This window comes from Westiellopsis prolifica IICB1, from assembly GCF_004323185.1.
In the GTDB taxonomy this organism is placed as follows: Bacteria; Cyanobacteriota; Cyanobacteriia; order Cyanobacteriales; family Nostocaceae; genus Pelatocladus; species Pelatocladus prolificus_A.
On sequence record NZ_NAPS01000002.1, the window covers coordinates 578,007 to 631,416 of the forward strand.

43 protein-coding genes, 1 tRNA gene and 1 pseudogene (1 of these 45 running past the window's edge) are annotated in these 53,410 nt (G+C 40.8%); 27 read left to right on the plus strand and 18 right to left on the minus strand.

Going from position 1 to position 53,410, the window contains the following annotated elements:
• The 6 genes from glyS to B4U84_RS16770 form a co-directional block, all read left to right on the plus strand.
• Window positions 1-1,808 carry the 3' portion of a glycine--tRNA ligase subunit beta gene (glyS, locus tag B4U84_RS16745; protein ID WP_131119575.1) on the plus strand. 373 nt of this gene lie to the left of the window's left edge, so 1,808 of the gene's 2,181 nt are visible here — the last part of the coding sequence; its start codon lies beyond the left edge, outside the window; it ends in the stop codon at window positions 1,806-1,808.
• 84 nt (window positions 1,809-1,892) lie between these two features.
• Window positions 1,893-3,353 carry a UDP-N-acetylmuramoyl-L-alanine--D-glutamate ligase gene (gene murD, locus B4U84_RS16750; protein WP_017310241.1) on the plus strand — a complete coding sequence of 487 codons (1,461 nt, stop codon included), beginning with the start codon at window positions 1,893-1,895 and terminating at the stop codon, window positions 3,351-3,353.
• Window positions 3,354-3,919: 566 nt separating this feature from the next.
• On the plus strand, window positions 3,920-5,026 hold the full coding sequence (locus B4U84_RS16755) for an RRXRR domain-containing protein (RefSeq protein ID WP_131119577.1): 1,107 nt from the start codon (window positions 3,920-3,922) through the stop codon (window positions 5,024-5,026).
• 65 nt (window positions 5,027-5,091) lie between these two features.
• Window positions 5,092-5,961 (plus strand): DUF5895 domain-containing protein, encoded by an 870-nt coding sequence (locus B4U84_RS16760; protein WP_131119579.1) that lies wholly within the window; start codon window positions 5,092-5,094, stop codon window positions 5,959-5,961.
• A gap of 377 nt (window positions 5,962-6,338) precedes the next feature.
• Window positions 6,339-7,445 (plus strand): response regulator, encoded by a 1,107-nt coding sequence (locus tag B4U84_RS16765; RefSeq protein WP_476423268.1) that lies wholly within the window; start codon window positions 6,339-6,341, stop codon window positions 7,443-7,445.
• A gap of 117 nt (window positions 7,446-7,562) precedes the next feature.
• Complete coding sequence (locus B4U84_RS16770) at window positions 7,563-8,933, plus strand: aldehyde dehydrogenase (RefSeq protein ID WP_017310244.1); 1,371 nt, start codon at window positions 7,563-7,565, stop codon at window positions 8,931-8,933.
• Between the two features lie 54 nt (window positions 8,934-8,987).
• Here B4U84_RS16770 and B4U84_RS16775 read toward each other — a convergent pair whose 3' ends face one another.
• From B4U84_RS16775 to B4U84_RS16785, 3 genes are all read right to left on the minus strand, one after another.
• Window positions 8,988-9,584 carry a sulfite oxidase-like oxidoreductase gene (locus tag B4U84_RS16775; RefSeq protein ID WP_131119581.1) on the minus strand — a complete coding sequence of 199 codons (597 nt, stop codon included), beginning with the start codon at window positions 9,582-9,584 and terminating at the stop codon, window positions 8,988-8,990.
• Window positions 9,585-9,676: 92 nt separating this feature from the next.
• Window positions 9,677-9,853 carry a 50S ribosomal protein L32 gene (rpmF, locus tag B4U84_RS16780; RefSeq protein ID WP_016862721.1) on the minus strand — a complete coding sequence of 59 codons (177 nt, stop codon included), beginning with the start codon at window positions 9,851-9,853 and terminating at the stop codon, window positions 9,677-9,679.
• A 198-nt stretch (window positions 9,854-10,051) separates the two neighbouring features.
• Entirely contained in the window at window positions 10,052-10,483 is a 432-nt protein-coding gene (locus B4U84_RS16785; protein ID WP_017310246.1) for a hypothetical protein, read from the minus strand.
• A 397-nt stretch (window positions 10,484-10,880) separates the two neighbouring features.
• Here B4U84_RS16785 and B4U84_RS16790 point away from each other — a divergent pair, with 397 nt between their 5' ends.
• The gene (locus tag B4U84_RS16790) at window positions 10,881-12,767 is read left to right on the plus strand and encodes a caspase family protein (protein WP_131119583.1); all 1,887 of its coding nucleotides are present in this window, start codon (window positions 10,881-10,883) and stop codon (window positions 12,765-12,767) included.
• A gap of 172 nt (window positions 12,768-12,939) precedes the next feature.
• On the opposite strand, the gene B4U84_RS16800 is transcribed toward B4U84_RS16790, so the two are convergent.
• On the minus strand, window positions 12,940-13,317 hold the full coding sequence (locus B4U84_RS16800; RefSeq protein WP_026081864.1) for a Mo-dependent nitrogenase C-terminal domain-containing protein: 378 nt from the start codon (window positions 13,315-13,317) through the stop codon (window positions 12,940-12,942).
• A gap of 497 nt (window positions 13,318-13,814) precedes the next feature.
• Here B4U84_RS16800 and B4U84_RS16805 point away from each other — a divergent pair, with 497 nt between their 5' ends.
• Window positions 13,815-15,017, plus strand: a complete 1,203-nt coding sequence (locus tag B4U84_RS16805; protein WP_131119585.1) for an anion transporter — start codon at window positions 13,815-13,817, stop codon at window positions 15,015-15,017.
• Between the two features lie 45 nt (window positions 15,018-15,062).
• A complete protein-coding gene (locus B4U84_RS16810) occupies window positions 15,063-15,983 on the plus strand; it encodes a hypothetical protein (RefSeq protein ID WP_131119587.1) in 921 nt (306 codons plus the stop codon).
• A gap of 98 nt (window positions 15,984-16,081) precedes the next feature.
• On the opposite strand, the pseudogene budA reads toward B4U84_RS16810, so the two are convergent.
• From budA to B4U84_RS16830, 4 genes and pseudogenes are all read right to left on the minus strand, one after another.
• A pseudogene (gene budA, locus B4U84_RS16815) lies at window positions 16,082-16,873 on the minus strand (acetolactate decarboxylase).
• Between the two features lie 141 nt (window positions 16,874-17,014).
• Window positions 17,015-18,787, minus strand: a complete 1,773-nt coding sequence (locus B4U84_RS16820; protein WP_131119589.1) for a ribonuclease J — start codon at window positions 18,785-18,787, stop codon at window positions 17,015-17,017.
• Window positions 18,788-19,346: 559 nt separating this feature from the next.
• Complete coding sequence (dapA, locus tag B4U84_RS16825; RefSeq protein ID WP_017310252.1) at window positions 19,347-20,231, minus strand: 4-hydroxy-tetrahydrodipicolinate synthase; 885 nt, start codon at window positions 20,229-20,231, stop codon at window positions 19,347-19,349.
• Window positions 20,232-20,379: 148 nt separating this feature from the next.
• Entirely contained in the window at window positions 20,380-21,423 is a 1,044-nt protein-coding gene (locus B4U84_RS16830) for an aspartate-semialdehyde dehydrogenase (protein ID WP_131119591.1), read from the minus strand.
• Window positions 21,424-22,506: 1,083 nt separating this feature from the next.
• Between B4U84_RS16830 and tig the strand changes: the two genes are divergently transcribed.
• The 7 genes from tig (at window position 22,507) to B4U84_RS31635 (ending at window position 30,901) form a co-directional block, all read left to right on the plus strand.
• Window positions 22,507-23,946, plus strand: a complete 1,440-nt coding sequence (tig, locus tag B4U84_RS16835) for a trigger factor (protein ID WP_017310254.1) — start codon at window positions 22,507-22,509, stop codon at window positions 23,944-23,946.
• 316 nt (window positions 23,947-24,262) lie between these two features.
• Complete coding sequence (gene clpP / locus B4U84_RS16840; protein WP_016862733.1) at window positions 24,263-24,958, plus strand: ATP-dependent Clp endopeptidase proteolytic subunit ClpP; 696 nt, start codon at window positions 24,263-24,265, stop codon at window positions 24,956-24,958.
• Between the two features lie 9 nt (window positions 24,959-24,967).
• Window positions 24,968-26,308, plus strand: coding sequence for an ATP-dependent protease ATP-binding subunit ClpX (gene clpX / locus B4U84_RS16845; protein WP_026081865.1), 1,341 nt, complete (start codon window positions 24,968-24,970; stop codon window positions 26,306-26,308).
• A gap of 111 nt (window positions 26,309-26,419) precedes the next feature.
• Window positions 26,420-27,331, plus strand: coding sequence for an alpha/beta fold hydrolase (locus B4U84_RS16850; RefSeq protein WP_131119593.1), 912 nt, complete (start codon window positions 26,420-26,422; stop codon window positions 27,329-27,331).
• A 766-nt stretch (window positions 27,332-28,097) separates the two neighbouring features.
• On the plus strand, window positions 28,098-28,568 hold the full coding sequence (locus tag B4U84_RS16855; RefSeq protein WP_131119595.1) for a hypothetical protein: 471 nt from the start codon (window positions 28,098-28,100) through the stop codon (window positions 28,566-28,568).
• A gap of 255 nt (window positions 28,569-28,823) precedes the next feature.
• The gene (locus B4U84_RS16860; protein ID WP_131119597.1) at window positions 28,824-29,843 is read left to right on the plus strand and encodes a hypothetical protein; all 1,020 of its coding nucleotides are present in this window, start codon (window positions 28,824-28,826) and stop codon (window positions 29,841-29,843) included.
• 62 nt (window positions 29,844-29,905) lie between these two features.
• Complete coding sequence (locus B4U84_RS31635) at window positions 29,906-30,901, plus strand: M48 family metalloprotease (RefSeq protein WP_242677657.1); 996 nt, start codon at window positions 29,906-29,908, stop codon at window positions 30,899-30,901.
• Between the two features lie 7 nt (window positions 30,902-30,908).
• On the opposite strand, the gene B4U84_RS16870 is transcribed toward B4U84_RS31635, so the two are convergent.
• Entirely contained in the window at window positions 30,909-31,892 is a 984-nt protein-coding gene (locus B4U84_RS16870; protein WP_017310260.1) for a GntR family transcriptional regulator, read from the minus strand.
• Between the two features lie 298 nt (window positions 31,893-32,190).
• Between B4U84_RS16870 and B4U84_RS16875 the strand changes: the two genes are divergently transcribed.
• Together B4U84_RS16875 and B4U84_RS16880 are read left to right on the plus strand one after the other, a co-directional pair.
• On the plus strand, window positions 32,191-32,937 hold the full coding sequence (locus tag B4U84_RS16875; RefSeq protein WP_017310261.1) for a dienelactone hydrolase family protein: 747 nt from the start codon (window positions 32,191-32,193) through the stop codon (window positions 32,935-32,937).
• 107 nt (window positions 32,938-33,044) lie between these two features.
• Window positions 33,045-33,947: a S1 RNA-binding domain-containing protein gene (locus tag B4U84_RS16880; RefSeq protein ID WP_017310262.1), complete on the plus strand. Its 903-nt coding sequence runs from the start codon at window positions 33,045-33,047 to the stop codon at window positions 33,945-33,947.
• Window positions 33,948-34,256: 309 nt separating this feature from the next.
• Here the strand turns inward: B4U84_RS16880 and B4U84_RS16885 are convergent, their stop codons facing one another.
• On the minus strand, window positions 34,257-34,760 hold the full coding sequence (locus tag B4U84_RS16885; protein WP_017310263.1) for a hypothetical protein: 504 nt from the start codon (window positions 34,758-34,760) through the stop codon (window positions 34,257-34,259).
• Between the two features lie 198 nt (window positions 34,761-34,958).
• On the opposite strand from B4U84_RS16885, the gene B4U84_RS16890 reads away from it, so the two are divergent.
• The 4 genes from B4U84_RS16890 to B4U84_RS16905 all read left to right on the plus strand — a co-directional run bounded on the left by B4U84_RS16890 (window position 34,959) and on the right by B4U84_RS16905 (window position 37,123).
• Complete coding sequence (locus tag B4U84_RS16890) at window positions 34,959-35,171, plus strand: helix-turn-helix domain-containing protein (protein ID WP_017310264.1); 213 nt, start codon at window positions 34,959-34,961, stop codon at window positions 35,169-35,171.
• Window positions 35,172-35,245: 74 nt separating this feature from the next.
• Entirely contained in the window at window positions 35,246-35,887 is a 642-nt protein-coding gene (locus B4U84_RS16895; protein ID WP_131119599.1) for a phosphatase PAP2 family protein, read from the plus strand.
• A gap of 55 nt (window positions 35,888-35,942) precedes the next feature.
• Window positions 35,943-36,188 (plus strand): hypothetical protein, encoded by a 246-nt coding sequence (locus B4U84_RS16900; protein ID WP_131119601.1) that lies wholly within the window; start codon window positions 35,943-35,945, stop codon window positions 36,186-36,188.
• Window positions 36,189-36,412: 224 nt separating this feature from the next.
• Window positions 36,413-37,123, plus strand: a complete 711-nt coding sequence (locus B4U84_RS16905) for an actin-binding WH2 domain-containing protein (protein ID WP_131119602.1) — start codon at window positions 36,413-36,415, stop codon at window positions 37,121-37,123.
• Between the two features lie 256 nt (window positions 37,124-37,379).
• Here B4U84_RS16905 and B4U84_RS16910 read toward each other — a convergent pair.
• The 4 genes from B4U84_RS16910 to B4U84_RS16925 form a co-directional block, all read right to left on the minus strand.
• A tRNA-Ser gene (locus B4U84_RS16910) sits at window positions 37,380-37,464 on the minus strand.
• 73 nt (window positions 37,465-37,537) lie between these two features.
• Entirely contained in the window at window positions 37,538-38,464 is a 927-nt protein-coding gene (locus B4U84_RS16915) for a TIGR04168 family protein (protein WP_017310267.1), read from the minus strand.
• Window positions 38,465-38,578: 114 nt separating this feature from the next.
• On the minus strand, window positions 38,579-39,838 hold the full coding sequence (locus tag B4U84_RS16920) for a hypothetical protein (RefSeq protein WP_131119604.1): 1,260 nt from the start codon (window positions 39,836-39,838) through the stop codon (window positions 38,579-38,581).
• A 231-nt stretch (window positions 39,839-40,069) separates the two neighbouring features.
• Window positions 40,070-41,587, minus strand: a complete 1,518-nt coding sequence (locus tag B4U84_RS16925; protein ID WP_131119606.1) for a phytoene desaturase family protein — start codon at window positions 41,585-41,587, stop codon at window positions 40,070-40,072.
• A gap of 136 nt (window positions 41,588-41,723) precedes the next feature.
• Here B4U84_RS16925 and B4U84_RS16930 point away from each other — a divergent pair, with 136 nt between their 5' ends.
• A complete protein-coding gene (locus B4U84_RS16930) occupies window positions 41,724-42,512 on the plus strand; it encodes an ABC transporter ATP-binding protein (protein ID WP_131119608.1) in 789 nt (262 codons plus the stop codon).
• Window positions 42,513-42,692: 180 nt separating this feature from the next.
• Window positions 42,693-44,108, plus strand: a complete 1,416-nt coding sequence (locus B4U84_RS16935) for an MlaD family protein (RefSeq protein ID WP_131119610.1) — start codon at window positions 42,693-42,695, stop codon at window positions 44,106-44,108.
• Between the two features lie 24 nt (window positions 44,109-44,132).
• Here B4U84_RS16935 and B4U84_RS16940 read toward each other — a convergent pair whose 3' ends face one another.
• Window positions 44,133-44,414, minus strand: a complete 282-nt coding sequence (locus tag B4U84_RS16940) for a DUF3288 family protein (protein ID WP_017310272.1) — start codon at window positions 44,412-44,414, stop codon at window positions 44,133-44,135.
• A 251-nt stretch (window positions 44,415-44,665) separates the two neighbouring features.
• On the opposite strand from B4U84_RS16940, the gene B4U84_RS16945 reads away from it, so the two are divergent.
• From B4U84_RS16945 to B4U84_RS16955, 3 genes are all read left to right on the plus strand, one after another.
• Complete coding sequence (locus B4U84_RS16945) at window positions 44,666-47,119, plus strand: ATP-dependent Clp protease ATP-binding subunit (RefSeq protein WP_131119613.1); 2,454 nt, start codon at window positions 44,666-44,668, stop codon at window positions 47,117-47,119.
• Between the two features lie 279 nt (window positions 47,120-47,398).
• Window positions 47,399-47,689, plus strand: coding sequence for a hypothetical protein (locus tag B4U84_RS16950; protein ID WP_131119615.1), 291 nt, complete (start codon window positions 47,399-47,401; stop codon window positions 47,687-47,689).
• A 7-nt stretch (window positions 47,690-47,696) separates the two neighbouring features.
• On the plus strand, window positions 47,697-47,987 hold the full coding sequence (locus B4U84_RS16955) for a hypothetical protein (RefSeq protein WP_017310275.1): 291 nt from the start codon (window positions 47,697-47,699) through the stop codon (window positions 47,985-47,987).
• 29 nt (window positions 47,988-48,016) lie between these two features.
• Here the strand turns inward: B4U84_RS16955 and B4U84_RS16960 are convergent, their stop codons facing one another.
• The 3 genes from B4U84_RS16960 to B4U84_RS16970 all read right to left on the minus strand — a co-directional run bounded on the left by B4U84_RS16960 (window position 48,017) and on the right by B4U84_RS16970 (window position 53,234).
• Window positions 48,017-49,111 (minus strand): AI-2E family transporter, encoded by a 1,095-nt coding sequence (locus tag B4U84_RS16960; protein WP_017310276.1) that lies wholly within the window; start codon window positions 49,109-49,111, stop codon window positions 48,017-48,019.
• Window positions 49,112-49,297: 186 nt separating this feature from the next.
• A complete protein-coding gene (locus B4U84_RS16965) occupies window positions 49,298-51,526 on the minus strand; it encodes a molybdopterin oxidoreductase family protein (protein ID WP_044450078.1) in 2,229 nt (742 codons plus the stop codon).
• A 205-nt stretch (window positions 51,527-51,731) separates the two neighbouring features.
• Window positions 51,732-53,234, minus strand: coding sequence for a NarK family nitrate/nitrite MFS transporter (locus B4U84_RS16970; RefSeq protein WP_131119617.1), 1,503 nt, complete (start codon window positions 53,232-53,234; stop codon window positions 51,732-51,734).
• Window positions 53,235-53,410 lie beyond the last annotated feature (176 nt).

Sequence of the window (53,410 nt, forward strand, 5' to 3'; positions counted from 1 at the left end):
TACGCAAGCTGATTCCCGGCCGTCGGCTAGCGGAAATCTTAACAGAACTTGTCCCTCAATGGATTTTGGCTTTAGAAGGTAAACGGTTGATGCGTTGGGGTGATGGGGATTTGCGGTTTTCTCGTCCCATCCGTTGGTTGGTGAGTTTGTTAGATGATGCTGTACTGCCGATAAAATTGGTGAATGGTTCTGAGACAATTAAAAGCGATCGCATCTCTCAAGGTCATCGAGTTTTACATCCCCAACCAGTTACAATACCCCAAGCTACCGATTATGTAGCTGTGATGCGTCTAGCTTCGGTGGTTGTGAATGTTGAGGAACGGAAAAATATTATTGTTGAAGAAGTCCAAAAATCTGCTAGTAAATTCAATGGTTCTGTCGAAATTTACCCAGATTTGTTGGAGGAAGTTACAAACTTAGTCGAATTCCCTTCAGCAGTGATTGGTGAATTTGAAAGCGAATTTTTGAATTTGCCTACAGAAGTAATTACTACTGTCATGGTGCATCATCAGCGTTATTTCCCTGTATTTAAAGATAGCAACCAGCAAAAATTACTGCCGTATTTTATCACTATTTCCAATGGTGAGCCAGTAAAATCAAATATTATTGCTGTTGGGAATGCGAGAGTAATTCGCGCTCGTTTAGCTGATGGTAAATTCTTCTATGAAGCTGATTTAAAAAATCCGTTAGATAGTTTTTTACCCCAATTAGCAAAAGTTACTTTTCAAGAAGACTTGGGTTCGCTGCTAGATAAAGTCGGACGAGTTTCTCAAATTGCAGCACAAATCGCTGAACAATTGCAATTAAATCCAGAGCAAAGTCATAATGTCCACCGTGCCGCTTTATTATGCAAAGCTGATTTAGTCAGCCAAATGGTCTATGAATTCCCAGAGTTGCAGGGAATCATGGGACAAAAATATGCTTTAGCAAGTGAAGAAGGAGAAGCGGTTGCAACAGCAATTTTTGAACATTATTTGCCTCGTGGTGCAGATGATATTTTGCCACAAACAATAACAGGTCAAGTTGTAGGTTTGGCAGATAGATTAGATACTTTAGTCGGTATATTTGGTTTAGGGATGATTCCCACAGGTTCTTCTGATCCTTTTGCTTTAAGACGGGCTGCCAATGCAGTTCTAAACATCACATGGGCAGCAGATTTAGCAATTAATTTACAACAGTTATTGGAGCAAATCACTACAGATTTTGTTGCCAAACATAATAAGAATAAACAAGAATTAGTTGCGACTTTACAAGAATTTTTCTTACAACGTATTCGCACTCTGTTGCAAGAAGAAAAACAAATAGATTATGACTTGGTGAATGCTGTGTTGGGCGAAAATGACCCAGAATATACTCAAAGAGCATTACAGGATTTATTAGATGTACGCGATCGCGCCTTATTTTTGCAACAAATCCGCAAAGATGGCACCTTAGACAAAATCTACGAAACCGTCAACCGTTCTACCCGTTTAGCAGCGCAAGGTGATTTAGATACCAAGCAGCTTGATCCCACAACTATAATTCAGCCAGAACTATTCCAAAAGTCCTGTGAAACTGCACTTTACCATGCCTTAGTAGAATTAGTTCCCCAAACTCAAGCCGCACAAAATTCGCGTAATTACCAACTGTTGGTAGCAGGATTAGAAAAAATTGCCCCCACCGTGAGTAACTTTTTTGATGGGCCGGAAAGTGTTTTGGTTATAGATCCAGATGCAAATATTAAGCGCAATCGGTTAAATTTGCTGGGTTTGCTGCGTAATCACGCGCGCGTGTTAGCAGATTTTGGCGCAGTTATAAAAAATTTGTAGCTAAAGTCTATAAAATTATTGTGTAAATTGTGCCAAGAAACGTTAGGATAAGGTGTGCTTAACCAGGGAATTCTGCTACAGTCTATGCCCAAAGCCCATGTAATTGGATTAGGAAAGTCCGGTGTTGCGGCGGCGAGATTGTTGAAGCGGGATGGTTGGGAGGTGGTGTTAAGCGATCGCAACACCTCCTCTAACCTCCGTACGCAACAACAAGAACTCCTTGCCGAACAAATCACTGTTGAACTAGGGTATTCTCTGGATTTAACTCAACCAGATTTACCCCAGCTAATAGTTGTAAGTCCCGGTGTTCCTTGGGATATCCCCGTACTAGTCCAAGCACGGGATTTGGGTATAGAAACTATCGGCGAGATGGAACTAGCATGGCGGTACTTAAAATCCGTACCTTGGGTAGCGATTACTGGTACTAACGGTAAGACTACTACTACTTCTCTAATTGCGAGCATTTTCCAAACAGCAGGGTTAAATGCTCCGGCTTGCGGTAACATTGGCTATGCTGCTTGTGAAGTTGCCTTGTCTTTTGAGAAAAAACATTTAGAAGGGGAGACACGGGAACATGATGAGCAAGAAAGTACTGCAATCCAAAATCCAAAATCTAAAATCCAAAATTATCTGGATTGGGTGATTGCAGAGATTAGCAGTTACCAAATAGAATCTTCTTCCACCTTGAAACCACATATCGGCGTCTGGACTACTTTTACTCCCGATCACCTCAGTCGCCATAAAACATTAGAGAATTATTACAACATTAAAGCTAGTCTGTTGCGTCAGAGTGAGATTCAAATTTTTAATGGTGATGACGCATACTTGCATAAGGTTGGTTTGAGTGATTGGCCTGATGCCTATTGGACAAGTGTGCAAGGTAAAGATTTCTTGATTGGTGAAAAAGGTTTTTACATTCAAGATGGCTGGGTTTTCCAGACGCATCATGATAGTTCGGGAGAAGATGCAGCAATTGTGGAAGTATCTGCGTTGCGGATGGTAGGAGAACATAATCAGCAAAATCTCCTCATGGCTGTGGCTGCGGCGCGATTAGCTGGAATTGATAACGATGCTATATCTCGTGCCATTAGCGAGTTTCCTGGTGTTCCCCATCGCCTAGAACACATTTGTACTTGGGAAGGTATTGATTTTATCAACGATAGCAAAGCTACTAATTACGATGCTGCCGAAGTTGGGTTAGGATCGGTGTCAAGTCCTGTGATCTTAATAGCTGGTGGTGAAGCTAAAGCAGGTGATGATACTGCCTGGATAGCAAAAATTAAAACCAAAGCTGCTGTAGTTTTACTAATTGGCGATGCTGCTAATACTTTTGCTCAACGTTTGCAAGAAATGGGATACACCAATTACGAAATTGTGGAAACGATGAATAAAGCTGTTAGCAGATCAGCAGAATTAGCTAAACAACATCAAGCATCTGTAGTTTTACTGTCACCAGCGTGTGCGAGTTTTGATCAGTATCCTAATTTTGAAGTGCGAGGTGAGCATTTCCGACAGTTGTGTTTGGAGTGGGTAGCAAATAAATAAGTTAAATAATTAAAATCTACTTGCCGAATGTGCGTGGCGTCGATACACAAGGTATTATTGTTTAACTTACCTGCCTGTGGTGCGATCGCCTAATTTTTGCCTATTTTCTGTCCTAGCCAACCATAGGACTTATTGTGTGTGAGTTAACAAAAGCTACTATCAACACCAATACTCTACAAATTTCTTAAACTGGATTTGCAAGACACTCACAAATGCTCAAAACAAAGACATTCAACTACCCCGCCCTGCCTAACGGCTGAGGAAGGGGATTGCTAAGAACAAACTTGGCGACGCAAGTGTTGAATAGCCCACTGAGACTAACTGCGGTTAAAACTTCCAGATGCTTCCCCAGTCTGGAAATACTTTAAGACCTTTTGTTGGGTCGTCGGGAAAGGGAGCCGAATGCCAGAAAAAGGGCAGGCTTGTTGGTTTAGTCGATTTGCTAAATTGACTAGTCGCTCTTTGTTTAAAAGCCTGCCCTTTTTCTTTAGGCAATCTTCCAGAGCCGAGACATCTGTAGTTACTTGGGCGAGGGGACTTAATACTTTACTCGGAGGTTTATCACCATGTTGCGAGTACCCGTTTTATCGCCGTCAGGCAAACCATTAATGTCTACAAAAGCGAGTAGAGCGCGTCGTTGGTTAAAAGAAGGGAAAGCGCGGATTGTGTACAACGACCTCGGCATTTTCCAGGTTCAGCTAATTAGATGCCCTAGAACTCAGAACACACAACCTATTGCGGTTGGCATCGACCCCGGTAAACTATATACGGGCGTTGGCGTGCAGTCTGCCAAATTTACCTTGTGGATGGCACACCTCCAATTACCATTTAAAACCGTTAAAGACCGCATGGAGCAACGTGCCATGATGCGGAGAGGACGTAGAGGTAGAAGAATTAACCGCAAGGTTGTATTTTCAAAACGCGCTCATCGCCAGAAACGGTTTGATAATCGCAGAGCGTGCAAGTTACCTCCAAGTATTCGGGCTAACCGCCAATTAGAGTTGCGAGTAGTGGACGAATTATCTTTGATTTATCCCATCACTACAATTGCTTACGAAATAGTTAAAGCGCGTGGCAATAAAGGATTCAGTCCAGTAATGGTTGGCCAGAGATGGCAATTAGAGAATCTAGAAACTTACGCCAAAGTTAAACAGGTTGAGGGTTGGCAGAGTGCAAATATCAGACAGCAGTTAGGATTGCATAAACAAAAACATTCTAAGGGCGATGCAATTCCTGCAACTCACGCCGTAGATGGTGTTGCTTTATCATGTAGTGCTTTTATTCAGTACGGTATAATTGACCCCCAAACAATGGCGTGGAAAGGCGATGTGGCTATCACACCTGCACCCTTTACCGTAATTCGCCGCCCCCCGGTATCACGTCGTCAACTACATCTTATGGTTCCCGCAAAAGGTGGAATCACAAGAAAGTACGGTGGCACTGTAACCCGTCATGGACTCAGAAAAGGCGATTGCGTTCAAGCTACTCAAGGCAACAAAACCTATTTTGGTTGGGTGAGTGGCGACACTGAAAAACAAGTTTCTGTAAGTGATGCGTCTTGGAAGCGTCTTGGACAATTCACTGTCAAGAAAGTCCAGTTGGTACAGCGAAGCACGGGGTTAATCGTGCTGCCAACTCGGAAATTGTCAAACTTGACCCCATCGAGGGGTTAAGTTTGACCCAAAGTACCCTCCCCACCTTGCTTCGCGCCTATGTGGGGGTCTCCCATGGAGTTTTGATGAAAACATCTGGAAAATTCGACTTTGACGACGATAAGTTTAATGCACCGCCTTCTCAAGTCATCCCTTGGTGTCAGATGATTAATCCCCGGTATGGGCAAGATCATATTCAGCCTTATGGTTTAGCAATCAAGCTGGATAATGCCCATGCTGTAGGGTTTAAGCCGGATGACAATTGGCAACAAATGGAACACGAATTTAGCTCCAGTTCTGAAACAGTATATATCACAACTACCCCACGCTTAGTAGTAGTGCGACGCGGACCATTGTCTGTCAAAGACCGAGAAACTGGTGTCAAACTAGGGACATTAAGAGATAATTATGACGCTTTTTTAGCTGATAAACTTAAATTTAAAACTTTTACACGCTATCTAATTTTTTTAGTTGGAGAAAATAAAGAATTTTTGCATGAATTACCATTACAACTTACTCTGAATGGCGCAGCCGGAGCAAGTTTTAGTAAAGCTTATTGCGAATACCAACAAGGTAGAATTACCGGTGGATTTCTCGCAGAATTAGAAAGAACTTATGCTGCTTACCGCAAGCTACCTTTAACACCAAAAGGGCCATTATTTCACGCTCATGGTATTTTTTGCCCAATTATTGATTCAGAAGAAAGAGGTATTGAACCAAATACTGTTTTGGTTGCTTCTACTGTTGACTATAAACATCCGACAGTTTCAACTTTGACGCAATACCTCATAGCTTCTGATTCTCCAGAATCGGAGATAATTATCAGAAATTACGAAGAATATAAGGAGTTTGGCAAGGAACCTATAAAAACAGAATCACCGAAGATGGTAGCGGCTGGGGTTTCTAATTCCTATATTTATCCTGATGACGATGATTTTGGTTATCCACCCTATTAAATTGGGAAAAGTCTGAAAGTAAAAAGTTCAAGGGATGTAGATGTGCATGAAAATATGAATATTTTTACATCCTACATCCTTTTTTCAGTGAGATAGGCGTAAAATCAATCTATTCTTTGTGATGAGAGTTAGTGATTATTCATTGCTTGATAAAAAACAGTAATTAGGAATTTTTGCCATTTTTGGCTTAATTCATATCAATTTGTACATAATAAATACAAAAAATATTTTGAGATTTTAATTATTTTTTAAGATCAGATTTTAGTGGACAAGAAATAAAATTAACAATTGAGTAGCTAAGAACAATTTTATCAAAATTTAGATATCATTAATACTAATAAAATCAAATATAAATTAACTATTACTGAAATTTATAGATGTCAATGATTACACAAGGTTCTTACTCAGATAAAATACTAGTAGTCGATGATTCTCCAGATAACGTGTTTTTAATTAAAACCATATTGGAAGAAGAAGGCTATACAGTTAGCACAGCAGAAAATGGTATTTCTGCATTGACAAAAATTTCTGAGGCTACTTTTGACTTAATATTACTAGATCTGATGATGCCAGGGATGGATGGTTATGAAGTAACTAAGCGGATCAGAGAAAATAAAAGTTTACCGTTTATCCCGATTTTACTGATTACAGCTCACGATTCACCCAATGTCGCCCAAGGTTTAGATTTGGGTGCTGATGACTTTATTCGTAAACCGGTGACAGTGGATGAGTTGCTAGCAAGAGTGCGATCGCTTCTGCGGTTGAAGCATAGTATTGATGAACGAGATGAAATCGCCCGTCAAAGAGAAGATTTTGTCTCTCGTCTCACCCACGACTTACGCACACCTCTGGTTGCAGCAGAACGGATGCTAACCCTACTTTCGGAAGGTGCTTTAGGAAGTTTATCAGCACCGATGCAAGAAGTGATCACAATCATGGGACGTAGCAACACCAACCTGCTAGCGATGGTGAATACTTTACTAGAAGTCTACCGTTTTGAGGCGGGTCGTAAAACTCTAGCCTTTCAACCGATTGATTTGGGACAATTACTCACAGAAGTTGCAAGTGAACTCACTCCTTTAGCCGAAGCAAAGCAACTAGCAGTGTTATTAGATTTTGATGAAGAGTCTAGCAAAAGTAAAGTTATTGGCGATCGCTTAGAATTACATCGCCTTTTCACCAACTTGATCGGTAATGCGATCAAATTCACTGATCAAGGTTCTGTTACCATCACTGTTGTACCATTTACCACCGATGGTGACAATATAACTATCAAAATAGTAGATACAGGTTCTGGTATTCCTGTTGAAGAACAAGCAACTTTATTTCAACGATTTCGCCAAGGAAGTCATAAGCGTTCTGGTAGTGGTTTGGGACTGTATCTTTCTCGGCGAATTGTGGAAGCACACAAAGGTAGTATCGAAGTCAGTTCAGAGGTTGGAAAAGGTAGTATATTTACTGTGAAGTTGCCTTTAACAGTGTAGACGCGCTAGCGGCTTGCCGTAGGCTACAGTTAACAGTTAACAGTTATCAGTTAACAGTTATCAGTTAATCCCCAGAAATATATTTATTTGAGAAATAAAAGGATTTTTGAAGTATCAATGATTGATATTATTAATCAGCAGCGAGATTTTTTTCAAACAGGCGAAACTCAAAAATTATCTTTTCGGATTTCTCAACTGAAACTTTTACAGCAATTAATCAAAGAAAACGAAACAGTAATTTGTCAAGCTTTAAAAGCAGATTTAAATAAACCGGAGTTTGAAGCTTTTTCTTCGGAAATATTATTAGTATTCAAAGAAATAGAATTTTGTCTCAAAAATTTGAAGAATTGGATTAAACCTCAAAAAACAAAAGTTCCCTGGCAATTACTTCCTGCTTCCGCAAAAATTTATCCAGAACCATTAGGAGTTGTTTTAATTCTTGGTACTTGGAACTATCCTTTTCAGTTAGTAATCACACCATTAATTGGAGCGATCGCATCTGGAAATTGTACTATTATCAAACCATCAGAAATTGCTCCCAATACATCTAGTTTGATTGCCAAGCTGATAAGTAAATATTTTCAACCAGAATACATCAAAGTTATAGAAGGAGGTGTGGAAACAAGCCAAAAATTATTGGCGGAAAAGTTTGATCACATATTTTTCACTGGTGGTACTGCTGTGGCAAAAATTGTTATGGCAGCCGCAGCCCAACACCTGACACCTGTTACCTTAGAATTGGGTGGTAAAAATCCCTGTATTGTGGATACAGATATTCATATTCAACATACTGCTAGACGTATTACTTGGGGAAAATTTATTAATAATGGACAAACTTGTTTAGCACCTGATTATTTATTAGTAAATACCAAGATTAAAGAAAAATTATTAGTTGAAATTAAAAAATGTATTCAAGAATTTTATAGTGATAACCCTGCTTTTAGTTCTGACTATGGCAGAATTGTTAATCAAAAACAATTTGATAAAATTACAAATCTTTTAAATGGCAGTAAAATTCTTTTTGGTGGAGAAACAAACCGAGAACAACTTTATATTTCTCCAACATTAGTCGAGAATAGTTCCTTTGCAGAACCGATAATGCAAGAGGAGATTTTTGGTCCAATTTTATCAATCATCGAATACACAGATATATCAGAAGCGATCGCTCTCATCAATTCTCAGCCCAAACCTTTAGCTTTATACCTATTTTCTCACAATAAAAATCTCCAACAAAGAGTTCTGCACACAACTTCATCTGGTACAGCGTGTTTAAATGAAACAGTCATGCATATCGGTGTCTCATCTTTACCGTTTGGTGGTGTAGGTGATAGCGGTATCGGTAGTTATCACGGTAAATTTAGTTTTGATACCTTTTCTCACCATAAAAGCGTATTATCCAATCCCTTCTGGCTAGATTTAAAATGGCGATACGCTCCCTATACAAAGGGAAAATTATCTTTTTTAAAACGAATCCTTGGATATTACTAAATAAATTATGAATTATGAAATCTTTTATCATTCATAATTCATAACTCATAATTCTTAATAGCTACTATAACGCTCCTCTGCCCAAGGTTCGCCCCGATGATGATAACCATTGCGTTCCCAAAAACCCATTTCTTCACGTCGGAGAAATTCTAAACCATTGATCCACTTTGCACTTTTCCAAGCATAAAGGTGAGGAACTACCAATCGTATCGGTCCTCCGTGTTCTGCGGGTAACGGTTCACCAAATAATTTAAAAGCGAAGAAATTTTCTTCTTTGAGAAAATCTTCCAGAGAAATATTGGTAGTGTAACCACCGTAACAATGTTCCATCACATGGACTGCTTTCGGATCAACTTCAATGTGCTTCATGAAGTCTGTTACCTTGATTCCAGTCCACTTAACATCGAGTTTAGACCAACGGGTTACACAGTGGAAATCAGCAGTAAATTCATGCTGGGGTAAAGTCATGAAGTCTGACCAGGTAAAAGTCTTGGGTGTTACCAAACCCCATACCCGAAATTCCCATTCATCTGTGCTGACTTCGGGAGTAGCACCATAAGTTAAGACAGGAAAACCCTTAGCCAAATATTGACCAGGTGGAACGCGATCGCCTTCTTCCTGCGTTGGTTTTTGAAAAAATTTTTTCACCATAGTCACCAGCCACCACAATTGTAGAGACGCGATGTTCCTCGCGTTTCTACAATTGTCAATTAATAATGGACTTTTGACTATTGACTGTGGAATTATGATTCCTCTTCTTCCTCTTCTTCAGCAGATGGATAGACAAAAGTAGAACGTCCAGTCAAAATCGACTTACCAAGGGAGAGAGCTTTTTGTGCTTCCAGGCCAGCTTTACGTCTCCAGGTAGCTCGACGCTTGTCACGTTTGGATTTAGATGTTTTCTTCTTTGGAACAGCCATATTAGCGGATAACGCAATTTTTGACAACCTTATTATTTTAAGCCATCAACGCATTTTTGGTGGTTGGTCATTGGGCATTGGGCATTGGGCATCGGGCATTGGGCATTGGGCATCGGGTATCGGGAAAAGATTTGTTAAATAATTCCTCCTACACTTCCCACACTTCCCACACTTCCCACACTTCCCCCACTCCCTAACCTACTTCGCAGTTTCCTTAGTCGTTGCATTTGTGGAATTCTCGCCAAAATATAGAAGCGATCGCGCGGCTTTAAAATATTTTGCCCAGCGTCGGGGATCGGGACGATTGCGCCACTGGGGACGAGTCACTGCTAATTCTAAAACTGGTGCGATCGCTCCGTTGTTTTGTACGGAGATAAATATGGATACATCTGTTACTAAAATATCTTGATCAAAGCTACGTTGAGTCGCTGCTCTTGCTGCTGCTTCTGCTCTTTGCAGTAGAGTTTCGTAGTTTTCTTCTGGTAGGCGATCAATAGATAAGTCTACTCTCGCGGTGTAAGCTCGCACCATCTGGGGTGCGAGCGCGCTTGTTGCAACCCAAATAGGAGTTGCAGTACCCAGCAAAACTACTGCCTGGGCTATCCGGATTCTCTTGGCAATTAATGGCATAAGTTGAATAAGTCTTTGAAATAAAATCTTATTTTCAAAGAAATTTCTGCATGATGACTGATGACTGTAACTCCTCATGACCTGTATACTCCTCACTATGAAAATTTCTTGTGATTTTAAATTCAGTATTATCTCGTATAACAAAGTAACAAAATCGATGTTTAATTTTCTCTCTCAATGGAGATTCATCCAAACTTGGAATTAGAAATTTGGAATTTAATCTCCTAACTCCCCGGAGCTAAAACTCTTATGGAAGAGGGTGCTAAACTCCAAATTCCTAGTTCACAATTCCGAAACCTTTCGGTAACTAAGACGATAAAACAATAGGTTAGCTTTGTTTTTTTCGCAAAGCCAACCGCAATTTTAAGTAAGCAAAAAATAACCGACAGAAAGTGCGATGGCAAATAACTGGGCGATCGCTATTGGCGTAAATCAATATCAATTCTTTCAACCGTTAGAATGCGCTCAAGCAGATGCTGAATCATTAAAAGATTTTTTGGTAATAGAAGCAGGTTTTTTACAACAACAGTGTCTACTAATGACAGACACTTCACCGCCTCTAGGTGATAGATCTACTTATCCTACAAAGGAAAATATCCTGCTTTTATTAGAAGATTTAGCAGCAGCATGTTGGCAACCCCAAGACAGACTATGGTTTTTCTTTAGTGGTTATGGCATCAATCATCATGGACAAGATTACCTGATGCCTATTGAAGGAAACTCTGCTCAGATTGAAGAAACTGGTATAGAGTTGCGAACATTGATGCAAAGTCTGCAAAATGCTGGGCTTGATACAATAGTACTGCTTGATATTAACCGTGCGTATGCAACTCAGGCAAATACTCTCATTGGTCAAGAGGTAATTGAACTAGCGCAAGATTTACAAATTCCCACTATTATTTCTTGCCAACCAGAACAATTTTCTCACGAAAGTAGCGAACTTGGTCATGGATTCTTTACAGCAGCAGTGTTAGAAGCTTTGCGCTCTGGCAATGGTAACACCTTGGAGGATCTCGAAAGATACTTAAGCCTCCGCACTCCAGAACTATGTCAACACTATTGGCGTCCAACGCAAAATCCGATTACTATTATTCCCTCCAGAAAGCAAGGAATCTTACCAGGATCACAAACAAACCATCGCGTCACAAATAAAAGCGCGATCAACTCTGAAGGAATCTTAGCTGCGTCCCTACCATCACCTTCGCTGCATTCTCATTCCCATCAATTAGTAACAAATGCGATCGCTTGGAATGGAGTCGGACATAATTCTCAAACCAGCCTTTACAGTAGCGCAGAAGAAAATTCCAATTCACCAGCGATAAACTACTCACAAACAAAACAGACAACAACAGCCAGCACCTCTATTTGGAAACTACTGCTGTGGTGGGGGGTAAGTGCAATCATGGTTGTTGGCTTGCTTGTAGTGGTTTTTCTTCGCAATCAATCAGGTTTTAGAACTGTAGAGATTTCTCCAACTACAACCAAAACTACCAATGATGACAGTGAAACAGAAATTCTACCTGTAATACCAGATACCAGCAGGAGTACCAAGATTATCAAGACTTTACCAACTGTTCCAGTTCCTGTACAAAACAATCAAGTACAAAGCAATCAAGTCAAAAACAATCAAGTCAAAAACAATCAACCAGAAGCATTAACTGTCCCTATCTCTGAGTTAGCCAAGCGGAAGCAAGCGCTGTCAGACTTGGAAAAAATGTCACTCGCATCAAATCAAGCCAGCGATCTCAGCTTGGCGATCGCTAAAGCCAAAAAAATCAAACCCAGCGATTCACGTTACCAACAAGCACAAACAAATATTCAAATTTGGAATGGCATGATCTTAGATTTAGCCAAAAATCGCGCTAAACAGAGAAAGTATGCCAAAGCTGTAGCTGCTGCTGAATTAATTAGTCAAGATCAGCCAAATTATCCGCTAGCACAAGCAGCAATTACACAGTGGCGCCAACAAGCCAAGCAATATGTTGCCAATCAAACCCTTTTGGATGCTGCTAACCGTTTAATTCAGCCAGGACAAGCTTCTACTTATAACCGTGCGATCGAAGTTGCTAAAAAAGTTTCACCAGGTGAACCAGGTTTTGATCAAGCTCGAAAATCTATAAACAAGTGGAGCGAAACTATTTTGGAACTGGCTAAACGCCGCGCCTCTAGAGGAGAAACTAAATCAGCAATTGGAACTGCTGTCTTAATTCCTGAAGGAACATCAGCCTATAACAAGGCTCAACAAGCCATCCAAAAATGGCAAAATGGCAAATTGCAGAAGTAAGGGATCGGGGATAAGGGATCGGGGATAAGGGAGTGTGGGGTGTGTGGGGAGTGGGGGNAGTGGGGGAAGTGGGGGGTGTGTGGGGGGAATTATTTAACAAGTCTTTTCCCAATGGCCAATGCTCAATGCCCCATGCCCCATGCCCAATGCCCAATGCCCGATCCCCATTCTCTCAACAATACTGGGAAACATCTTCGCCGCATTCATCGGCTAGGTAACACAGCGCTCGGAAACGCAAGCTCACGACTTCTTCGTATAGGGGATTGAGCTTACACATGGGTGGTATGTGAAATAAGGTTCTACCAAATAACTTGACATCACGCTCAAATGGACATTGAGCAGGAATGAGATGACACAAGCGGTGTGCTAATTGGCGATCGCTAACTTGAAAGCACTCTAGCCACCGACGTAGAGGCTTGAGAACATCAAAATGAAGCTTGGAAACTGGTCGGTTTAGCTGGATAGGACTGGTGTTACTGTCTTCGGTTGAATTTAGCGATACCCAGCTAGCCAAAAAAATCTTTTTTGTGGTATTGTCGAATACCTTCATGATCTATTCCTCTTTTTCCTTGAGGGTCTTCACCACTTCGATGAAGTTATACAATGTAATAATCGCGTTTCCCGGAAAATTCTTGTTTCAACAGAGATACTGTCTATTATTTGAGTGGCCACTTTGATCAGAACTTTCTTTTTAACTACGTCAAGTTAATCGCAATTTCCCCAGAAGCGGAAGTGTGATCGTATTATTTTCTTAATAACTTGACTTAGTTAAAATTTTCATAAAGTCATCTGTCTTTAGACAGATATTACTGTAACATCTAAGAACTTTTTTTGCAGAAAATTCATAAAATATTTTTCCAAGGTTTTTGGTAAATTAAAATACTCAGTACCAAGGAATCGCTTGATTTTTTAGCAGCTAAAAATTGTTTGCACCCGGAGTTAATTGAGGTACAAGTCTTTTAGTCGCTGCTTTTCGCTTCTTTGCCCCTGACTTTAATAATTTCGCATTCCTAATTCAGAGTTAGGAATTAGGATTACCAGTCAAAGATGTTACCACATATCCATCAATTTGCCACTTATATTTTTTTAGCGTTGACCTATCTGGGTTTAGCATTGGGCTACCTACCTGGTTTACGCATGAATCGGGCTGTGATCGCTTTGGTGGGTTCAGCCTTTTTAATTGCTTTGGGTGTACTAAGTTTGGAGGAGGCTTGGCAAGCAATTGATCCCACCACGATAGTGTTCTTATTGAGCATGATGGTGGTGAACGCTAACTTATCCTACGCAGGATTTTTCCCTCAAGCATTGTCACTGCTTCTACGTTTTACCCGCAGTCCTTTGGGGATCTTGATCGTCTTAACTTTTGGTAGTGGTATTCTTTCGGCTTTTTTTTTGAATGATACATTGGCGCTAATTTTTACACCACTGACCTTGAGCCTAACTCAAGCTTTGAGATTAAATCCCATACCCTATTTATTGGCGATCGCAGGCGCAACTAATATTGGTTCTGTCGCCACTTTGAGCGGTAATCCTCAAAACATCTTGATTGGCTCCTTTTCAGGCATCCATTATCTAGATTTTATGCGGGCGATGACTCCAATTGCTGTAGCAGGGTTAGCAATTCAAGTAATTCTACTGTGTTTACTTTACCCAAATGTACGCTCGATTGTGCCTTGCGAACACTTATCTACAAAGAAAAAGCGCCTCTTTAAACCTTTATTTTACAAAACCTTAATAATAACCACCGGATTGTTAATTGCTTTTGCTGCTGGTTTACCTTTAGCAGAGTCGGCTTTAGTTGCTGCTAGCTTATTACTGATTACCAGGCGAGTCAAACCCCAGCGGGTTCTTAACAAAGTCGATTGGAACTTACTGGTGATGTTCTCTGGACTATTTATTTTGAGCCAAGCGACTCAAAAACTGAATTTACTCCAACCTTTTACCTATGCAGTCAACTCTACTGCTGGTCTGTTGGGAGTCACAGCTATTTTGTCAAACTTAATTTCTAATGTGCCGGCTGTACTGCTGTTGCATCCTCTGATTCAGAGAGATGATACCCAGTCTTGGCTATTGCTCGCAGCAGCGTCAACTTTAGCAGGTAATTTGACTTTATTTGGTTCAGTCGCAAACTTGATTGTCGTAGAAGCGGCGATGGAGTTGGGTTACAAGCTAACTTTTTGGGAGCATTTACGCTTTGGTGTACCAGTGACGGTGTTAACTTTGCTTTTGGTTTATGTGTGGATTCGATGAATTTCTAGTAAATAGTAAATGGAACATATCTAAAAATCAAAGTCAATGCTGTATCAGATAACAGTCAAGGTTGAAGCGGAAGCAACTTGCCAACGACCATATAAAATTGAAGTCGATAACTTTATCATTGAAGTAATAGTTGACTCCGGTAAAATTGTAGAAGCACTGAGCATTGCTTTAAAAGTAAATAATTACCAGGATTTTTTACCTCAACTTAGTTCACATATAGAAAGCCGGATTACTCAAATAAGCCTGCGAGACTCAGAATTATGTTTTTTCCTGGTTGACGTCGCACAGCATATAGAAGCTCTTGGTAGTTTCTGGTTTGGAGTTAAGAAGATCTATTGGGAAAGTCCAAAAAGAGCTTGGATAGCTGAGACACCAGAGGAGCAGAAAGTTCTTGAATTTTTACCACATCATTTTCAGGAAGAAGCTCGCGAAAACAAATTTTATAGAGAAATCTCTCCAAAGATGTTAGCGTCTATGGTGCATAATCGTCGCCTGCATCACCATTTAATTTTGCCAATGTCTTTTTATCGAGAAGCGTGTAACGACTTCGGTTCTGGAAGATACACGAGTTCCTTCATCAACTTCTACTTCTATCTAGATGACTTGTATGGACAGGGGAAAACAAAAAACAAAGAAGTAGAAAGACTGTTTAAATCCTCAGAGCATGTTAGATACGCTGTGCAACAAACCATACAGTTATACCAGGACGAAGAGAGTTCAGAAAATTTAGATGAGTTAAACAAATTTTTACAATTAGAAAAAAAGGAATTGAGTATTGATGGAATCATCGAATTAATTGTACAAATACGTGGTAATTTATCGCATTTCTCTCAAAAAAGCTCAAAGAAGAAGGGACATCCTTTAAACCAAAAAGAGTTTAGAAGCGTGGCATATTTGATGCAGTCAATTTGTACCCATACGTTTATGAAACTTACCACTGGTGAAATGCCAAAATAGTCTAAATCTTATTTAGACTTAGCATTAATTAGTTATAGTAATCGCTGCATTGTCAAGTTTACCTTTTTCTGTGCAAAACATTAAATAAATATATTTATTTACTTCTCAACTTTGTTAACTTCACTTGTTTTATCACCTTCTAAGTTAGCTTTGTTAAATTGATAATTTTTAGGTAAATCAACTCTCACATCTGATATCTGATCAATTTCTACTTGCAGGTTATGAAATTCTCCATCTAAAAGATGTCCGCCAGTTTTGCGATTTTCGGTGATAAAATGCAGATGATATCCAGTAACATTCACTCCTTGCATATAACTAGGTGTACGAAAGCCTATTAAAGTACCCTTAATATTTTTGAACTCAAAAATAGATTGATTTTTCACCACCTCTACTAAAGGGCGATAAGGTGGGGTTTGCTTCGGCACACTTCTAACTTTGAGGTACGGGAAAGTACCTTGAATGCGAATCGCGTAAGGATAATTTTTTGAGGGTAATTGGCGATCTAAAAATAATTGCATCTATTCATAATTAACTTTTCCTACCAAATTAATTAATTTATCTGTTTGAAAAAAAGTGACCGTAGCAAAAGGAGTTTTCATAACATCAGAAATAGGATATGCAATTCCATCAGATTTGATTTGATAGAACTTGCCATCTAATCCAATCATTTCTCCATCAAGATTATTTAATGTTCCTAAACCAAAATTACCGTGTGCTTTTAATTCTTTAAAGTTAGTATTTCCATCATATACACCTGCCATTAGTGCATTAATTGTCGATGTTTGAAAAAGAATATTTGATGAATTATTTTGCTGTGTTCTACCAGGAATAACAACACTTAATGCACTGGTAAATACAACAATTAACCAGATATAAGGTTTATATTTCATGCTAAAAACAGATCAATAACTAGTAATATGTATTAGCTCATAATATTACTATTTATGACCAAGCCGCTTAGGTGCGGAAATAGAGAATAGGGAACAGATTTTCTTATTCCCTGTTCCCTAATTAACGCGATTCTCAATTCCCTACGATGCTACCTGAGCAGCTGTACGAGTCCGCCGTCTTCTACCATCAGCAACTTTGACGGGTGGTTCATCAGGAATTTGCATCAATAATGTCAGTGATGGTTGACATTGTAATTCGCGACGAATGGAACGTGCTAGTTCTCGTTCTAATACTTCTTGCAATCCACCCCAGTCTACTTCTGGTTTGTCAGTTTCAAATCCTTGGGCAAATTCTGACCAACGCACGCTGAGGATTTCTTCAATTCGCTCTTGTACCCATTTTTGCAGAAGCGATCGCTCGATACTTGTCACCACACCCCGCAGGTGAATTTCTGGTTTCGCCATCAGTTTACCAGTCCAATCAATTGCTGCGGCAATAGTAACAATACCTTCTTCTGCCATTTTCTGCCGTTCTTGCAAAACTTTGGCGCTGACCATACCAGAACTGGAAGTATCCACTAGTTCCAAGCCGGATGGAACTTTTCCTGCTACACGAATTGATTCTTCTGTCAACTCTACGATATCGCCATTCTGGATAATCACCATGTGCTCGGCTGGAACACCTGTATTCCGAGCTGTTTCCGAGTGTTTCACCAACATCCGATGTTCACCGTGAACAGGTAAGAAGAACTTGGGACGAGTTAAGGCCAGCATGAGTTTCTGGTCTTCTTGACAGCCATGACCGGAAACGTGAATTCCTTTATCCCGACCATAGACTACATTTGCGCCTTGCATCATCAATTTATCGATGACATTAACAACGGCGATCGTATTACCCGGAATCGGGTTAGCAGAAAAGACAACTGTGTCTCCTTGGCGAATTTTAATATGGGGATGTTCTTTTCTAGCAATACGTGTCATAGCTGACATCGGCTCACCTTGGGAACCAGTTGTCAAAATCAGCACGCTTTCATCTGGAAGATTGCGGATGGAATTTAAGGGCTGGAATAAGTCATCATTACACTTGATATACCCAAGATTGCGAGCATGGGCAATCAAATTTAGCATCGAACGTCCCACAACTGTTACCACACGGTTATGTTTCTGGGCTAACTGCAAAATCATGTTGATGCGGTGGACGCTAGAAGCAAAAGTCGTCACAAACAGTCGCCCTGCGGCTTGGGAAAAAACTCGATCCAGATTAGGATAAACTGAGCGTTCTGAAGGCGTAAATCCGGGGACTTCAGAGTTAGTCGAATCACTCATCAAACACAGAACGCCTTTTTCCCCATGTTCGGCTAAACGCTGGATATCAAAACGTTCACCATCTACAGGTGTGTGGTCAAATTTAAAGTCTCCTGTGTGGATCAGGACACCGAGGGGTGTATGAATGGCGACGGTGAAACTGTCAGCAATGGAGTGGGTGTTGCGAATATATTCGACAAAGAAATGTTTCCCAATTCGTACGACATCGCGGGGAAGGACGCTTCTTAATTCTGTGCGATCGCGCACTCCTGCTTCTTCTAATTTACCCTCTAGCATTGCCATCGCTAGGCGAGGGCCATAGATCACAGGAATTTCAAATTGTTTCAAATGAAAGGCAATACCCCCGATATGGTCTTCATGACCATGGGTAACAATCATGCCTTTAATTTTATGGCGATTTTCCCGCACATAAGTCATGTCTGGCAAAACAATATTGACTCCATGCATTCCATCTGTGGGAAATGCCAATCCTGCATCTAAGAGGATAATTTCATCTTCGTATTCAAAAACACAAGTGTTTTTGCCAATTTCATGCAAGCCACCCAAGGGAATTATTTTGAGGGCGGAATTAGTTTCGTTTTTAGTCATTATTCTCCTGAGATTGTTCTTTTATCGTTAAAATAAGAGGATTTAGTGGTCTTTTAAGACAGTTAAAAATAAGTAGCTTGGCACAAATCTAGAGACGTGCCATGGCAAGTCTGGTACTAGTTAGGGTCGTCATTTGTCCTTTGTCATTGGTCATTAGTCATTATTAAGGGTTTGGTGCGTGTTTACTTTTTGTAACTCGCGTAGTTAATTTATTGACACTAACCTACTTATTTGCCTATTAAAATTCAGCTACTTAAGGTAGTTTTGTGTAACAGAAATAGTTTTAAGTATCCAGTGAAAAAACTTAAAAATGTTATCAAATATAAAATTTTTACTGTAACTTACCTGCCTTTTAGTTTCTTGTCATCCTGTTTTTATAAGCTTCTTTATTGCTTCTATAATATTTGATAAAAGTAACTCTACACCAAAGAGCTTATTAGCAATTTTTACTTTTTAGCATAGGCTTTGCACCTGCCACATGATCAAAATTACTGAGAATTTTTATTGAATTTTTTTGATGTATCTTTGAGTGTGAAAGTAGCTGAGATTGCAATTTGATTTAGATCAGACTAAGTTCCTTCATCACAAATTCTAAGGTTTGAGTAACTTTCGCGTCAGCTTCACACAAAGGCGGACGCGTTGAACCAACTTCCCAGCCTTGAAGTTGTAATGCTTTTTTGACTGGAATAGGACTTGTGGTTAAAAACAAAGCTTTAAATATAGGAAAAAGCCGCAGATGAATGTCGATAGCGACCTGATTTTGACCTGAGTTAAAGGCTTGAATCATCTGTTGTAGCTCATTGCCTACAAGATGAGAAGCAACACTAACTACACCCTTAGCCCCGACTGCTAACAATGGCAAGGTTAAAGAATCATCTCCAGAGTAGATCTGGAATTCTTTTGGTGTCAAGCGACTAATTTCACTCACTTGATCTAAGTTTCCGCTTGCTTCTTTGATACCAATAATGTTATCGATTTGAGCTAATCGAGCAACTGTTTCAGCATTGAGGTTTTGACCAGTACGACCCGGTACGTTATATAACAAGATAGGCAAGTCACCAGAAGCTTGCGCTATGGCTTGAAAATGTTGGTAAAGTCCCTCTTGCGGTGGTTTGTTGTAATAAGGAACAACTTGTAAAGCACCGTGTACTCCTATTCTAGCTGCTTTTTGAGTAGCGGCGATCGCTTCTTTGGTGGAATTGGAACCACATCCCGCCATCACCAGTGCTTTTCCTGCGACTGCTTCCAATACAACGGAAAATAGCTGATATTCCTCTTCCCAACTTAAAGCAGGAGATTCTCCAGTCGTGCCACACACCACCACTGTATCAGTACCGTTATTTGCTAGATGATCTGCTAGTTTTGCTGCTACATCATAGCTGACACTACCGTCTTCCTTAAACGGCGTAATCATTGCGGTTAAAACTCTACCGAAATCTACCACCCTTTTTTACTCCTGATTTTTTTTGTTTTTTGTGTTTTGGTGGTTCTTTATTGTAATAACCTATTTGCAAATTACTTTCAAGGGTCAACTCTTGGTTGTTGGTTGTTGGTTTTTGATTGTTGTCTGGAAGGCAATTACCAATTACCCATTACCAATTAACCAATGAAGGAGTTGGTTTGAGTAAACTTTTTTCTACTAGCAGTTCCGCAATTTGTACAGCATTCAATGCTGCACCTTTGCGGATTTGATCACCACATAACCACAGTTCTAAACCGCAAGGATGGGAAATATCCTGACGAATTCTGCCCACTAAAACTTCATCACGACCCGTAGCTTCAAATGGCATGGGAAAGTAATTTTTCTGCCAATTTTCTACCAATTTCACACCAGGAGATTTACTTAAAATTTCTCTGGCTTCATCTGGGTTAAACGGAGTTTCAAATTCTAAATTAAGCGCTTCTGAGTGAGCGCGCAGTACGGGAACCCGTACACAAGTAGCAGTAATTCTGATATTTTTATCTGCAAAAATTTTCCGTGTTTCGTTGACCATTTTCATTTCTTCTTCGCAGTATCCCTGATCGTTTAATGGGGAATTATGCGGGAATAAATTAAAAGCCAAGGGATAAGGAAATACTTCCGCAGTTGGTTGTTTCCCTTCTAAAATAGCGCCAGTCTGAGTTTGGACTTCTGCCATAGCTTTTGCACCCGCGCCACTCGCAGATTGATAAGTGGCTGCAACAATGCGTTTGATGGGTTTGATTTTATGCAGAGGCCAGACTGCTACTGCCATTAAAATTGTGGTGCAGTTGGGGTTAGCAATAATACCTTTGTGATTTGCTGCGGCTTGGGGATTTACCTCTGGAACAACTAAAGGTACTTCCTCATTCATGCGAAAGGCGCTGGAATTATCTATGACAACTGCACCTTTTTGTGTGGCTATCGGCGCCCAAGTTTTTGAAGTTGAACCTCCCGCACTTGCTAGGACTATATCGACATTTTCAAAGGCGCGATCGCTGACTGGTTCTACTAATAAACTTTCTCCTTTGAACGGTAGCTTTTGCCCTGCACTACGTTCTGATGCCAACAATTTTAATTTTGAAACTGGAAAATTGCGACTTTCTAATAATTCCAATAACTCCCTGCCGACAGCACCTGTCGCGCCCAAAATAGCTACACAATAGGAATTGGACAAACTAGCTTCCTCCTTAAGGTTTCTCCTGGCAATTTTTTCAATTTACGCATATATTAAATTACACAACGTACTCTGAATAATTTTACCGATTTTAATGCCTTACCTTTTTTTATCTTTATTTGTTAATTTAATACATTTATTTTTTACTGTTACAAAAGTTGTATTGGGTTTTACAACAGTTAATAACTATTAATTTTTCAAAACTTTTGTATATAGATTGAATATTATACATCAAACTGTCATATTTGGGGTAGTCATTTGATTATGACTCATTTTTCATAAAAAAAATGAATTTGAAGTAATTCTAACTGCTTGGTGTTTTATGCTGTCAACGATATCCACCTAACTAAATTAAAAATAAAGCTATTCTCAGTGGCAAATGTAGTATGAATCAAATACAAAAAGACCAACTGCGTAGCTGATAGAGTCAAGCAACCATACTGTTTTGCAATAGACGCTTGCACGGGAGCATGGGGATGGAAAATGAGGTCAGGAGTAATTTATTCTCATCAAATCACTAATTTCCAATATTCAACCCCCTTTTTTCTTTCATATTTTCTAGTGTACGCAGTTCATAAACAATCACTTATTGAAAACCAGGATACCATGCTGCTAGTTATCTTGGTTAAAACTCTTTGTTAATTGACACTCCTCAGCCGTTATGCTGAGGATTCTGTACATATTAGACCTCTTGCAAAAATATTTTTACCCCACCCTTTCCCTCCCCGTTTACAGGGAGGGAACTAAATCTTCCCCTCGTTCACGGGGGGATTGAGGGGGGGTTAATTCGACTTTTGCAAGAGGTCTATTTACTTTTCGTAACATAACTATATTTGTTCTGCTGACTTACTTACCAGTCAGGCTTCTGTCGGATTAAACTAATTTGCGCTAAAGTGTCAAGAGCTTTCGCATTAGCAGTAAACTGGATCTCTGTTAATTAACACAGGTTCAATTTCAAGCTGACAAAGCCTTGTGGGTCAATTTCCTCCCAATAAGGAACAACCCATCATACGAGAAGTGTGACGTCTGTGTGTAGAAGCAAGAAGTAAAAAAATATTAGCAGAAAGCAAATAGAGATAAAGCATGAAAGTTACCCAGGAAAAACTCCCCTCCAGTCAAATTGGTCTGGAAATAGAGATCACACCAGAAAAAACCAAGCAAACCTACGAACAAGTTATTCAAAACTTAAGCCGTTCTGCCAACATTCCTGGGTTTCGTAAAGGCAAAGTGCCACGACAGATACTGCTACAGCGCCTGGGTATAACTCGAATCAAGGCAGCAGCGCTAGAAGAACTTATTCAAGATGGCATTACAGAAGCTGTTAAACAAGAAGATATCAAGGCGATCGGGCAACCACAATTACGTTCATCATTTGATGACTTGATTAATAATTATGAACCTGGTAAACCCTTGATTTTTTCGGCTACTGTTGATGTGCCACCAGAAGTCAACTTGGCTCAGTACACTGATTTGCAAATCAAAGCAGAAGAAATCAAGTACGACCCCGAAAAAGTAGATCAAGTTCTGGAAAATGAACGGCAACAAATGGCAACATTGATTCCTGTAGAAGGACGCCCAGCGCAACTGGGTGATATTGCCGTAGTTGACTTTAAAGGCGTGATCGCCAAAGCTGAAGGTGATGACGAAGCAGCTGAACCAGAAGCGATACCTGGCGGCGAAGCAACTGATTTTCAAGTAGAGTTACAGGAAGATAAATTTATTCCTGGTTTTGTCACAGGCATCTTGGGAATGAATTCTACAGAAACTAAAGAAATTTCTGCAACATTTCCCGACCCTTATGCGAATGAAGATTTAGCTGGAAAACCAGCTATTTTTACCGTTACTCTCAAAGAAATTAAAGAAAAAGAACTGCCACAATTGAATGATGACTTCGCCAAAGACGTCAGCGAACACGAGACTTTGGCTGAATTACGCGCTTCCCTGGAAGAGAAATTCCAAAAAGAAGCGGAACAAAAAACCAAAGGAAATAAGCAGGAAGCCTTGTTAAAGGAACTGCTTCAGCATGTAGAAATTGACTTGCCAGAAACAATGATTGAGCGGGAAGTCGATAACATGATCACACAAACAGCTATGCGACTAGCGCAGCAAGGGTTAGATATCAAGAAATTTTTTACCGCCGATATCATCCCGCAATTACGTCAGCGTTCTCGTGATGAAGCGATAGAACGCCTCCAACGGACTCTAACCCTCGAAGAAATCGGTAAACGCGAGTCTATCGAAGTTACCGATGAAGAAGTCGCTAGCAGAATCAAAGAACTCTCTGAACAGTTATCTGGGCAAGATTATGACCCAGAGCGACTACAAGAATATGTCAAAGACGAGCTGCTAACCGAAAAAACTATCGACTGGCTGCTGGAACATGCAAAAGTTGAACTCGTACCTGAAGGTTCTTTGAGCGCAGAAGAATCTCCAGCAGAAGAAACAGACGAAAGCGAAGAACAAATCACTATAGATGCTGAAGCCACAGCAGTTACAGAGGAAGCCTCAACAGAAGCAGAATAAATTTAGGGATTAGGGATCGGGGATCGGGGATCGGGGATCGGGGATCAACAATTAGGATTCAGACATAGTTAATAAAATTCAACAATCAACCCAATCCCTAATCCCCAATCCCTAATCCCCAATCCCTAATCCCCAATCCCTAATCCCCAATCCCTTGTTCCCTATCCCCTAGATTCATGCTGTATTCACACGAGAAGAAATTATATGAGGCATAATGGTTAACACATACCTAAAATAAAAAACATTCGCTCATCACAGGCAGCATATGCTGCCTCACCCACTGTTACTGTTACATTTAAAGTCAACATTTGTCTGTATGCTTGTATCGCAGTCGGGAAATTACCCAATCAGCAGTTTGAGTCCATTTGAAATTCGCGCCCAAAACGGTCCGAGTAACATCGTGCCGATGGTGGTAGAGCAATCTGGCATGGGAGAACGAGCCTTTGATATCTACTCCCGCCTACTACGAGAACGAATTATTTTTTTGGGAACGCCAATAGACGATACTATCGCTAACTCGATAGTTGCTCAGTTGCTGTTCCTAGACGCTGAAGATTCAGAAAAAGATATTCAGCTATACATTAATTCTCCTGGCGGCTCGGTATATGCGGGCATGGCAATATATGATACAATTCAACAAATTCGTCCAGATGTTGTGACCATTTGTTTTGGATTAGCCGCAAGCATGGGAGCATTTTTACTGGCAGCCGGAACAGCAGGTAAACGTATGTCTTTACCTGATTCGCGGATTATGATTCACCAACCTCTTGGTGGCGCTCAAGGTCAAGCAATTGACATAGAAATTCAAGCCAGGGAAATTCTTTACATTAAAGCAAAGTTGAATCAGTTACTCTCACACCATACTGGTCAACCATTAGAAAGAATAGAAGCCGATACTGAACGGGACTTTTTCATGTCGGCTGAAGAGGCCAAAAATTATGGATTGATCGATCAGGTCATCACCAGGCAAAATCTTCCCGCAGCAGGGGAAAACGTCACCATTCTGAAATAAGAGGCTGGTATGTCTAAGTACGACTCCCATTTAAAATGTTCGTTTTGTGGCAAGTCTCAGGAGCAGGTGCGTAAATTAATCGCTGGACCGGGAGTCTATATCTGCGATGAGTGCGTTGACTTGTGTAATGAAATCCTAGACGAGGAGTTGCTCGACACAAATAGCGCGGCGTCTCAACCAACACAAAAGTCAGAAGATCCTCAAAAGCGCCGTGTCCGCTCCTCCAATCTCTCGTTAAATCAAATCCCCAAACCGCGAGAGATTAAAAATTATCTAGACGAACATGTGATCGGGCAAGACGAAGCCAAAAAAGTACTATCAGTAGCTGTTTACAATCACTATAAGCGACTAGCAATCATTCAGTCCAAAAACAATGGCAAAGGTGCAAATGATGATGCCGTTGAGCTACAAAAGTCCAACATTCTGTTGATTGGACCTACTGGTTGTGGTAAAACTCTACTTGCTCAGACTCTAGCCAAAATTCTAGATGTGCCGTTTGCTGTTGCTGATGCGACTACCCTGACAGAAGCAGGATATGTGGGCGAAGATGTAGAAAATATTTTGTTGCGACTGCTGCAAGTAGCAGATTTGGATGTCGAAGAAGCGCAGCGGGGAATTATCTACATCGACGAAATCGATAAAATTGCTCGTAAGAGTGAAAACCCATCGATAACACGGGATGTTTCTGGTGAAGGTGTACAGCAAGCTTTGCTGAAAATGCTCGAAGGAACTGTTGCTAACGTACCTCCCCAAGGCGGACGCAAGCACCCTTATCAAGACTGCATCCAGATTGACACGAGTAATATTTTGTTTATCTGCGGCGGTGCTTTTGTGGGCTTAGAGAAGGTTGTAGAGCAGAGAACTGGCAAAAAGTCAATAGGCTTTGTGCAACCAGGAGAAGGCCAAACGAAAGAAAAGCGTGCAGCAGATACTCTGCGCCATTTAGAACCGGATGACCTAGTCAAATTTGGCATGATTCCAGAATTTATTGGGCGTGTGCCAATGGTAGCAGTTGTAGATCCACTAGACGAAGAAGCGTTGATGGCAATCTTGACTCAACCACGTAGTGCTTTAGTTAAGCAGTACCAGAAACTATTGAAAATGGACAACGTGCAGCTGGACTTTAAAGCAGAAGCTTTGCGAGCGATCGCTCAAGAAGCCTACCGCCGCAAAACTGGTGCAAGGGCGCTGCGGGGTATTGTTGAAGAACTAATGCTTGATGTCATGTATGAGTTACCGTCTCGTAAGGACGTGACTCGCTGCACTGTCACACGGGAAATGGTAGAGAAGCGTTCCACTGCTGAACTATTAGTACATCCTTCTTCCCTACCCAAGCCAGAATCAGCATAAACTATAAAGTCAGGGGACACGGCGACAAGGTGACACAGGGACAGAATCTTCTAACCCTTTCCATCTCCCCCTTCCCCACTTCCCCGTACTCCTCACCACCTCCTCGTGGAGATGACTTACATTAATATCCGTGGCGTAGAGCATTATTACGAGTGGATACGAGAATCATCGATGGTTTCTCAACCCAAACCAGTGATGGTTTTTGTGCATGGTTGGGCTGGTTCTAGTAGATACTGGCAGAGTACTGCCGCAGCTTTGCTTGAACAATTCGATTGTCTGCTTTATGATTTACGGGGGTTCGGGCGTTCCCGTGGTAAGCCGACTGCTGTCACGAAAGCTAGTGAAGCTGTTGTCGAGTCCGATTCACCGCCAGAAAAATCACAAGCAGTTACAGATTTAACTTACGAATTAGAAGAATACGCGCATGATTTAGCAGCGTTGTTAGATTCGTTACAGATTCAACGCGCTTATATCCATGCTCATTCAATGGGCGCTTCTATCGGTACTCTATTTCTCAACCGCTATCCAGAACGAGTGGAAAAAGCAATTCTTACTTGTAGTGGTATTTTTGAGTACGACGAAAAAGCGTTCACAGCTTTTCATAAATTTGGTGGCTACGTTGTCAAATTCCGTCCTCAATGGTTAGGAAAAATACCGTTGGTAGACAGGATGTTCATAGCGCGATTTTTACATCGTCCCATCCCAGCACCAGAAAGGCGGGCTTTTTTACAAGATTTTCTGATCGCTGATTATGATGCAGCTTTAGGCACAATTTTTACTTCTGTAAGTAAAGCTGCTGCTGAATTAATGCCGCAGGAATTTAGTAAGATTACTGTACCGACACTGCTAGTTTCAGGAGAGTATGATAAAATTATCCCTGCCGAGATGGGACGTCAAGCAGCAAAACTGAATCAAGCAGTTGAACATGTGATGATTCGCAAGACAGCCCATTTCCCAATGTTGGAAGATGCACCAACTTACTTAAAAAGGGTGCAAGAATTTTTGTCAATGGTCAATGCTTAATACTTTCCCCCAGTCCGGGGGTAGGTTTTGAAATCTTGTACTGATTGAATAATTTTAACATGACTAAGGCGTAAACACCGAGGGATAGCTTACCCTACGGGAAGGCTTCGCCTACATCCCCGGTAATACTATAGGAGTCCGATTTGATTTATGAAAAAATCTAAGTATCTGTAGGGTGTGTTATAGCGTAGCTATCACGCACCTAAATCCTTAACTGGTGCGTTAGCCTTTGGCGTAACACAACGGCAACAAAGGGGGAAGAAAATCTACACCCCTTTTTGCCTCCCCTACGTGTATTTCAGAAATCAAATATGAGTCCTATATTTCACGTTAATAGCGATACATATGAATCTTGTACCAGACGTAGCATTGCTACGTCTCTACACACCTGTATTTGTATCAAGATTTTTGTGAAATGGTATAACACAGCACGAAAAGCCCAACGGTGTTGCTGTTTCTCTGGGGTTTTCAGCATTTTCCTTATAAAAATATACCAGACTTAACATACGAAAATAAAGAATATAAATTAAATCTTAAGACTCGATCAGTCTAAAAACTGGCTGAATAACCCGTAGAAGCAATACTTTACCGCAAATTTGCTTAGATCCTCTGGGTGGTAAGTAGTTATTTAGCACTGATTTCACCATTTGCACAAAAAGCAATTTCTATCGCAAGAAGTTGCAATTCATTTAGCAGGAAAGGATGAGATTTTTTCTTGTTAGGTCTTTTATTGTCTTAATTCAAAAAAATATAAAGGATTTTATTTATGTTTTGTTGGAAAAATATTAGTGCGATCATTACTTTGTTTAGTTTTATTTTTGGTTTTGATTCGGTTATACCAGTGTTGAATGAGCAAGCAGCATTAGCTCAAACGAGGAGAGAAAAAAATGTTGGAGTTATTGAATGTAGCGGTATCCAAGAGGGTGGACCTATCAGAAAATACACAATTCAAAGTGCAACTCTGGAAAACGCTAAGGACGGTTTTAGATTAACTTTGACAGTTAAAGGATGGAAGTCTCAAGGATGGGTAAGTGGCGATCGCGTTGTTTATCGAGTAGCTCGTGATCTCAAAGTTTACGACGTAGATTATCACAATGACGGTCAAACCGATACAACATTGGGAATTAAAACAAATGGTGAGTTTGAATATACTGCAATGCCAACTTCTAGATCGATTTGCTTAACAAAAGGAACTCTAACTTTTGGCACAGGAGTAAAACAAACGCTTTTTAGATAAAGCTTTATTGTTCTTAGTGTTCCCTATAAAGAAGAAATAACTGTGGTTTGTTTATAGAAATCCGTGTATGGGAGACGAAGAATGCGTCACGTCAAGTTATTGGCGATCGCGATCGCATCTTTTGTGGGGGCGATTCTGGGTGAGGGATTGGTGAGACGAGCGATCGTACTTCTGTTGTGTGGTGTTTTGAGTTTTAACTAAGTTGATTTAGGTCAGCTAGAAGGTAAACCCCAACTAAAAATAAGTGGGCTTCAAGTGCCAAATCAACCATTTGTGGAAGAAATTAAATTTCAGTTGTTTAGTAAAGATTCTCAGAAAAAGGATGAACTAGTTGCTCTTTTTGTTGCTGAACGCCCTGAAATATCTAACACAAATCAAGTATATCCAGTGCAAAGCGATCCAACTGGAAAAACCGGAAAGATTATAAATCTTAAGGGGGTTGAAGAGCTAGTAAATTACTTTGCACCTGTTCTTTATTTTGAATCAGAAGATGAAATTAAATTTCCTTATGACGCTAAAGAGATAGTATTATCTCCTTCCTATCAGAAGCGATCAAGGACAAAAGACGGAAAAGAAAGAAAATCAAGAAAGGGGGATAGCGAAACTTATTTTGACCTGGCTCCTCCTTTTCCCTCTTCTGCTACTGGGAAAGTTTACGCATCAGTACTAAATAACTCAAAAATAAATGAGTTAGCAATTAACTATTACTTCTTCTATCCTCTTAGTAATTGGGCTGCTCATGGAGGTTACAATACACATCAAGGTGATTGGGAGGGTATTACACTCTTCTTGAAATCGGATGGAAAGCAGTGGATACTTAATCGAGCAGCCTATGCCCAACACCTCGATCCTCCTAAAACAATTGGATTAGATCGATTAAGATTTTTCAAAAATTCCAACCATCCCGAAGTTTATGTTGGCTTAGGTGGACATGCAAGCTACCCTAACCCTGACGAAACCAATTGGACAACCTTACCAGATCGAAAACTAGAAATTCCTAATACTAGACGCTCAGAAAGTCACAGGGGAACAAATTTGTGGCAGTCACAGGGACATGTAGAGTATCTGCCTCGCGTTAGCAATAGTCTCAATACCAAGCATTCTTGGTTACTCTACTCAGGATGTTGGGGACTTCCAGACCTAGATGGTGATGGTTCGGGCATAGATGGAGATGCTGCTCCTCGTGGTCCAGCATTCCTTGAAGTTACGCTGACTGGTAGAGGGGACGGAAATGTTGGACTTCGCTGGTTAGATCCTTGGAAGTGGGCATCATAACCAATACCTTTATATCCTCCCACACCATATTAATTGTTCAATCTAGACAGTAGGCTGCAAAAATGAAAAAACTACAGTATTTAATCATTGCATTACTAGGTACGGTTCTCTTTCTCAGCCTCAACCTGCTACTTCCAATAATTTCCCCAGCCCAAACAGCTAACATCAACCAAACCCTCGTTGAAGCAGACAAGCTTTACCTTGCAGGTAACACCGCAGGCGCAGAAAAACTCTACCGTCAAGTCAAACCGCCATTTCCCAAAGAGAAAAACGGAACAAACATCATCCCCAAACCCATTACCGATCCTCAACAACTCTCCGGCGCAGGTCAGGTTTACTGGCGCAATGCAACACAAGGAATGCAAGAGGGACTTACCAGTAAAATTTTTACGCCATTACAAACGTTGCTGGAGAAAGAACCACAATTTATTCCTGCTTATCAACTCTATGGGGAAGCAGCTGAGAAATATGGCTCCCAAAAAGATGTAATTCCCATTTTAGAAAAAGGAGTTACAGCTTTTCCTGATTCGGTAGAGTTAAATAAAGCTCTCATTAAAGCTCTAGAAGAAGATGACAAGTGGCTGGAATCTTCAATTATTGCTCGTCAATTTGCGATTGTTTATCCTCAAAATCCAGAAGCACCCGAATTTCTCAAGATAGCCGAAAAGAATTTTAAGCGTTTCCGTAGCAAACTCAACGAAAAAGTCGTTACCCAAGGAATTTTGGGTGGTATAGTCGGTGCATTTACTGGTAGCGGAACTGGCCAAGTTGTGGAACTCGGTAAGTTGCTGCTACAAGGCGAATCAGGGATGGGAGAATCTTTTGCTAAAGTCTACAAAGAGGAATTAACCCTAATAGATGACCCCCAAGTTCTGGAATACGTTAGTCGCATTGGTAATGATCTTGCCAATTTGATGGGACGCAATGATTTCAAATACGAATTTTATGTTGTCAAACAAGATTCTTTCAACGCTTTTGCTTTACCCGGTGGTAAAGTTTTTGTCAATACAGGTGCGATTATGGCTATTTGTCATTGGTTATCAACCACTAACGACTAACCACTAACTAACTTAAACCTAACTCTCTTTTGAGCAAATTAATCGATGTAATACCGATATAATTTTCACAACGTACTAGCTTGGGTGGACGAATGATGTCTTCTTGCACTGCTTGTACTGCTGCTTGGACAGCAACAAAACTTGCTTGGTCACTAATGATGATCTGCGCCCGCTTGACTATGGCGTGCATTTTGTAAGTATCCTTGGGTTGGGCTGTCATCACCAGTAGTTCATCTCCTCGAAAACCGTGGAGGATAACTTCTGCGGCGCGGGCTATACCAGGGCTGAGGCTGACAATACCAACACAACTATCTTTTGGTAGATTTTTCAAAAGATTGATTTCTTTAGCATAGTCGTAAATATCCAAAGGAATGACTCGCACTGCTTTTGGAGCAGCAATTACTTCTACTTCTCCGATAAAATACCGACTGGTGACAACTGTAGCAGAGGAGGTTTTCTCAAGTACAACAGGCAATTCTTCCATTGTGACAAGCTGTACTGGTATTTTGAGACTTTGTTCTAATTCATACACCATCAATTCCCCAGCACCAATGTCACCAGCAGGAACCGCTACCAATACCCGCGCACTACAACGCAAGCGCCAGTCTATTTCCGCGAGAAATATTTCTCGTGCTTGGTTGAGTGAACAGCCATGAGACAACAACTCATCAAGTGCTTGTTGAACAACCTTGTATGCTTGGGGATTTTCTTTGAGAATTGGTGATTGCAGCTTGCTACCACCTTCATGACCTTGGGCGCGGACGTAAATACCGGAACCAGCAAGACTTTCTACTAGTCCGTCATCTTCGAGTTGGCGGTAAACCTTGCTAATGGTATTACGGTGTAGCCCGGTTTGCATAGCCAGCGCCCGTGTACTTGGTAACTTGTACCCAGGGGGATATTGCCGAGATGCGATCGCAAATCTGATTTGATTAAACAACTGATTTGATGCAGGAATTTCACTGTCTGGCTGAATACGGAACTGAATCATTACCAAGCCTCCAAAGGTGCTGGTACAAAAAAGTAGAAGGCTACAAGGTTTATATAGTTTATTTTTACCCTGTTTTAATGCATAGTACTTTTTCCCATACTACGTTAGTAGCATTCTTTAACCAGCTACAAATTTTACTTGTTAAATATTCTATTTATAGATTCAAATTATTTCAGGGAAATTTATAGTACATTCATTGCCAGTAGTTAATAATTTGATTTGGCATAGTATAAGAAACACTTGCATCAGTATATCTATAGATATATCTAAATAATACATATTACTGGTAAAAATTGTTATGGTACAAGCAATTGACACCGCAAAAGTTAATCTTTCGCAAGCTGATTTCGAGATAGCTGCTTACCTAGCCCAGCCTCAAGAACCAGGCTGCTATCCAGGAGTTATAGTCTTGCAAGAAATTTTTGGAGTGAACTCGCATATCCGCGATGTTACAGAACGTATTGCTCGTGAAGGCTATGTGGCGATCGCTCCCGCACTGTTTGAACGTGTCGCCCCTGGTTTTGAAACAGGTTACACACCAGCAGATATAGAAGTGGGTAGAGTCTACGCTTGGGAACAAAGCCAAGCATCAGAATTACTCAGCGATATTCAAAGCGCGATCGACTACCTCAAAACTCTACCACAAGTAAAACAAGATGGTTTTGGTTGTATAGGTTTCTGCTTTGGCGGTCATGTTGCCTATCTTGCTGCTACTCTTCCAGATATCAAAGCAACTGCTTCCTTCTACGGCGCACGCATTACTAACGCCACACCAGGAGGTGGCGATGCTACTATCACTCGTACAAAAGATATTCCAGGCACTCTCTACGCTTTCTTTGGGATGAAAGATACCACTATTCCTGCTGAACAGGTAAACCAAATTGAAGCAGAGTTAGAAAAATATAAGATTCCCCATCGCGTGTTTCGCTACGATGGAGCTGATCACGGATTTTTCTGTGAGCAACGTGCCAGCTATAATCCTATAGCTGCAGCTGATGCTTGGGAACAGGTAAAACAACTGTTTGCACAGCAGCTACAACAATAGTCAATGGTCAATGGTCGAGGGTCAATGGTCAATGGTCAATGGTCATTAAAAACTCTGGACTATTGACTATTGACTATTGACTAATTAACAATTTGTCTGCACAAGTCATGAATTCTGAAACTAAATTTTCTCAAAAAGCCAATTCATCTTTTTCAATGGACGATTTTGCTAAAGCGTTGGAAAAACATGATTACCAGTTTCAAAGAGGACAGGTAGTACATGGGAAGGTATTCCAGTTAGACCCAGATGGCGCTTATGTAGATATTGGTGGTAAATCGTCTGCCTTTATTCCCCGTGAAGAGGCTGCTTTGAGAAATGTAACAGATTTGTCAGAGGTGCTACCACTCAATGAGGAATTAGAATTTTTAATCATTCGCGAACAAGACGCAGAAGGGCAAGTTACACTTTCGCGGCGACAATTAGAAATTAAACATATTTGGGAACGACTAGCCCAAATGCAGGATAATTCCCAGACAGTAGAAGTCCGGGTATTCAATGTCAATAAAGGCGGTGTTACTGTTGATATTCTGGGACTACGGGGATTTATTCCGCGATCGCACCTGCTCGAACGTGATAACTTAGAATCCCTCAAAGGACAAACTCTGACTGTTAGTTTTTTAGAGATCGATCGCAATAATAAAAAACTTATACTTTCCCAGCGTTTGGCAACTCGTTCTGCGAGCTTCAGTACCTTTGAACTAGGTCAGTTAGTAGAAGGGAAAATTAGTGGTATCAGACCCTTTGGTGTATTTGTAGATTTAGATGGCGTCAGCGCTTTACTTCACATCAAGCAAATTACTCAGAAATTTATTGACAATCTGGAAAAAGTATTCCAAGTTGGTCAGTCAATCAAAGCCGTAATAATTGACTTAGATGAGGGCAAAAATCGGGTTGCTCTTTCCACCAGAGTCTTAGAAAATTTCCCTGGGGAAATGCTAGAAAACATGGATGAAGTCATGACAAGTGCTGAAGCACGTGCAGAAAGAGCCAGGAAAAAAATTACTGAATAATTTTCACTAGTGGTTAGCATTAGGCCTTTCAAAGTGGATAGAAAAAGAACGATGATCTAACTTAAGAAGATATATTTCCTCTTTGTGTCTCTGTGGCTTTGTGGTGAAAAAGTATTTTTTAACACCAAGACACTAAGACACCAAGAAATTTTCATTCTCTAGATTGACATCTTGAAAGGTTTGGTGGTTAGGGGTTAGCTGTTATACTATTTCACGTTAATAGCGATACATATGAATTTGTACCAGACGCATTCGCTTTTAGCGTTCCCGCAGGGTAATTTCGCGTCTGGTACAGGGTCTGTATTTGTATCAGATTTTTTGTGAAATGGTATTAGTGATTGTTTTTTTTACTAACAAATTTTTCCGTAGTATTTCCCAGCTTTCTTCATTAAATGCAAATTTAATTGACTCTACTAAATTGCTCCAACTTTCCAACGTTGGCTTGCAAGGGGCTTGGGAAGCTTCACCTGCAAAAAACTTTGCCCACCATTTAGGTGCTTGCTTTCTGTATTCAGGGTTTAAATTTTTTCGCCAACGCCTACGCCATTTAGCTGTTTCTGATTGGGTTGGTGGCTTGACTCCCAGAATTGGCGGAAAATCTGCATAACTGACAAACTTACTCACACCTTTACCATGGACGTAAACCATGTAGCGCCAGCATTCTACAACATAAATATTCTCTGGTTGAATATTTAACATCAAGCAAACAGCTTCTTCGGTGACAAATCTGGCTAATGGATTGATGATTGACGACTTATGGACAATTTTTGACTCACGGATGACAATCGCTTTTGGTGTAGGTGATGATAACATATAGACAAATCCTTTTGAGATGGATACATCCAAATTCCTTGGCGGATAACTTGTTACGGATGGTGTATCCGTTTGAAGAAGAGATTTAATTTAATGCAAAAGCGATCGCCCTTCAGTTTCCTACGCCGGGGGTGATCGTTTTTTAATTTAAAGTGTAATAATTAAACGATATAATTTCATCGTTTGTCAAGATAAAAAATGGGGCTAATTAGGCTACGGATTAAGGAATTTGCAGGTGAAAAGGGTTGGACGCTCAAGGATGTCTCTGACTATTCGGGAGTAGCCTATAGTTCAGTCAGAGCCTACGCGCGATCGCCAGGGTTAGCAATGGTAGATTTTACCTCTATTTTGAAAATGGCGCGAGCATTGGATGTGATGATTGAAGACTTAGTTGAGGTAGTAGAAGAATAGGGAATATTACTATACAACAAAACTGGTATTAGATGCGATCGCGGATTTTTTCCTTAATATTCAGCATTCGGTTAATGGGGCTGTTACTTTCAGCCCTAGCTTTGTGGGTATTTGCTCAAATCGCCGATGAAGTTCTAGAACAAGAAACTCAAAGGTTCGACAAAAGCATTTTACTAGCAATTCGGCAGATGCATACACCCATTGGCAATCACATGATGTTGGGTATCACTTTTTTGGGTGAACCGATCTTTTTGCTGCTGATTTGTTTAGGAATAGCAATCAGATTACTGTATTATCGCCATCGTTCGCAAGCAACTACTTTGGGTATTGCCGCAGTTGGTGCGATCAGCTTAAATTATTTACTCAAAGTGCTATTTGGTAGGGCGCGCCCGCAACTATGGAATCGTATTGTTGACGTCGGTCAATACAGTTTTCCTAGCGGTCATGCGATGATTTCATTAGTAATTTATGGTTTCATTGGCTATCTAATCGCAAAGCGGTATCATCGTTGGCGAGCATGGATTTTTACATTCACCATTATTTTGATTATAGCAATTGGTTTTAGTCGGCTTTATCTTGGCGTACACTGGCCGACTGATGTGATAGCTGGTTATGCTGCGGGTGTCGTCTGGTTAATGACTTGTATATTGAGTTTGGAAATGTGGCGAATATATAGGACGTCGGGTAGACGTTCAACATCAAATGAGCGAAATTAGCAAGAACTTATAGATACACTATAATTACACATTCTTAATGTGGAGTTGATGGTGTATGTATCGCCGCATTAATGTGACCTTACCCGATAAAACTTTAGAATTGCTAGATCAGTTTGCACCAAAAGGAGATATAAGTCGCTTCATAGACGAAGCTATTCACAATTACATTGCTCAAATTCACAAACACAGACTACGAGAGCAATTAAAACAAGGTGCTATCCGTCGTGCAGAACGCGATCGCCATCTTACGGAAGACTGGTTTGCTCTAGAGGAAGAAGCATGGCAGCAAAACGCACAATAATATATCCTAAACGCGGAGAAATCTATCTTGTAAGTTTTGACCTTGTCATAGTTTGACTAGGAAAGAGGGGACAAGCAATCAAGGTTTTCCGAAAAACGACTTTGCCGACTTGTTATGATTGTTATCATTTATATCCTTGGCTGAATTGATACTTGCGAAGTATCACTTTGGTAGTGATTTTTCGGTTTGATCATTTTACTTCATGACAAAGGTGTGAAGATAGCATGACTATACGGCAGTTCCAGGGAAAAAAATACTTTGCGGTGCAGATTAGTTTACTGCGCGATCGCCAAGCTTTCCTAGAAGAAATTCGTCAAAGAACAAGATTAGAAACCAAAGCAAGTTCTCTACTGGTTACTAGTTCAATTTTCTTTGCTATTTATGGTGCGATTATTGGTGCATCTCATAGTTGGATGCAAGCATTATCTGCTGCGATTAAATTGCCGATTTTATACTTATTAACGCTAATAATTTGTTTGCCAACTTTGTACTTTTTTAATGTTTTATTTGGTTCCCGTAGTACCATTCAACAGCATTTAGTAGTATTGCTCACAGCTATGTCTGTGATTAGTGTTCTGCTTTTTAGTTTGGCGCCAGTAACGCTATTTTTTCTGATCACTGCTCCTGATTCCTACCAATTTTTTAAACTGTTAAATGTGTTCATTTTTGCGGTTACAGGTTCTTTTGGTGTTAAATTTCTTTATGAAGGAATGCAGTTGCTTTCCCAACAAGATGAGGTTGGTAAAGGAACTCGCACTACTATTTTAAGATCCTGGCTGTTGCTTTATGCCTTTGTTGGTATGCAGCTAGGATGGACTCTCCGACCTTTTTTTGGTGATCCTAAAACTTCCTTTGAATTGTTTCGCTCGGTACGAGGTGGTAGCATCTATCTTGATATCGTAGCGGCGATTTCAGAAATATTGGGTTTCCGTTAAACACAGTAATAATGCATCTACCATACTGTATTTGGTTTTCATTAACTTTCATTTGTGAAAAAAGATATTTGCGATCGCACTTTTACTCGTTGCATCTGGAATAGTACCTCAAGAAAGGATTAGCCAACTCCAAACAGAAGCCGAAGAACTCACACGTATTCTTGGTGCAATCATAGTCTCCACCAAAGACTGCAAATAGGGACATTCTCCCAATTTTTAATTTTTAATTTTTAATTTTTAATTTTTAATTGTTAAGCGGAGAGGGTGGGATTCGAACCCACGGATGCTTTCACATCACTCGATTTCAAGTCGAGCGCATTCGACCACTCTGCCACCTCTCCAAAAAAAGCTGCCGAAGTGTGTTCGTCAGCCGTCAGCTAAAAAAGCTGACCAGTAAATAATCATAACTCAAATTCATGCAGTTTGCACTACTGAACGGGATTTTTCATACAAAATTTCTTCAGCCACTTTGTAGTCATTACTAACCCAGACACTAGAAGCTTGGGAAACTACTCCATCTTCCAGCAGAACAATCGAGAAATTCCGCAATTTTTGACCATCACTATCCACGATTCTCGGTACACTCGCCGCATTTAAGTAAACTGTTCCCTCTGGACTAGTAAACACGCGCTTTCGCAACACTTTTTTGGTGTGTCGTAATGTCTGGTGCATATGACCAAATGTTACCAAAGGAACAGTTTTACCAGCAGTGAGAGTAAGAGATATCGCCTCAGCTAAATCAGGATCGCCAAAATCACCGCCGATAGGGTGCCAATCTTTACCACAAGGGTCTTCGGGGCGATCGCCTAACCCAGAAGGGCCATTATGACCCACAAAAATAATTGTCTCATAAGCAGCCTTTTTGACTGCGGCAAAAATCCGGACGGCGGACTCATCCAGATCCTTTACACCATACCGTTCTTTGCAGATGTCAGCAAATCGCCACTCCGGTCCACCCCAAGTAAAGGGACGTCCCCCGACCACTGTCAAGTTAAAAGCAGGAATATCGAGCTTCCCATAACCAACATGGGCTGCACCTAATAAATCTAGCTGTTCCTGCACCCAATCTTCTTGAGAACGGTCGTAGGGACACTTTTTTCGTCCCCATTCTGTGGCAGTGTACCATGCATCGTGGTTTCCCATCACTGCTGCCTTGGGAATTTCAAGGGATGCGATCGCTCTTACCACTTCTACCGACTCGTTACCAAAGTCTCCGACAAACAGCACTAAGTCAACACCAAGATGCTTGAGTGCATTAGCATCCTCCACTTCCCATTGATCGTGAACATCTCCAACTACAGCGATTTTCAATGTTTTTAAACTAATTGTCTGACTGGTCATGCCACTTTCCTTGCCATATGCTTCCAGGATAGGCAATCCATAACGATTTTGTCATAACTCCCAAAATTGTCTTATGATTTCACTTGATAATTGTTCACTAATAACTGATAACTATCACTTTACACCATCATTATCAATTGCACTGTAAACGTCATCGGGTGCGAGTCCTAACCAAGGATCGGAACTGGGAGTTAAAAACAGTTCGGCGTAAACTTTTTCATTCAATGCGTCTAAATTACTAGTTTGATTATTATCCTGTACAAACCATTGATGAATTTGTCTGTGTAGCATATATTCATTTCTGACTGTATCGAGAGCGATCGCAGTTTCAAAGTTATTTACCACTCTCGCTAAACCGTCTTTTTGACTATTAGCAGACTGAAACTTTTTCGCTCGAATCACAGCAATACTGTTTTGATCTAGTTTGGCATCACTTATATAAAGTCTGGCGATGCGATTCCAAGCTGCTTGATCGGTAATTTCCGAAGGATTATTTTGTCCTGGTTGGAGTGTGTTCAGCATGGGGCTTTCCACTCTCATTTTAGTTACTGCCAGTGACCCTGCAACAGTAGCGTTGGGAATTTGACTAGAATTACTCGGAGATTCTACTAATCTTGGTGCTGACTGGATACCCAACTTTGATAAATCTGCTGTCCATTGGGTTTGGATGCTATTGAGGCGATCGCGATGGTATTTTTGTAAAAAAGCTTCCTGTTGTGATTTGCCAAGCTTGCTATATTGTTTTGTCGCTAATTCCGCCTGCTGGAGTTGACGTAGAAAAGCTTTCGGCCCGTACAATCCTGGAATAGCATCTATTGGACGACCGGAACTATCTAAAATGTAATGAATACTGTTACCTGTAATTGTGCGTTCTAACTTCCGTCCATCACCAAAATCAATCGTTACTTTTGGTACAGGACGGACTGATTGCCAGTGTAAGATAAAATCCTTTCTTAATTTTTGAGATATTTCTGCATTCGGATATAGTGCGACTCGAAAAAATCGACTGTTAGCACAACTGAGATCCGTATCTAAATTACCCAGCAACCGCAGAGATAGAATTGGTTTACCACTAGCTTTCGCAGCTGCTTTTGCTTGCTCTAAGTCAGTATACCAATATAACTTCGAGGCGTAACAATCTCGTTGTTGGCAGAGTTTATCTAAAGCTTGGCGAATTTGTGAAGAAGAGTTTAATTCATTGGCGTGGGATTTGAGAAATACTTCCAAACCCTTTGGACCTTGTTGTCGTAGTACAGCAACTTCTTGAGATAATTTAGAGGTTTTTGATATGGGAGTTTGAGAATAAGTTGGTTGTGAAAGACTAACGCTAACCAGGATTAACGCAAATGGAATTTTTAAAGTAGTCAATTTCATATAAAAACCCACTTAAGGTAGATTTTTGGGGTTAAATAGTCAGAATAGCTTGCCTCTAATTTAGTTTCTATTGCTTAACATTAATTTATTAAGTGATAACCCTACCTCTGTTAAGGTATCAGACTTGAAATGAATTTTTCTTGGTGTCTTAGTGTCTTGGTGGTGAAAAAGATAATCTTTGAAACACCAAGACACTAAGACACAAAGAATTTAAATTCTAAAAGCAATTTGTCAGCTATAAGACTTCAACAATTCCTGCATTTGCTTGACACTCACCAACGTATTCGCGCACAAAATACCAGACGCAGCTACCGCAGGGACACCAATTCCTGGCATAGTGCTATCACCTACACGATACAAACCTTGTATGGGTGTATGGGTTCCCGGAAACATACCCTTACCTGCTGCGATCGCAGGACCGTAGGTTCCCTGATATCTTCGTAAATAATCAGCATGAGTTAGGGGTGTACCGATGAGTTCTAATACTACACGCTCTCTAATATCCGGGATAATTTTCTCTAAGGCGCGATACAAAGTTTGTGCTTTTTCCCGTTTCTTGTGTTCATATCCATCATCGCGTTCCCAATCAATATAAGATTCTAGGGTGTAAGCATGGACTACGTGGTGTCCTTCAGGGGCAAGTTTTGCATCCCAAACGCTGGGGATTGACACCATACAAGTGTTCCCTGGTGTGGTGATATCTTTGTTAGCATCGTGAACTACTACGTGATGTCCCGTTAAATTTTCTAAACCATCAGCACGAATGCCTAAGTGTAAATGCATAAAACTTGCGACTGCGGGTGTAGCTAAAGCTGCTTGGCGAGCAGATGCAGGTAAGTGATCAGAATCTAATAGTTGAGTGTAAGTATCCCAAATACTGGCATTAGAAATTACTATAGGCGCTTGCAAGATAGATCGCGATCGCAACCGCACACCGACAACTTTTCCCGATTCCACTAAAATTTGCTCAACATGACACCCCAGCAGCAACTTACCACCCCAGCGTTCTAACCCCCGTACCAAAGCGTTAACAATCGCTCCACTACCACCCACAGGATACTCAACACCAGCACGAGTACGTTCACCTAACATAAAAGCTACTTCGGGGGCAATTGTACCGTGTGCTTTTAAACCTGATAAGAGAAAACATTCTAGGTCAATCAACCGTCTGACCCAAGGGTCTTTTACTGTAGCATCAATTACACTACCCACAGAAGCTTGCAAAAGCGGCAGGTTAGGTAGCATTTTTAACAAACATGGGGAGTAATGTCCCAGAAGCAGAGGGAGTAATTGCCAATCTGCTCTCAGCGCTAGAGTCGGAATGCCTTTCATCGCATCATACAAAGGCAAGAGGCGACGTTCAAACTGTTCTAATTCCTTTGCACCAACAGAAGTAATTTTAGCTACTTCTTCACGATAGCGATCGCCATCACTATAAACTGCCAAAGTACCTTCGGGAAAATGGTAATGTCCTAATGGGTCATAGCGTATGGCTGTCACAGATTCACCGATCGCATCTAAAACTTGTTTCAGAGGATTCAAACTCTGGATATCGGTTAAACCACAGTAAAATGAAGGGCCAGAATCAAACTCAAATCCCCGACGTTTAAAATTATGAGCAGCACCACCAGCAATTGTGTGACTTTCACAGACAACTACCCGTTTACCATAACGTGCAAGTAAGGCCGCAGCACACAACCCACCAATCCCGCTACCTATGACGATGACATCATATTTGTCCTTTGTCATTTGTCATTTGTCCTTTGTCTTTTGTTTAATACTAATAACAAATGACTAATGCCCAATGACCAATGACTATTGTACAGACGCGATTTATCGCGTCTCTACCAATGACCAATGACCAATGACCAATGACCAATGACCAATGACCAATGACCAACCATTAATCGAACTAAAAGGTGTTTCTAAATCCTTTGGTGACAATAAGGTATTAGATAACATGGATTTGACTATTTACCGGGGAGAAGCATTAGGAATAATTGGACCTAGTGGTACTGGTAAATCAACAATTCTACGTATAATTGCGGGTTTGATTGCTCCTGATGCTGGAGAAATTATTGTGCAAGGTGTGCGCCGAGAAGGATTAATTGAAGATGCAGCCGATTCAGTTGGTATTGGTATGGTGTTTCAGCAGGCGGCCTTATTTGATTCACTGACAGTCGATGAAAATGTCGGGTTTTTTCTCTATCAAAACTCAAAACTACCGCGATCGCGAGTTCGTGAACTAGTTGAGGAAAAATTAGAGATGGTGGGTTTACCAGGAATAGGCGATCGCTATCCTGCGGAACTATCTGGAGGGATGCGAAAACGGGTAAGTTTTGCTCGCGCAATTATGTCTAACCCGGAAAATCCCAAAGAAGGAGCAGAGGTTTTACTATACGATGAACCCACGGCCGGACTCGACCCCATCGCCTCAACAGTCATCGAAGATTTAATTCGACAATTGCGATCAACACAAGGAGTTTGTAGCACCTACGCAATTGTCACTCACCAAGAAAGCACCATCCGCAGAACAGCAGATAGGCTAATATTTCTCTATCACGGTACAGTACAGTGGCAAGGGGCAGTCAGTGAATTAGACCACACAGATAATCCTTTAATTAGACAATTTATGAGTGGAAGTATATTTGGACCAATTCAAGTAGCAGGATGACGGATCGGAAGGAGACAAGGGAGACAGGGAGGACAAGGGAGACAGGGAGGACAAGGGAGAGAATAAACACCTATCAATCCCCGATCCCCGATCCCCGATCCCTGATCCCTGATCCCCAATGACAACCAACAAACCACAACCTAATCTAAAATCTAAAAATCTGAGTGGGAGGATAAAAAAATGCGATCGCGCACTTTTCGAGAAGGTTCTGTGGGTTTACTGCTCCTCGTTGGAGTAGGTGTGTTTGGAGTAATTATCCTCTGGTTAACAAGATTTAGTGCTGCTGCGAGTTCATACAAAGCTTTTGTTGAATTTGCAAATGCTGGTGGGATGCAAAAAGGAACAGTTGTTCGCTTTCGCGGCGTCAAAGTCGGTAATATTTCTGCAATTCGACCAAGACCTAACAATGTAGAAGTAGAAATAGAAATTGCCAATCCTAACCTAATTATCCCTCGTGATGTCAAAGTAGAAGCGAATCAATCGGGTCTGATTAACGAAAGCATAGTTGACATCACACCGAAATCACCATTACCAAGTGGTACGATTGCTAAACCATTAGATAGAAATTGCGACCCGAATCTCATCGTTTGTAATGGTTCACGATTAAAAGGTCAAATTGGCATCAGTTTGGATGAATTAATTCGTAGCAGTACTGTTTTTGCTAATCTTTATACTCAACCCCAAATCTACGATAATCTCAACAATACATTAGTCAATGCTTCAAAAGCGGCTGCTCAAGTTGTTGTTCTTAGTCGCGATCTTTCCAACTTAACAAAAAGTACGCAAAAACAAATAAGTGGCTTGTCAACTGCTACAAATTCAGTGGCAAATGCAGCCGATAAAATCACCGCATCTGCTACTCAAACAACTAGTCAATTTAGTACCACAGCAAAGGATCTCAGCCTCACAGCAAATCAAGCAAGTCAACTGCTCAAAAATCTGGATACCTTGCTCACAAGTAATCGTTCTTCACTGGTTGGCACTTTAAATAATATTAGGTCAACTACAACTGAACTCAGAACTACAGTTAGCAGCTTATCACCAACCATCAATCGCTTGACACAAGGAGAGTTAATTCAAAATTTAGAAACACTCTCTGCAAATGCAGCACAAGCTTCAGCTAATTTGCGGGATGCGAGCCAAGCGCTTAACAATCCTAATAATATTTTGGTGTTGCAACAAACTCTAGATTCTGCCAGAGTAACATTTGAAAACGTCGAGAAAATCACTTCTGATTTAGACGAATTGACTGGTGATCCAAATTTTCGAGAAAATGTCAGAAACCTGGTAAATGGTTTAGGTAAATTACTGTCTTCTACTGAGCAAATAGAGCAACAAATTGAAGTTGCATCTACACTTGATGCAGTCAAAACAGCCGTAAAAAATCCCAAAGCCACAACATTAACGACAAACAAAAATCAACCAAAAAACAAAGACCAACCAGAAATTCAATTTAATCTTCCACCCACAACACTGACGAGTGCAAGCAAAGAAATTCAACCAACAGCAATTGAGTTTACTACCTCACAATCTCAAGAAAAGCTATTGCAGAAATTACGTGAATATAGTAAGGATCGGGGACAAGCGGGAAAATAAACGATAATGACCATTGACCATTGACTAATTCCAATCTTGTTCATCTTTTTTAGAGCGGCTTTTATAAATTCCACCAACGGCGTGAATGGCGCGAGTCTTGTCAAATAGCTCCGCTTCCGTTAGACCCCACTGTTGTAGTATTTTATCCAAGTCGCTTTGAATATCCCTTGCACCGGGAAAGCCGTGATAACGGATTCGCAATCTCGCTAATTCTGCCAAATTATACTCTGTCGCCTCACCAACTAGTAAACTTTCCACAATCGAGCGATCGCGATTATATAAAGGATGTTGTTGATCTTTATTCATAAACATTTAGTTTAGTTGTTAGTCAATAGTCAATAGTCAAGGGTCACTGCCCAATGCCCAATCCCCCATGCCCAATCCCCCATGCCCAATGCCCTAACAGACGGCTACCCTACCTAAAATCTTACGGCTCTCCTCACTGCCGTTAAACTTAAAATAAAGATACATTGTCTTTAAGAAAAGTAGACAAAAGTTCAGGTGAGGGTGAAATTGACTTTACCCGAAGCCCAAGCAGCAAGGGAGCAAAACCCGCTATGTTTGAACATTTCACTTCCGAAGCTATTAAAGTAGTTATGCTCGCTCAGGAGGAAGCCCGAAGACTGGGTCACAACTTCGTAGGAACTGAACAAATTCTCCTGGGTTTGCTGGGAGAAGGAAATGGGGTTGCTGCCAAAGTGCTGACTGAATTGGGCGTTACTCTCAAAGAAGCACGTCGCGAAGTCGAAAGAATTATTGGTCGGGGTTCTGGCTACTTACCACCAGAAATTCCTTTTACCCCGAAAGTTAAAACCTTATTCGAGCAATCATTTAAAGAAGCTCGTAGTTTAGGACATAACTATATTGGTACTGAACACTTACTATTAGGATTAACTGAAGCAGGGGAAGGAGTTGCTGCCAAAGTACTGCAAAATTTGGGTGTTGACCTCAACAATATCCGCAGCACAGTTATTCGTATATTAGGTGAAGTTACACCCACAACTGTAGGTGCTAATACCAGTCCTAGACGCAGCCAAAATTTGAGTTTAGAAGAATTTGGCAGAAATCTCACCAAATTAGCACAAGAAGGTAAGCTCGATCCTGTAGTTGGTCGTGAAAAAGAAATTGAACGCGCTATCCAGATTCTTGGTCGTCGCACGAAAAACAACCCCGTATTGATTGGTGAACCGGGAGTTGGTAAAACTGCGATCGCGGAAGGTTTAGCACAACGCATTCACAACCAAGATGTCCCCGATATTTTGCAAGACAAACAAGTCATCAGTCTTGATATGGGGTCAGTGGTAGCAGGTACTCGCTTCCGTGGCGATTTTGAAGAACGTCTGAAGAAAATCATGGACGAAATCCGCACTGCGGGTAATATCGTTCTGGTAATCGATGAGATTCACACCCTCGTTGGTGCTGGTGGTGTAGAAGGTGGTATGGATGCTGCTAACATACTCAAACCCGCATTGGCTAGAGGTGAACTCCAGTGCATTGGTGCAACTACCCTTGATGAGTATCGTCAGCATATCGAACGCGATGCTGCACTAGAGCGTCGTTTCCAACCGATTATGGTTGGTGAACCTTCGGTAGAAGAAACAATTCAGATTCTCCAAGGTTTGCGTTCAGTATACGAACAACACCATAGAGTAGAAATTACTGACCAAGCATTGGTTGCAGCTGCTAATTTATCTGATCGTTATATTAGCGATCGCTTCTTGCCAGATAAAGCCATCGATTTGATTGATGAAGCTGGTAGCCGTGTGCGTCTGCGGAGTTCGATGGTTTCTGCGAATCGCGAAATCAAGCGCCAATTAACTGCTGTCGGTAAAATTAAAGACGAAGCTGTTAGAGCGCAAGATTTTGACAAAGCTGGAGAATTACGCGATCGCGAGTTGGAACTCGAAGCTCAATTATTAGATGCACAAACTGATAAATCTGTCAAGCCTCTCGTAGTTGACGAAGAGGACATCGCCCAAATCGTCGCCTCTTGGACTGGCGTACCAGTCAACAAATTGACCGAATCTGAGTCTGAGATGTTGCTGCACTTAGAAGATACCCTGCATCAGCGCCTCATTGGTCAAGAGCAAGCAGTTACGGCTGTATCCCGTGCGATTCGTCGCGCTCGTGTCGGCTTGAAGAATCCCAATCGACCCATTGCTAGCTTTATCTTCTCTGGGCCTACGGGAGTTGGTAAGACTGAATTGGCTAAGTCCTTAGCCGCTTACTTCTTCGGTTCTGAAGAAGCCATGATTCGTCTGGATATGTCAGAATTCATGGAACGTCATACCGTCTCCAAGCTAATTGGTTCGCCTCCTGGTTTTGTCGGCTATGACGAAGGTGGACAATTGACCGAAGCTGTCCGCCGCAGACCATACACAGTGTTGCTATTCGACGAAATCGAAAAAGCGCACCCCGATGTATTCAATATGCTGCTGCAAATGTTGGATGACGGTCATCTCACTGATGCTAAAGGTCGAAAAGTAGACTTCAAGAACACCTTGATTATCTTGACTTCTAATATTGGTTCACGAGTCATCGAAAAAGGTGGTGGCGGTTTAGGCTTCCAATTCAACGAAAACGAAGCCGAAGCAAGTTACAACCGGATTCGTAACTTGGTGAACGAAGAAATGAAGAATTACTTCCGTCCAGAGTTCCTCAACCGTCTTGATGAGATTATTGTCTTTACTCAACTCAAGAAAGAGGAAGTCAAGCAAATCGCTGAGATCATGCTCAAAGAAGTTGCTGGCCGCTTAACTGAAAAAGATATCACTTTAGAGGTGAGCGATCGCTTCAAAGAGCGTGTACTTCAAGAAGGTTACAACCCCAGCTATGGTGCTAGACCCTTACGTCGGGCGATAATGCGCCTCTTAGAAGATTCTCTAGCAGAAGCATTGTTATCTGGTCAAATTGGTGAAGGTGATACAGCCATTGTCGATGTTGACGATGATGGACAAGTCACAATCAACAAATCAGAAACCAGAGAGTTCATATTGGCAAATGTAGGCTAAGATTTATACATTCACGTTGTTGCGCTAACATTGTTGAAAAAGACTGTCGCTCCTATGTAGCCTAAAGGAGCGATTTTGATAAGCCTCTGGCAATATTGGGTGAAATGGTGATTTTAAAAACCCCTGATGCAATTATCAGGGGTTTTTTATATTATTCTCTTTTATGTAGGTATTCCCCACTTACCCACAAAAGACTATAATTTGGTGAACCATACAGTTGTACTGTCAATTACTCAAGTCTAAAGCAATACGCTCGTTTCCCGCTTACCGAGAGTTTTTATGATTGAAAATCAAAATTTCCATTTAATTAAAGAAACTGCTAGTGCAGATGATAGAGGAAGGTTAACCCTGGGTGCTGTTGCCAAAACAAAGAGTTACCGAGTCTTAATTAATGAAGTTGGACAAATTTTGCTAGATCCTGTTGTTAACATTCCAGAAAGAGAACTGTGGATATGGCAAAATTCTGTTGTTCGTAATTCCTTAGAACTGGGTATCAAACAAGCAACCTCTGGCGAACTTCATGATTTGGGTTCATTTACTCACTATGCAAATTTAGAGATTGAAGAATAGGTGTTGGGTGAATTTCCGCTTAGTATTTACGACTGAAGCAAAAGAAGCTTTAGCTAAATTGCAAGAAACAGACTCTAAAAAGTACCAAAAAGTGTTAAAAACGCTGGGTTTGATGGAAACAAACCTCAGACATCCTGGTTTAAATACTCACAAATATGAATCACTGTCAGGCCCCAATGGCGAAGAAATTTTTGAAGCTTATGTAGAGAATAAAACACCCGGAGCTTTCCGAGTGTTTTGGTTTTATGGGCCAGAACAAGGAGTTATAAGTATTCTTGCAATTACACCACATCCTTAGTCAAAATAAATAAATGCGATCGCCACTTTTTACAATTTAGCTTCATTGACTAACATCTCTGGTAACTTCTTATCTTCTACAGAATCAATGCTTTCAGGGAAATCAGCAAAACCGTCGATCGCATCTTTGATAAAACCAGCTAGAGGAACAGCAAGCAGTAACCCTAATAATCCGCCAATATAAGTTCCTACCAGCAAAGAGATAATTACCCAAATTGGTCTTAGACCAGTAAAACTGCCTAAAATTCGGGGTGCGATCGCTTGATCAATCAACTGGTCAAGAATTAGAGATAGAACTAAAACTTTAGCAGCTAACCAAATGTTATGTGGTGCAAGTATTAAAGCAATAATAAAATAACTCACGATATCACCAAAAGGAACTAGGCTCAAAATTGCCACGCCCAAACCAAACACTAAACCAAATTTTAGTTTCAGAATTAAATATAAGATCGTTTGTGACACTCCCAACATTAAAGCTAAAATCACCTGACCAATCAGAAAATTTTGAAAATTCTTCTGAAGAGATTGTTGTATTTTTTGGGCTAAGTCAAAAGGTATCTTTTTAAATATTCCTTGCCAAATTCTTTCACCATCTATTAAAAAATATATTGTTAATACAACTGTAATTAAAGCTTCCGAAATGCTATCAATAGTATCTACAATAATACCAAATAGCTTATCTCCTGTTTTTTCCAACTCATCTGGTAAATGATTTATAGACTGATTAAATATTTCACTAAAATTAATATTTAGTCTGTGACTGGCTGCCCAATTATTGAGAAATTGAAGTTTTTGTTCAGTAGCATCAATCCATTGAGGAACTGATACAATCATTTCATTGAATTGTTGTAGAGCAATAGGTAACAAAGTAATACCCAAGCTGACCACAATTACTAAACCTGAAATTAAAACTAATAACACTGCATATTTACGTTGCATTTTTCTTTGCTCAAGAAGTGCAACAGGGTAGTCCAAAATAAAAGCTAACAAAGTAGCTAAAACTAAAATAGTGACTATGGGTTGAAAATATTGAAAAACTTTAAAAGCTAACCAACCATTAAGAAAAATTAATGGAAAGAGGAGCGTCAAAATTAACCATTGCAGAAGTTTATTGAGAGAAATCATGATTTGAAATGAGCAATCATAAATGAACTTATACATTTATATATAAGAATATAGGACTAGTTTTACCTCATACTGTTGGCGAATTCTGAAATCTCAAAAATATTTACCAAAAGTAGAGACGTTGCACTGCAACGTCTCTACAATCCCAAAATTATGACAAAAAATCCTATCCCTTAGAGTATTGGATCACGAATTTGTTACTAATTTAATCCCCGTTCCCCGTTCCCTGATCCCTGATCCCCGATCCTTAATAACTGTTAAATCTGCTGTGACTGGAATTATCTGCACCGCGCAGGCTTTTAATTCTGGTTGTAGAGAATCGGGACAAGATTCAGGATGAGTAAGGGCGTTGGCTTCGGCGTTATCCGCCCACATAGCACCCCAATGCATGGGGACGAACACTGTACCAGGGGCGATCGCTTTGGTAATTTTGGCTGGGAAGAAAGTTTTGCAACGGCGCGATCGCACTTCGACTAATTGATTATCAGTAATTCCTAATCCAGCAGCATCACGGGGATGAATTTCGATAAACGGTTCAGGGTGCATTTGCCGAGTTTTTTCAATCCGACCAGTGCGTGTCAGGGTGTGCCAATGTCCGTAAAGTCTACCATTCGTCAGCACAAAAGGATAATCAGGATCTGGCGGTTCTGCTAGTCCCCGCGAGTGATAAGCTCCAAACCTGGCGCGTCCATCGGGGGTGTGAAAGCGTAAGTCAGTATATAATCTTTTGGATTCCCCATTTCCCCGTTTCTCTATCTCTTTGTCGGGATGTGGCCATTGAGTCGGGCCTTGGGATCGCAATTGTTCATGGCTTAATCCTGTCATCTCGCAGGGGCGATCGCGAGTGAGTTGGACAAACTCTGCAAATATCTCAGCGGAGTTAGCAAAAGCAAATTCTCCAACAAAACCTAACCTGCGTCCAACTTCGGCAAAAATTTCCCAATCTGGTTTAGCTTCTCCTGGTGGTCGGCGAAATGCTGGACATAGGGTAACTCGGCGTTCCGAATTGGTCATGACGCCCGTTTTCTCACTCCATTGAGCAGCAGGTAGAAGAACATGAGCGTAGGTAGCAGTTTCTGTAGGATAATAGGCGTCTTGGTAAATAGTAAAAGGCGATCGCATCAACGCTGCTTTTGTCCTTTCCAAATCTGGCATACTCACCGCCGGATTAGTCGCAGCAATCCACAACAAGCCGACATTCCCATCTTCTAAGCCAGTAATCATGTCCCAAGCTGTCAAACCAGGATTAGGTGAAATTTGTCCACGCTTTAATCCCCAAATTTCTTCAACTTCGGCGCGGTGTTGAGGATTTTTCACCAAGCGATAACCAGGTAACAAATGCGCCAATCCTCCAGCTTCTCTACCTCCCATGGCGTTGGGCTGACCTGTGAGGGAGAATGGCCCAGCTCCTGGTTTACCAATCTGTCCGGTCATCAAGTGCAAATTAATGATAGTTCTGACCTTGGCTGTCCCTTCTGAAGACTGATTTACACCCATGGACCACATAGACAACACCCGTTGTGATTGACCCCAGTACCTAGCTGCTGTCTCCAAATCTTTAATGTCTATTCCGCAGCGATCAGCTACTATTTCTGGAGAATAATGGCGGATTACCTCAGCATAAGCAGGGAAGTTGCTGGTACAGTCGTCAATAAAACCGACATCAATATGGTTCCAACGCATCAACAAGTGAGCAATTCCATTCAACAAGTCAATATCTGTACCAGGACGAATTGCTAAATGTAAGTCAGCTACTTCTGCGGTTGCTGTACGACGAGGATCAACCACAATCATTTTGACCTTGCGGTTTTTTTTGTGGTATTTCTCCAATCGGTTAAAAATGATGGGGTGACACTCTGCTGTGTTAGTACCAATTAAGAATGCACAATCAGTTAACTCCAAATCGTCATAGCAGCAGGGAGGCCCATCCGCACCAAAGCTTTGGATATAACCAGCTACAGCACTAGACATACACAAGCGAGAGTTCGCATCAAAATTATTGCTACCCAAGCATCCTTTCAGCAACTTCTGGGCTATGTAATAATCTTCGGTTTGAAACTGACCAGAACCGTACATGCATATGGCTTGTGGTCCTTGAGTGAAACGCACAGTTTGAATGCGTTTGGTGATCAAATCAAAAGCTTCATCCCAACTCACACGCTGGAATTTTTGATCTAAAGAATCGCGCACCATCGGATAATGCAGTCTGTTTTTATCCAAAGATTCAGCAATGGTTGCACCTTTGACACAAACCATTCCTTGACTTGATGGATGGGTTTTATCACCCCGTACTCGCCAAATTGGGTTCCCTTGACTATCGCGATAAGTTGCTTTACCTGGTTGGGCTGGGGGTGAAACTTCTAAACCACAGCCAACACCACAGTAAGGACAGAGTGTTTTATTAACTTCAGTCATAGTTTTATCAGGCGAACGCCGATGCACACTGATGCACATCGATAAATTATTTGTGTGAATTTAGTTTTATCTAGATGTGGTTTTTTCTAAGAAGAGATATTATCAGGTGTAATTGCTTGAAAGCATGAGATTAAGTTAGATTTAATTACATTTAATGAGCGCTAAAGCGCTCACTACTAACTGGAGAAAATTTGAGTTTTAAATTTTATTCTTCTGAGATTATGGCAGAGCTTTGAGTTGTCTTTTCTGGTAATTCGCCTTCATAAGCACTAGCAAAAGAGTCCTTGGGTTCTTTGAGGAAGAAGGCACACATAAAAGCACAAATCATGGCGGCTATTCCCATTGTGGAAAATAATGTGGAGGCGTCGGTTAAGCTAAAAATTGTTAGATAAACAACTCCACCAAAATTACCGTAAGCTCCGACGTTACCTGCTATCTGTCCTGTGGCTTCTTTTTTAATTAGGGGTACGATACCGTAAGTTGCACCACAGCCAGCTTGAGCAAAATAAGCTGCAAACATAGTGACAGCGATCGCTAAGGGTAAAGGCCAGCTACTGTTAATAAAATGTGCCATCAAATAGCCAATACTAATACCAACACTAATAATCGTCATTGTCCATTTACGAGAGCCAAATTTATCAGAAATTAAGCCACCACTAGGACGAGAAATTAAGTTCAAAAATGGATAGGTAGCGGCTATCATTCCAGCAACTACATGCTCTAATCCAAAGGTTTTTTCAAAGAAGGCAGGTAGCATAGAAACGGCAGCAAGTTCAGAGCCAAAATTAGTAATGTAAGTGAACTCTAATAATGCTACTTGTCTAAACTGATAACGTTCCGAAGCAGCATATGTTTTCTTGCCAATTAAAAGTTCTTTATTAACCTGCCAAGCTTTATAGGTTTGGTAAATAAACAATCCTGCTAACACCAACCAAACTAAATACATTTGGCTCAGAGTTAAAAAATGAATATTCTTTTGTTCCAAGCGCCAAGCTAATAAACCCAAGGCAAAAATTAAACCAAAATTGGAAATAATCATTGCCCAAAAGCTTTTGACACTGGTTACTTCTAAAGCACCATTTTTCTTAGGACGTTTATAAACTTTACCAACAGGCGTATCTTTTACGCTATTGAAATAAATTAGACCGTAAATTGCAGCAATGATTCCTGTCAGAGCGATCGCAAATCGCCAATTGGAAGCGCCACCAGTCACCAAGCTAGCAGCCACTGCAATTGTTGGTAAGGTAAATTCTGCCCCAAAAGCCCCAAAGTTACCCCATCCACCATAAATACCTTGAGCAATACCAATTTCTTTCGGGGGAAACCATTCAGCCACCATGCGGATACCCACCACAAACCCAGCTCCAACAATCCCCATCAACAAACGACTAATGACTAGATGGTGAAAATTTTGTGAGAGTGCAGTCGCTAAACAGGGAACAGAAGCAAAGATCAATAGTAATGAATAGGTAATTCTCGGACCAAAGCGATCCAGCAGCATACCAATGATGATCCGCGCCGGAATTGTCAAAGCGAGGTTACAAATACCTAAAGTTTTGATTTGTTCTGGTGTCAGATTTAACTGTTTGCCAATAGTTGTCGCAAAGGGAGCAAAGTTAAACCAGCATACAAAAGTCAGAAAGAAAGCAAACCAAGTCAAATGTAAGATGCGGTAGCGACCATTAAATGAAAATAATCCTTTCAGCATAAGATGTTAGTGATTGCTGGTTAGTGATTAGTGATTAGTGATTAGTGGTTAGTTGTTGGTTGTTGGGCATCGGGCATTGGGCATTGGGCTTTAAGAGTCGTCTTTTGTAAACAAGTATTTGTATTTCGCTGACGAGTCTTTTATACTCAACGACGGGTCTTTTATACTCAACGACG

What these genes read in the sequence shown, in the direction of transcription:
- B4U84_RS16950 (WP_131119615.1), top strand. Translation starts at nt 47,399, where the DNA reads ATGATTGAAAATCAAAATTTCCATTTAATTAAAGAAACTGCTAGTGCA.
- B4U84_RS16960 (WP_017310276.1), bottom strand. Translation starts at nt 49,111, where the DNA reads ATGATTTCTCTCAATAAACTTCTGCAATGGTTAATTTTGACGCTCCTC.
- tig (WP_017310254.1), top strand. Translation starts at nt 22,507, where the DNA reads ATGAAAGTTACCCAGGAAAAACTCCCCTCCAGTCAAATTGGTCTGGAA.
- B4U84_RS16905 (WP_131119602.1), top strand. Translation starts at nt 36,413, where the DNA reads ATGACTATACGGCAGTTCCAGGGAAAAAAATACTTTGCGGTGCAGATT.
- B4U84_RS16935 (WP_131119610.1), top strand. Translation starts at nt 42,693, where the DNA reads ATGCGATCGCGCACTTTTCGAGAAGGTTCTGTGGGTTTACTGCTCCTC.
- B4U84_RS16775 (WP_131119581.1), bottom strand. Translation starts at nt 9,584, where the DNA reads ATGGTGAAAAAATTTTTTCAAAAACCAACGCAGGAAGAAGGCGATCGC.
- B4U84_RS16810 (WP_131119587.1), top strand. Translation starts at nt 15,063, where the DNA reads ATGCTGTATCAGATAACAGTCAAGGTTGAAGCGGAAGCAACTTGCCAA.
- B4U84_RS16880 (WP_017310262.1), top strand. Translation starts at nt 33,045, where the DNA reads ATGAATTCTGAAACTAAATTTTCTCAAAAAGCCAATTCATCTTTTTCA.
- B4U84_RS16945 (WP_131119613.1), top strand. Translation starts at nt 44,666, where the DNA reads ATGTTTGAACATTTCACTTCCGAAGCTATTAAAGTAGTTATGCTCGCT.
- B4U84_RS16900 (WP_131119601.1), top strand. Translation starts at nt 35,943, where the DNA reads ATGTATCGCCGCATTAATGTGACCTTACCCGATAAAACTTTAGAATTG.
- B4U84_RS16785 (WP_017310246.1), bottom strand. Translation starts at nt 10,483, where the DNA reads ATGCCATTAATTGCCAAGAGAATCCGGATAGCCCAGGCAGTAGTTTTG.
- murD (WP_017310241.1), top strand. Translation starts at nt 1,893, where the DNA reads ATGCCCAAAGCCCATGTAATTGGATTAGGAAAGTCCGGTGTTGCGGCG.
- B4U84_RS16915 (WP_017310267.1), bottom strand. Translation starts at nt 38,464, where the DNA reads ATGACCAGTCAGACAATTAGTTTAAAAACATTGAAAATCGCTGTAGTT.
- B4U84_RS16890 (WP_017310264.1), top strand. Translation starts at nt 34,959, where the DNA reads ATGGGGCTAATTAGGCTACGGATTAAGGAATTTGCAGGTGAAAAGGGT.
- B4U84_RS16755 (WP_131119577.1), top strand. Translation starts at nt 3,920, where the DNA reads ATGTTGCGAGTACCCGTTTTATCGCCGTCAGGCAAACCATTAATGTCT.
- B4U84_RS16760 (WP_131119579.1), top strand. Translation starts at nt 5,092, where the DNA reads ATGAAAACATCTGGAAAATTCGACTTTGACGACGATAAGTTTAATGCA.
- B4U84_RS16805 (WP_131119585.1), top strand. Translation starts at nt 13,815, where the DNA reads ATGTTACCACATATCCATCAATTTGCCACTTATATTTTTTTAGCGTTG.
- B4U84_RS16870 (WP_017310260.1), bottom strand. Translation starts at nt 31,892, where the DNA reads ATGATTCAGTTCCGTATTCAGCCAGACAGTGAAATTCCTGCATCAAAT.
- clpX (WP_026081865.1), top strand. Translation starts at nt 24,968, where the DNA reads ATGTCTAAGTACGACTCCCATTTAAAATGTTCGTTTTGTGGCAAGTCT.
- B4U84_RS16895 (WP_131119599.1), top strand. Translation starts at nt 35,246, where the DNA reads ATGGGGCTGTTACTTTCAGCCCTAGCTTTGTGGGTATTTGCTCAAATC.
- B4U84_RS16855 (WP_131119595.1), top strand. Translation starts at nt 28,098, where the DNA reads ATGTTTTGTTGGAAAAATATTAGTGCGATCATTACTTTGTTTAGTTTT.
- B4U84_RS16800 (WP_026081864.1), bottom strand. Translation starts at nt 13,317, where the DNA reads ATGAAGGTATTCGACAATACCACAAAAAAGATTTTTTTGGCTAGCTGG.
- B4U84_RS16790 (WP_131119583.1), top strand. Translation starts at nt 10,881, where the DNA reads ATGGCAAATAACTGGGCGATCGCTATTGGCGTAAATCAATATCAATTC.
- B4U84_RS31635 (WP_242677657.1), top strand. Translation starts at nt 29,906, where the DNA reads ATGAAAAAACTACAGTATTTAATCATTGCATTACTAGGTACGGTTCTC.
- B4U84_RS16765 (WP_476423268.1), top strand. Translation starts at nt 6,339, where the DNA reads ATGTCAATGATTACACAAGGTTCTTACTCAGATAAAATACTAGTAGTC.
- B4U84_RS16940 (WP_017310272.1), bottom strand. Translation starts at nt 44,414, where the DNA reads ATGAATAAAGATCAACAACATCCTTTATATAATCGCGATCGCTCGATT.
- B4U84_RS16885 (WP_017310263.1), bottom strand. Translation starts at nt 34,760, where the DNA reads ATGTTATCATCACCTACACCAAAAGCGATTGTCATCCGTGAGTCAAAA.
- rpmF (WP_016862721.1), bottom strand. Translation starts at nt 9,853, where the DNA reads ATGGCTGTTCCAAAGAAGAAAACATCTAAATCCAAACGTGACAAGCGT.
- clpP (WP_016862733.1), top strand. Translation starts at nt 24,263, where the DNA reads ATGCTTGTATCGCAGTCGGGAAATTACCCAATCAGCAGTTTGAGTCCA.
- B4U84_RS16820 (WP_131119589.1), bottom strand. Translation starts at nt 18,787, where the DNA reads ATGACTAAAAACGAAACTAATTCCGCCCTCAAAATAATTCCCTTGGGT.
- B4U84_RS16920 (WP_131119604.1), bottom strand. Translation starts at nt 39,838, where the DNA reads ATGAAATTGACTACTTTAAAAATTCCATTTGCGTTAATCCTGGTTAGC.
- B4U84_RS16850 (WP_131119593.1), top strand. Translation starts at nt 26,420, where the DNA reads ATGACTTACATTAATATCCGTGGCGTAGAGCATTATTACGAGTGGATA.
- B4U84_RS16965 (WP_044450078.1), bottom strand. Translation starts at nt 51,526, where the DNA reads ATGACTGAAGTTAATAAAACACTCTGTCCTTACTGTGGTGTTGGCTGT.
- B4U84_RS16970 (WP_131119617.1), bottom strand. Translation starts at nt 53,234, where the DNA reads ATGCTGAAAGGATTATTTTCATTTAATGGTCGCTACCGCATCTTACAT.
- B4U84_RS16875 (WP_017310261.1), top strand. Translation starts at nt 32,191, where the DNA reads ATGGTACAAGCAATTGACACCGCAAAAGTTAATCTTTCGCAAGCTGAT.
- B4U84_RS16930 (WP_131119608.1), top strand. Translation starts at nt 41,724, where the DNA reads ATGACCAATGACCAACCATTAATCGAACTAAAAGGTGTTTCTAAATCC.
- B4U84_RS16925 (WP_131119606.1), bottom strand. Translation starts at nt 41,587, where the DNA reads ATGACAAAGGACAAATATGATGTCATCGTCATAGGTAGCGGGATTGGT.
- B4U84_RS16770 (WP_017310244.1), top strand. Translation starts at nt 7,563, where the DNA reads ATGATTGATATTATTAATCAGCAGCGAGATTTTTTTCAAACAGGCGAA.